58 protein-coding genes (2 of these 58 cut by a window edge) are annotated in these 56312 nt (G+C 72.1%); 35 read left to right on the top strand and 23 right to left on the bottom strand.

The genetic code is table 11. From position 1 onward, the window contains the following. From aroF to pknB, 3 genes are all read right to left on the bottom strand, one after another. Window positions 1-255: the beginning of a 3-deoxy-7-phosphoheptulonate synthase gene (aroF, locus tag ACIBZJ_RS25075; RefSeq protein ID WP_395933530.1), read on the bottom strand. It extends 777 nt beyond the left edge of the window; only the first 255 of its 1032 coding nucleotides appear in the window; the start codon lies at window positions 253-255; its stop codon lies beyond the left edge, outside the window. Window positions 256-448: 193 nt separating this feature from the next. Further along, window positions 449-1291: a deoxyribonuclease IV gene (locus ACIBZJ_RS25070; protein WP_395933528.1), complete on the bottom strand. Its 843-nt coding sequence runs from the start codon at window positions 1289-1291 to the stop codon at window positions 449-451. After that, window positions 1291-3273: a Stk1 family PASTA domain-containing Ser/Thr kinase gene (pknB, locus tag ACIBZJ_RS25065; protein ID WP_395933526.1), complete on the bottom strand. Its 1983-nt coding sequence runs from the start codon at window positions 3271-3273 to the stop codon at window positions 1291-1293. Before pknB ends, ACIBZJ_RS25070 begins: the two co-directional genes overlap by 1 nt. A 142-nt stretch (window positions 3274-3415) precedes the next feature. On the opposite strand from pknB, the gene ACIBZJ_RS25060 reads away from it, so the two are divergent. Genes ACIBZJ_RS25060 through ACIBZJ_RS25050 form a run of 3 tightly spaced genes read left to right on the top strand, consistent with a single transcriptional unit; the run spans window position 3416 to window position 4497 of the window. Next, window positions 3416-3793: an Rv2175c family DNA-binding protein gene (locus tag ACIBZJ_RS25060; RefSeq protein WP_395933524.1), complete on the top strand. Its 378-nt coding sequence runs from the start codon at window positions 3416-3418 to the stop codon at window positions 3791-3793. A 15-nt stretch (window positions 3794-3808) separates the two neighbouring features. Continuing rightward, on the top strand, window positions 3809-4135 hold the full coding sequence (locus ACIBZJ_RS25055; RefSeq protein ID WP_395933522.1) for a lycopene cyclase domain-containing protein: 327 nt from the start codon (window positions 3809-3811) through the stop codon (window positions 4133-4135). Continuing rightward, window positions 4132-4497: a lycopene cyclase domain-containing protein gene (locus ACIBZJ_RS25050; protein ID WP_395933520.1), complete on the top strand. Its 366-nt coding sequence runs from the start codon at window positions 4132-4134 to the stop codon at window positions 4495-4497. Before ACIBZJ_RS25055 ends, ACIBZJ_RS25050 begins: the two co-directional genes overlap by 4 nt. On the opposite strand, the gene ACIBZJ_RS25045 is transcribed toward ACIBZJ_RS25050, so the two are convergent. From ACIBZJ_RS25045 to ACIBZJ_RS25025, 5 genes are all read right to left on the bottom strand, one after another. Next, window positions 4430-5347 carry a phytoene/squalene synthase family protein gene (locus ACIBZJ_RS25045; protein ID WP_395933518.1) on the bottom strand — a complete coding sequence of 306 codons (918 nt, stop codon included), beginning with the start codon at window positions 5345-5347 and terminating at the stop codon, window positions 4430-4432. The genes ACIBZJ_RS25050 and ACIBZJ_RS25045 overlap by 68 nt on opposite strands. After that, window positions 5334-6830, bottom strand: coding sequence for a polyprenol phosphomannose-dependent alpha 1,6 mannosyltransferase MptB (gene mptB, locus ACIBZJ_RS25040; RefSeq protein WP_395933516.1), 1497 nt, complete (start codon window positions 6828-6830; stop codon window positions 5334-5336). The genes ACIBZJ_RS25045 and mptB overlap by 14 nt, the downstream gene beginning before the upstream one ends. Before the next feature lie 13 nt (window positions 6831-6843). Then, window positions 6844-8331, bottom strand: coding sequence for a phytoene desaturase family protein (gene crtI / locus ACIBZJ_RS25035; RefSeq protein WP_395933514.1), 1488 nt, complete (start codon window positions 8329-8331; stop codon window positions 6844-6846). A gap of 41 nt (window positions 8332-8372) precedes the next feature. Then, window positions 8373-9833, bottom strand: coding sequence for a Tat pathway signal sequence domain protein (locus ACIBZJ_RS25030; RefSeq protein WP_395933512.1), 1461 nt, complete (start codon window positions 9831-9833; stop codon window positions 8373-8375). A 115-nt stretch (window positions 9834-9948) separates the two neighbouring features. Then, window positions 9949-11016: a polyprenyl synthetase family protein gene (locus ACIBZJ_RS25025; RefSeq protein WP_395934095.1), complete on the bottom strand. Its 1068-nt coding sequence runs from the start codon at window positions 11014-11016 to the stop codon at window positions 9949-9951. 166 nt (window positions 11017-11182) lie between these two features. Here ACIBZJ_RS25025 and metF point away from each other — a divergent pair, with 166 nt between their 5' ends. Beyond that, the gene (gene metF, locus ACIBZJ_RS25020) at window positions 11183-12097 is read left to right on the top strand and encodes a methylenetetrahydrofolate reductase [NAD(P)H] (RefSeq protein WP_395933510.1); all 915 of its coding nucleotides are present in this window, start codon (window positions 11183-11185) and stop codon (window positions 12095-12097) included. On the opposite strand, the gene ACIBZJ_RS25015 is transcribed toward metF, so the two are convergent. Genes ACIBZJ_RS25015 through ACIBZJ_RS24990 form a run of 6 tightly spaced genes read right to left on the bottom strand, consistent with a single transcriptional unit; the run spans window position 12094 to window position 17300 of the window. Next, complete coding sequence (locus ACIBZJ_RS25015; protein WP_395933508.1) at window positions 12094-13572, bottom strand: phytoene desaturase family protein; 1479 nt, start codon at window positions 13570-13572, stop codon at window positions 12094-12096. The genes metF and ACIBZJ_RS25015 overlap by 4 nt on opposite strands. Further along, window positions 13565-14686 carry a glycosyltransferase gene (locus tag ACIBZJ_RS25010; protein ID WP_395933506.1) on the bottom strand — a complete coding sequence of 374 codons (1122 nt, stop codon included), beginning with the start codon at window positions 14684-14686 and terminating at the stop codon, window positions 13565-13567. The genes ACIBZJ_RS25015 and ACIBZJ_RS25010 overlap by 8 nt, the downstream gene beginning before the upstream one ends. Next, window positions 14683-15453, bottom strand: coding sequence for a carotenoid biosynthesis protein (locus tag ACIBZJ_RS25005; protein ID WP_395933504.1), 771 nt, complete (start codon window positions 15451-15453; stop codon window positions 14683-14685). Before ACIBZJ_RS25005 ends, ACIBZJ_RS25010 begins: the two co-directional genes overlap by 4 nt. Then, on the bottom strand, window positions 15450-15995 hold the full coding sequence (locus ACIBZJ_RS25000; protein ID WP_395933502.1) for a GNAT family N-acetyltransferase: 546 nt from the start codon (window positions 15993-15995) through the stop codon (window positions 15450-15452). The genes ACIBZJ_RS25005 and ACIBZJ_RS25000 overlap by 4 nt, the downstream gene beginning before the upstream one ends. A gap of 5 nt (window positions 15996-16000) precedes the next feature. Further along, window positions 16001-16753 (bottom strand): monooxygenase, encoded by a 753-nt coding sequence (locus tag ACIBZJ_RS24995; protein WP_395933500.1) that lies wholly within the window; start codon window positions 16751-16753, stop codon window positions 16001-16003. A gap of 58 nt (window positions 16754-16811) precedes the next feature. Then, entirely contained in the window at window positions 16812-17300 is a 489-nt protein-coding gene (locus tag ACIBZJ_RS24990; protein WP_395933498.1) for a YbaK/EbsC family protein, read from the bottom strand. A 69-nt stretch (window positions 17301-17369) separates the two neighbouring features. On the opposite strand from ACIBZJ_RS24990, the gene ACIBZJ_RS24985 reads away from it, so the two are divergent. Then, complete coding sequence (locus ACIBZJ_RS24985; RefSeq protein ID WP_395933496.1) at window positions 17370-18743, top strand: acyltransferase; 1374 nt, start codon at window positions 17370-17372, stop codon at window positions 18741-18743. A gap of 186 nt (window positions 18744-18929) precedes the next feature. Here the strand turns inward: ACIBZJ_RS24985 and ACIBZJ_RS24980 are convergent, their stop codons facing one another. The 4 genes from ACIBZJ_RS24980 to ACIBZJ_RS24965 form a co-directional block, all read right to left on the bottom strand. Next, window positions 18930-20408, bottom strand: coding sequence for a S1C family serine protease (locus ACIBZJ_RS24980; protein WP_395933494.1), 1479 nt, complete (start codon window positions 20406-20408; stop codon window positions 18930-18932). 93 nt (window positions 20409-20501) lie between these two features. Next, window positions 20502-21227: a phosphoadenylyl-sulfate reductase gene (locus ACIBZJ_RS24975; protein ID WP_395933492.1), complete on the bottom strand. Its 726-nt coding sequence runs from the start codon at window positions 21225-21227 to the stop codon at window positions 20502-20504. A gap of 169 nt (window positions 21228-21396) precedes the next feature. Further along, a complete protein-coding gene (locus ACIBZJ_RS24970) occupies window positions 21397-23049 on the bottom strand; it encodes a nitrite/sulfite reductase (protein WP_395933490.1) in 1653 nt (550 codons plus the stop codon). A 100-nt stretch (window positions 23050-23149) separates the two neighbouring features. Continuing rightward, on the bottom strand, window positions 23150-23242 hold the full coding sequence (locus ACIBZJ_RS24965; RefSeq protein WP_395934093.1) for a putative leader peptide: 93 nt from the start codon (window positions 23240-23242) through the stop codon (window positions 23150-23152). Between the two features lie 113 nt (window positions 23243-23355). On the opposite strand from ACIBZJ_RS24965, the gene ACIBZJ_RS24960 reads away from it, so the two are divergent. The 6 genes from ACIBZJ_RS24960 to map all read left to right on the top strand — a co-directional run bounded on the left by ACIBZJ_RS24960 (window position 23356) and on the right by map (window position 28208). Next, the gene (locus ACIBZJ_RS24960) at window positions 23356-23451 is read left to right on the top strand and encodes a putative leader peptide (protein WP_395933488.1); all 96 of its coding nucleotides are present in this window, start codon (window positions 23356-23358) and stop codon (window positions 23449-23451) included. 258 nt (window positions 23452-23709) lie between these two features. After that, complete coding sequence (gene cysC / locus ACIBZJ_RS24955; RefSeq protein ID WP_395933486.1) at window positions 23710-24255, top strand: adenylyl-sulfate kinase; 546 nt, start codon at window positions 23710-23712, stop codon at window positions 24253-24255. Then, entirely contained in the window at window positions 24252-25187 is a 936-nt protein-coding gene (gene cysD, locus ACIBZJ_RS24950; RefSeq protein ID WP_395933484.1) for a sulfate adenylyltransferase subunit CysD, read from the top strand. The genes cysC and cysD overlap by 4 nt, the downstream gene beginning before the upstream one ends. A gap of 2 nt (window positions 25188-25189) precedes the next feature. Next, the gene (locus tag ACIBZJ_RS24945) at window positions 25190-26446 is read left to right on the top strand and encodes a sulfate adenylyltransferase subunit 1 (RefSeq protein WP_395933482.1); all 1257 of its coding nucleotides are present in this window, start codon (window positions 25190-25192) and stop codon (window positions 26444-26446) included. Further along, complete coding sequence (locus tag ACIBZJ_RS24940; RefSeq protein ID WP_395933480.1) at window positions 26443-27297, top strand: sirohydrochlorin chelatase; 855 nt, start codon at window positions 26443-26445, stop codon at window positions 27295-27297. The genes ACIBZJ_RS24945 and ACIBZJ_RS24940 overlap by 4 nt, the downstream gene beginning before the upstream one ends. A gap of 59 nt (window positions 27298-27356) precedes the next feature. Beyond that, entirely contained in the window at window positions 27357-28208 is an 852-nt protein-coding gene (gene map, locus ACIBZJ_RS24935; protein WP_395933478.1) for a type I methionyl aminopeptidase, read from the top strand. 136 nt (window positions 28209-28344) lie between these two features. Here the strand turns inward: map and ACIBZJ_RS24930 are convergent, their stop codons facing one another. Beyond that, window positions 28345-29163 (bottom strand): YaaA family protein, encoded by an 819-nt coding sequence (locus tag ACIBZJ_RS24930; protein WP_395933476.1) that lies wholly within the window; start codon window positions 29161-29163, stop codon window positions 28345-28347. 48 nt (window positions 29164-29211) lie between these two features. On the opposite strand from ACIBZJ_RS24930, the gene ACIBZJ_RS24925 reads away from it, so the two are divergent. After that, window positions 29212-29937 (top strand): VIT1/CCC1 transporter family protein, encoded by a 726-nt coding sequence (locus ACIBZJ_RS24925; protein ID WP_395933474.1) that lies wholly within the window; start codon window positions 29212-29214, stop codon window positions 29935-29937. A 74-nt stretch (window positions 29938-30011) separates the two neighbouring features. Here the strand turns inward: ACIBZJ_RS24925 and ACIBZJ_RS24920 are convergent, their stop codons facing one another. Next, window positions 30012-30695, bottom strand: coding sequence for a nucleotidyltransferase domain-containing protein (locus ACIBZJ_RS24920; protein ID WP_395933472.1), 684 nt, complete (start codon window positions 30693-30695; stop codon window positions 30012-30014). A 195-nt stretch (window positions 30696-30890) separates the two neighbouring features. Here ACIBZJ_RS24920 and ACIBZJ_RS24915 point away from each other — a divergent pair, with 195 nt between their 5' ends. After that, entirely contained in the window at window positions 30891-32099 is a 1209-nt protein-coding gene (locus tag ACIBZJ_RS24915; protein ID WP_395933470.1) for an MFS transporter, read from the top strand. A gap of 31 nt (window positions 32100-32130) precedes the next feature. Next, entirely contained in the window at window positions 32131-32820 is a 690-nt protein-coding gene (locus ACIBZJ_RS24910; RefSeq protein ID WP_395933468.1) for an HAD family hydrolase, read from the top strand. A 208-nt stretch (window positions 32821-33028) separates the two neighbouring features. Here the strand turns inward: ACIBZJ_RS24910 and ACIBZJ_RS24905 are convergent, their stop codons facing one another. Further along, complete coding sequence (locus ACIBZJ_RS24905) at window positions 33029-33457, bottom strand: ferritin-like domain-containing protein (protein ID WP_395933466.1); 429 nt, start codon at window positions 33455-33457, stop codon at window positions 33029-33031. Beyond that, complete coding sequence (locus ACIBZJ_RS24900) at window positions 33454-34026, bottom strand: hypothetical protein (protein WP_395933464.1); 573 nt, start codon at window positions 34024-34026, stop codon at window positions 33454-33456. The genes ACIBZJ_RS24905 and ACIBZJ_RS24900 overlap by 4 nt, the downstream gene beginning before the upstream one ends. Before the next feature lie 139 nt (window positions 34027-34165). Here ACIBZJ_RS24900 and rimP point away from each other — a divergent pair, with 139 nt between their 5' ends. The 15 genes from rimP to ACIBZJ_RS24825 all read left to right on the top strand — a co-directional run bounded on the left by rimP (window position 34166) and on the right by ACIBZJ_RS24825 (window position 49277). Next, window positions 34166-34669, top strand: coding sequence for a ribosome maturation factor RimP (gene rimP / locus ACIBZJ_RS24895; protein ID WP_395933462.1), 504 nt, complete (start codon window positions 34166-34168; stop codon window positions 34667-34669). Next, window positions 34666-35730 carry a transcription termination factor NusA gene (gene nusA / locus ACIBZJ_RS24890; protein ID WP_395933460.1) on the top strand — a complete coding sequence of 355 codons (1065 nt, stop codon included), beginning with the start codon at window positions 34666-34668 and terminating at the stop codon, window positions 35728-35730. Before rimP ends, nusA begins: the two co-directional genes overlap by 4 nt. Window positions 35731-35738: 8 nt before the next feature. Next, window positions 35739-36077 (top strand): YlxR family protein, encoded by a 339-nt coding sequence (locus ACIBZJ_RS24885; RefSeq protein WP_395933458.1) that lies wholly within the window; start codon window positions 35739-35741, stop codon window positions 36075-36077. A gap of 143 nt (window positions 36078-36220) precedes the next feature. Then, complete coding sequence (gene infB / locus ACIBZJ_RS24880) at window positions 36221-39322, top strand: translation initiation factor IF-2 (RefSeq protein WP_395934091.1); 3102 nt, start codon at window positions 36221-36223, stop codon at window positions 39320-39322. 71 nt (window positions 39323-39393) lie between these two features. Continuing rightward, window positions 39394-39687, top strand: coding sequence for a DUF503 domain-containing protein (locus ACIBZJ_RS24875; RefSeq protein ID WP_395933456.1), 294 nt, complete (start codon window positions 39394-39396; stop codon window positions 39685-39687). A 56-nt stretch (window positions 39688-39743) separates the two neighbouring features. After that, window positions 39744-40217 (top strand): 30S ribosome-binding factor RbfA, encoded by a 474-nt coding sequence (rbfA, locus tag ACIBZJ_RS24870; protein ID WP_395933454.1) that lies wholly within the window; start codon window positions 39744-39746, stop codon window positions 40215-40217. A gap of 71 nt (window positions 40218-40288) precedes the next feature. After that, window positions 40289-41374 carry a bifunctional oligoribonuclease/PAP phosphatase NrnA gene (locus tag ACIBZJ_RS24865; protein WP_395933452.1) on the top strand — a complete coding sequence of 362 codons (1086 nt, stop codon included), beginning with the start codon at window positions 40289-40291 and terminating at the stop codon, window positions 41372-41374. Next, entirely contained in the window at window positions 41371-42261 is an 891-nt protein-coding gene (gene truB / locus ACIBZJ_RS24860) for a tRNA pseudouridine(55) synthase TruB (RefSeq protein WP_395934087.1), read from the top strand. Before ACIBZJ_RS24865 ends, truB begins: the two co-directional genes overlap by 4 nt. 67 nt (window positions 42262-42328) lie before the next feature. Then, complete coding sequence (locus tag ACIBZJ_RS24855; RefSeq protein WP_395933450.1) at window positions 42329-43339, top strand: bifunctional riboflavin kinase/FAD synthetase; 1011 nt, start codon at window positions 42329-42331, stop codon at window positions 43337-43339. Between the two features lie 163 nt (window positions 43340-43502). Next, window positions 43503-43772 (top strand): 30S ribosomal protein S15, encoded by a 270-nt coding sequence (rpsO, locus tag ACIBZJ_RS24850; RefSeq protein ID WP_395933448.1) that lies wholly within the window; start codon window positions 43503-43505, stop codon window positions 43770-43772. A 211-nt stretch (window positions 43773-43983) separates the two neighbouring features. Beyond that, the gene (locus ACIBZJ_RS24845) at window positions 43984-46209 is read left to right on the top strand and encodes a polyribonucleotide nucleotidyltransferase (protein ID WP_395933446.1); all 2226 of its coding nucleotides are present in this window, start codon (window positions 43984-43986) and stop codon (window positions 46207-46209) included. Then, complete coding sequence (locus tag ACIBZJ_RS24840; protein WP_395933444.1) at window positions 46206-47564, top strand: M16 family metallopeptidase; 1359 nt, start codon at window positions 46206-46208, stop codon at window positions 47562-47564. The genes ACIBZJ_RS24845 and ACIBZJ_RS24840 overlap by 4 nt, the downstream gene beginning before the upstream one ends. 2 nt (window positions 47565-47566) lie before the next feature. Beyond that, window positions 47567-48316, top strand: coding sequence for a 4-hydroxy-tetrahydrodipicolinate reductase (gene dapB / locus ACIBZJ_RS24835; RefSeq protein WP_395933442.1), 750 nt, complete (start codon window positions 47567-47569; stop codon window positions 48314-48316). Further along, entirely contained in the window at window positions 48313-48792 is a 480-nt protein-coding gene (locus ACIBZJ_RS24830) for a hypothetical protein (RefSeq protein ID WP_395933440.1), read from the top strand. The genes dapB and ACIBZJ_RS24830 overlap by 4 nt, the downstream gene beginning before the upstream one ends. 77 nt (window positions 48793-48869) lie before the next feature. Then, a complete protein-coding gene (locus ACIBZJ_RS24825; RefSeq protein WP_395934085.1) occupies window positions 48870-49277 on the top strand; it encodes a zf-TFIIB domain-containing protein in 408 nt (135 codons plus the stop codon). Window positions 49278-49308: 31 nt separating this feature from the next. On the opposite strand, the gene ACIBZJ_RS24820 is transcribed toward ACIBZJ_RS24825, so the two are convergent. After that, entirely contained in the window at window positions 49309-49932 is a 624-nt protein-coding gene (locus ACIBZJ_RS24820; protein WP_395933438.1) for a GNAT family N-acetyltransferase, read from the bottom strand. A gap of 56 nt (window positions 49933-49988) precedes the next feature. Here ACIBZJ_RS24820 and ACIBZJ_RS24815 point away from each other — a divergent pair, with 56 nt between their 5' ends. The 6 genes from ACIBZJ_RS24815 to ACIBZJ_RS24790 form a co-directional block, all read left to right on the top strand. After that, window positions 49989-51296: a winged helix-turn-helix domain-containing protein gene (locus ACIBZJ_RS24815; protein ID WP_395933436.1), complete on the top strand. Its 1308-nt coding sequence runs from the start codon at window positions 49989-49991 to the stop codon at window positions 51294-51296. Window positions 51297-51866: 570 nt separating this feature from the next. Next, window positions 51867-52421: a DUF2752 domain-containing protein gene (locus ACIBZJ_RS24810; RefSeq protein ID WP_395933435.1), complete on the top strand. Its 555-nt coding sequence runs from the start codon at window positions 51867-51869 to the stop codon at window positions 52419-52421. A gap of 40 nt (window positions 52422-52461) precedes the next feature. After that, window positions 52462-53220 carry an FAD-dependent thymidylate synthase gene (thyX, locus tag ACIBZJ_RS24805; protein ID WP_395933433.1) on the top strand — a complete coding sequence of 253 codons (759 nt, stop codon included), beginning with the start codon at window positions 52462-52464 and terminating at the stop codon, window positions 53218-53220. A 44-nt stretch (window positions 53221-53264) separates the two neighbouring features. Beyond that, on the top strand, window positions 53265-54176 hold the full coding sequence (dapA, locus tag ACIBZJ_RS24800; protein ID WP_395933431.1) for a 4-hydroxy-tetrahydrodipicolinate synthase: 912 nt from the start codon (window positions 53265-53267) through the stop codon (window positions 54174-54176). Continuing rightward, window positions 54173-55873, top strand: coding sequence for a ribonuclease J (locus ACIBZJ_RS24795; RefSeq protein ID WP_395933429.1), 1701 nt, complete (start codon window positions 54173-54175; stop codon window positions 55871-55873). The genes dapA and ACIBZJ_RS24795 overlap by 4 nt, the downstream gene beginning before the upstream one ends. A gap of 294 nt (window positions 55874-56167) precedes the next feature. Next, a protein-coding gene (locus tag ACIBZJ_RS24790; protein ID WP_395933427.1) for a DNA translocase FtsK 4TM domain-containing protein crosses the window boundary here: on the top strand, window positions 56168-56312 show its 5' end (the start). It continues 2426 nt past the right edge of the window; the window shows 145 of its 2571 coding nt (coding positions 1-145); it begins with the start codon at window positions 56168-56170; the stop codon falls past the right edge of the window.

The following is a 56312-nucleotide window of genomic DNA, read 5'->3' as shown; positions in this document are numbered from 1 at the left end:
GACGTTGACGGTCGACGTCCGGAGATGGTTCTCCCGGCTGACCAGTTTGTACGGCGAGGTGATCCGGACGACCTCGGCGACGCCGGGCAGTCCTTCCACCTCGAGGGAGGCCAGCACCGGCTCGCCGGCGACCACGCCGACGATCGTGCGGGTGACTCCGCGGGAGACGAACGCGGAACCTCCGGCCTCCTCGACCGTCGAGACGACGGTCTGCAGAGCGCTGTCGGGAGCGTCGGGACTCATGACGATGACCATGGAAATTTTCTCCTAGAAATGCGACGAGCCCCGGGCCTGGGGCCCGGGGCTGTCGGAAGGTTCAGCGGCTGTGGCGCTAGAGCAGCGCGGCTGGCCGCCGGGGGACGCCCGGGCGGTAGCCATACCAAAAGTTGCGCTGCAGCATGTGAGGAAGCGTAACCGATGCGAAACGTGATGCGGTGTCGGGTGGCCGTCAGATCAGGCTGCGAAGCCGGGCGATATCGGCGGCATGGCCGGCTCCGTCGTCTTCGGACGGAGTCTCGACGAGAATCGGGACGCCCGCGGCGGCCGGGTGCGTGAACAGCGCGCGGAAGCCGTCGAGCCCGATCGTGCCCTCGCCCAGCGTCGTGTGACGGTCCCGGAGCGACCCCACTGGATCCCGCGAGTCGTTCGCGTGCACGAGCGCGAGCCGGTCGGGCCCCACCGTGTCCACGAGCGTGTCGAGCACCTTCGCCAGACCGCCGGGCTCCGACAGGTCGTGTCCGGCGGCGTGCGCGTGGCAGGTGTCGAGGCAGACCCGCAGCCGTGGGTGGGCGTCGACCGACGCGAAGTACTCCGCGAGGTCTTCGACCAGGGACGCCAGCGCGAACCCGCCCCCGGCGGTCGGTTCGACCAGCAGATCCGGGTCGTCCGGTGTCAGCTCGTCGAGCAGCGGGAGCAGGTGCTCGCGCAGCTGCCCGTAGGCCTGCTCACGGCGCTCGGTGGCCAGCGACGACCCGGCGTGGAACACGACGCCCCGGGCACCGATCGCCCGGCCGCGGGCGACCGCGTGACGCAGCGACGCGGCCGACTTCCCGACCGTGGCCTCGGCCGCCGACCCCAGGTTCACCAGGAGCGTGGCGTGGACGAACACCGCGATGTCGTTCTCGGCGGCCCAGGCGGCGAACCGCTCGTCCTGCGCGGGCACACCGGCGGAGGGCGCCCAGCCGCGCGGGTTCGAGACGAACACCTGCACGGTGTTCGCCCCGATCCGCTCCGCGTAGGGAATCGCACGTTTCGCCAGCCCGCCCGACGCGGGGACGTGAGCGCCCAGCATCAGCCCGTGAACAGCGTCACCTCGGTGCCGGCGGCGACCAGGTTGCCGGGGGACGGGAACTGGAACAGCACCCTGGCGTCGTCGTCGTCGCGGCCGCCGCGCCGCTTCACCCGGAGGCCCGCCTCCTGGAGCTGCTGCTTCGCGTCGTCGAACTGCTGGCCGCTGACGTCCGGGATCTCCACTTGCGACTGCCCCTGGGCGACGGTGAGCTTCACCGTGACGTCGCCCGACACCTGCCCGGGCGGCGGATCCTGCTTCAGGACCTTGCCGGCCTTGTTCGGGTCGGAGTTCGTGTCGTCGGTCGTGATCTGCTTTTCCAGCCCGAGCTGCTCGATGATCCCCTCGGCCTCCTCGCGGGACTTGCCCGTGAGGTCGGGCAGCGTGATGCCCTTGCCGCGGCTGATCACGATCGTGACCGGGCTGCCCCGCCGCGCCTTGTTGCCGAGCGGCGGCGACGTCGAGATCAGCTTGTTCGAGTCGACGTTGTCGTTGAACTCGAACTTGGCTGCCGGCTTGAACCCGAGATCGGTCAGTGTCTTCTCGGCCGTGGCCCGGCTCTTGCCCTTGAGGCTGGTCGGGATCTGGACGACGTCCGGGCCCCTGGAGACCGTGATCGTGACCGTGCCGCCCTTGCGGATCCGCCCGCCGGGGCCGGGCGACTGCTTGAAGACGCGGCCGGTCAGCGCCTTGTCGTCGAAGTCTTGCTTGATCACGATGTCGAGCCCGGCGGTGTTCGCCTGGGTGGTGGCGTCGGCCTGGTTGAGCTCGAGCAGCTGCGGCGTGTCGGTGTAACGGCCGACGCCGAGATACCAGCCGGTGCTCGCCGCGATCAGCGCCAGTACCACCGCGACCGCGATGATCACGAGCTTGCGCTGATGCCGCGTGATCCGGCCCAGCGGGCCGGGAAGGCCGGCCGGATATCCGCCCGCCCGGTGACCACCGCCGGGAGGAGGCGGCATCATGCCGCCGGGCATCATCGCGGTGCCGCGCATGTCGCCGTGGCGCGGGACGACGTGGGTGTGCTGGCCGGGCGCCTGCGGCACCGGCACCGCCGCCGACGCGGTGAACGTGCTGGTCGGCGGCCCGCTCTGCGGCAGCGGCCCGCCGGACACGCTGCGGGTCGTGCGGCCTTCGAGCTCGTCGCGGACCACGCGCAGCTCGTCGAGGAACGCCCCGGCGTCGGCCGGGCGGGCGTTCGGGTCACGGCGGGTGGCGCGGACCGACAGCTCGTCGAGCGAGGGCGGCACCATCGGGGTGCGCGTCGACGGCGCCGGCACGTCCGCGTGGACGTGCTGGAAAGCGATGTTCACCGAGGAGTCGCCGCCGTAGGGCACCGAGCCGGTGAGCATCTCGAAGAGCATGATGCCGGCGGAGTACACGTCACTGCGGGTACTGGCCTGGCCGTAGGTGATCTGCTCGGGTGAGACATACGCCACGGTGCCCATGACGACGCCGCGCGTCGACGTGGGACCGACCGACGCGACTGCCCTGGCCAGACCGAAGTCGGCGACCTTCACCGCGCGGCCGTCGTTGCCGATCAGCACGTTCTCGGGCTTCACGTCCCGGTGGATCATGCCGTGGCGGTGTGCGGCGGCGAGCGCGTCGAGCACCGGATCGATGATCGCGAGCGCCTCGGCCGCGGGCAGCCGACCGCGTGCGACGAGCAGCTCACGCAGCGTGCGGCCCTGGACCTGCTCCATCACGAGGAACGCGAGACCCTCGTGAACGCCCTGGTCGTAGACCGCGACGACGTGCGGGTGGCTCAGCGCGGCGGCGGAACGCGCCTCCTGGATGAAGCGGTGCACGAAGGCCGGGTCGGCCGCGTAGCCCGGATGCATGATCTTGACCGCGACGGTCCGTTCCAGACGTTCGTCCATCGCGTCGTACACGGTCGCCATGCCACCGCGCGCGATCCGCCCCCGAATTCGGTAGCGGCCTTCGAGCACGGCACCCACCATGGGGTCGGCCAGCGTCCTGTCCACGGGCATCAGTGTACGGAGAGAGAGTCAACGAGACAGGCGACCCCGCGCAGATCCATGCTTCGGCACACGCATCTGGGCCCAAAACGGTTCGCTGGGGGACCGTGTTCGTTCCCGAACCGAGATCTCGTGGGATCGTTGGCGCGTGGAACCCAGCAAAACAGATGTCGGCCCCACCGAGTGGCTGACCGTCCCCGAAGCCGCGGAACGACTCGACGTCCGCGTCACGCGCGTGCACCAGATGGTGAAGAACGGTGCGCTCCTCGCCGTCCGCCGGGACGGTGTGGTGCGGCTGCCCGCCGACCTGGTGCCCGATCTCCGGTCCGAGGCGGGCCAGAACTCGAACCTGGCCCGGCACCTGGCCGGTGTGCTCACGGTTCTGCACGACGCCGGGTACTCGCCCGAAGAAGCGTTGACCTGGTTCTACACTCCGGACTCGACGCTGCCCGAGGGTACGGCCGCGGCTGCGCTGCGTGAGCGGCCGACCGAGATCAAGCGCCGCGCCCAGGCCCTGGGTTTCTGAGTGCGGGACGTCTGAGTGCGGCACCTGAGTTATCTGGCCGTGCTCGTGTTCATCGTGATCGGCTCCGGCTGGCTCGAGGTGTTCCTGCGGGTACGGGTGTACCGGCGCTGGAAGCGCCTGCTGCTCGCGCTGGCGCCGGCCGCGGCGGTCTTCGTGCTCTGGGACGTGCTGGCGATCAGGGCCGGGCACTGGACGTTCGACGAGAAGCAGATGACCGGGCTCCGGCTCGGCCCGCTGCCGCTGGAGGAGCTGTTGTTCTTCCTGGTCGTGCCGATCGCGGCGATCCTGGCGTTCGAGGCCGTCCGCAAGGTCACCGGCTGGCGGGCCGGTGACGAGGAATGAGTTACACGCAGGCGGCCGTGCTCGGCGTGGTCGTCGCGCTCGTCATCGACCTGTTCGTCTACCGGACCCGGCTGGTCACCCGCCGGGTCTGGTGGGTTTCCTACGCGATCGTGGTGTTTTTCCAGCTGCTCACGAACGGCTTCCTCACCGGGCGCACGATCGTCCGGTACAACCCGGACGAAATCATCGGCAACGGCGGGCCGCGGCTGTTCGGCGACGGCCGGATCATCTACGCGCCGGTCGAAGACCTGCTGTTCGGGTTCGCGCTCGTGCTGTTCGCGGTCTCCACCTGGGTCAGGCTCGGGCGCGGACGGCGCGCACCAGAGCGGGCAGCGCCACCCGGGCGCGGCGGGCGTTACTGACCGCGACCCGCCGGTCCAGCACCTGGTAGTCGGCCTGCTCGACGGCGTCCAGGATGCCGCCGTAGAGCAGGAACGCGGTCTTCATGCACTCCTGGCTCTCCGGAGCGAGCAGCCGGAAGCCCGGCCAGGCGGCCCGGTAGATCTCCCGGCAGCGCGCGACCTCGTACGCCAGCAGCCGCCGGATCGGCCCGTCGACCACCCCGCGCGCGAGCCGATCCCGATCGACGCCGAACAGCGCCAGGTCTTCCATCGGCAGGTAGATCCGGCCCCGGCGCAGATCCTCGCCGACGTCCCGGACGAAGTTCGCGAGCTGGAACGCGACGCCGAGGTCGTGGGCGTACGGCTCGACGATCGAGCGCGGCACGCCGGGGTGCTCGAGGATCGGCACCATCTCCAGGCCGATCACCGCCGCCGACCCGTAGACGTACGTCATCAGGTCGTCGTAGGTCGCGTACTCGGTGACCGTGAGGTCCATCCGCATCGAGACCAGGAACGCCTCGATGAGCGCCACGTCGACGTCCCAGCGCACGACGGTGTCGACCAGCGCCCGGGTGATCGGGTGGTCTGATTCGCCGCGTTTGAGGTCGCCGAGCACGGAAACCGCGAATTCGTCGAGCTCCGCGGCCTTCTCGTCGTCGGTCAGCGTCGAGGACAGGTCGTCGACGATCTCGTCGGCGTACCGGGCGAACCCGTACAGCGCCTGGACGTACGGCCGCTTCGCCGGGGGCAGCAGCAGCGTCGCCAAGTGATAGGTCTTCCCGTGCTCGGCGAGCAGCCGGCGGCAGGCCGCATAGGACGCACGCAGCTCCGGGCCGGTGATGCCGGCCGCGTCCAATTCACGCGTGCTCATCGAGGACTTCCCTTCGGCGGCGGACGAATCGGACAGCCCAGTACACCGCTCCCGCGGTGAGGAGCAGGTCGAAGATCGTGCCCGGCACCGACGTCGCCCGGGCGACGTTGTACCCGTCGGGCAGCACGAAGAACGAGAGGACGCCGCTGAGCACCGCCATCGCCGTCGCGATGCGCGAACCGGCCGCGGCGGCCAGCGGAGCCAGCGCCCACAGCAGGTACCAGGGGTGGAACGACTCGCCCAGCACCGCGAGGACGAACAGGGCGGCCGCGCAGGCACCGGCGACCCGCTGCGCCGGTGCGGTCCGGACACGCCACCAGAGCACGACCAGCACCACGGCGGTGAGCAGCGTCCCGAGCGCACGGGCGACGGCGAGGACGGCGTCGTCGGCCGACGTGAACCAGCCGGCCGCCAGCCCCCAGCCGGTCGGGATCGACGTCCACTGCACGCTGACGCCGTTGGTGACCGCGAGCGCGTGCACCCAGCCCAGACCCAGCCCGGCCAGCGCGCTCACCAGCCCGAACACGGCCACCGCGACGACGCTGACCAGCGTTGCGGCCCGGATCAGCCGGTTCCACGACCCCGCACCCCAGGCCGGTGCGGCCGCGACCAGCACGACGACGAACGGCAGCGCGACGACGGCCGAGACCTTCACCGCGGCCGCGAGCCCGACCAGCGCTCCCGCTGCCGCCGCGATACCGAGCACCCGGCGGACCGGGCCGGTCGCGAGCGTCGCGACCCAGAACGCGGCGGCCAGGAACGGCAGCATGATCGCCTCGTTGTGCCCACCGGCCACCAGGTGTGCGAGCAGCAGCGGGTTCGCGATGACCAGCCACTGGGCCCGGGCCGGATCGCCCCCGAAAGCGACCGCCGTCCGCGGAACGATCAGTGCCAGCGCGATCAGGCCGACGACCGCCAGCAGGCGCAGCGCGAGCAGCGCGACGATCAGGTTGTCTCCGGAGACGCCCGCGACCCGGCTGGCCAGGTACAGGTAGAGCGGCCCGTACGGCGCCGGCGTGCTGACCCAGGTCGACGAGACCGACGTCACCCAGTCGGCACCGAGGCCGGACGGGATCTCCGACGGGCCGAACCGGTACGGGTCGAGGCCGCGCGCGAGCACGAGGCCCTGAGCGGCGTACGAGTACAGGTCGCGGCTGAACATCGGCGGGCCGAACATCAGCGGCAGGGCCCAGAGCGCGGCCGTCCGGGTCACCGCGCCCGGCGAGGACGCGGTGCGCAGCCGCCACCACGCGTAGACGAGCAGCGCCATGCCGATCGCGGCGAGCGTGATGCACACCGGCGGCCCGGAGCCGTGCCGCAGATCGCGCAGCACCGGGGCGTCCCAGAGCGGATCGGGGCGCGGCAGCACACCGGCGCCGAGACCACCGATCGCGACCAGTACCGACCCGGCGAAGCCCAGCCACCGGACGGACCGGCCGTGTCCTGGGAGGAGGACGGCCGGAGCGACGGAGGGTGACTGCACGACCGCCATGGTCTCAGCCCTGGCGACCGGTGATGCGCTCAGCCGCCAGACGTCCGGAGACCAGCACCATCGGCACCCCGACGCCCGGCTGCGTCCCGGATCCGGTGAAGACGACGTTCTCCAGCCCCGGTGCAAGGTTCGACGGGCGGAACGGCCCGGTCTGGCGGAACGTGTGCGCGGCCGCGAACGGCGCGCCCATCGCCAGGCCGCCGGCTTGCCAGTCGGCCGGGGTGACGATCCGCTCGACCTCGAGGCCGTCGCCGAAGCCGACGTAACCCCGGGCCTCCAGCACCGCGACGAGCTCGTCCCGGTAGCGCGGCCCGATCACCGACCAGTCGATCGGTGCGCCCGCGTGCGGGGTCGGCGCCAGCACGTAGTACGTCTGCTTCCCGTCCGGGGCCAGCGACGGATCGGTCCGGGTGGGGTTGCAGACCAGGAGCGACGGGTCGCTCATCAGCTCCTGCCGGTCGATCAGCTCGGTGAACGTCCGCTTCCAGTGGCGTCCGAAGTGGATGTTGTGGTGTGCGGTCTTCGTGTATCGGGCGGTGGACCCGCCGTGCAACAGGAAGCACGACGGCGAGTACCGGAGGTTCTTCAGCCGCCGCGGCGCTGCGGACGGCGGGAGCAGGTCGCGGTAGGCGACCGGCAGGTCCGGATTGAGGACGACGACGTCCGCATCGAGGTGGTCCCCGTCGCTCGTCCGGACGCCGACCGCGCGGCCGTTCCGGATCTCGACCTGCGTGACGGTCGTGCCGTACCGGAGGCGGGCGCCGTGCTTCTCGGCCGCACCGGCCAGCGCGGCCGGCACCGCGTGGATGCCGCCACGGGGGAAGAACACCCCGGCGACCGAGTCCATGTACGCGATCACCGCGTAGATCGCGAGGGCCTGGAACGGCGAGACGCCCGCGTACATCGCCTGGAAGCTGAAGACGCGCTGGGTGCGCGGATCCTTGAGGTACTGGCCGACCTTGGGCGCGAGCCGGCGGAACCCCCCGAGCGCGAGCAGCCGGGCGATGCCGGGGCCGACCAGGTCGAGCGGTGAGTCCAGGTTCCGGTCGATGAACTCGTCCATCTCCAGGCGGTAGAGCTCGGAGACGAACCCGACGAACTTCCGGTACCCGTCGGCCTCGCGCGGCCCGCACACCGAGGCGATCTCCGCGGCCATCCGCTCGAGGTCGGGGTGGACGTCGAGCTGCGAGCCGTCCGGGTAGAACGCGCGGTAGAGCGGGCTGACCGGCTCGAGCGTGAGCCAGTCGTCCATCCGTTCACCGACCGCGCCGAACGCGTCCTCGATGAGGTTCGGCATCGTGAGCACGGTCGGGCCGGTGTCGAACTGGTAGCCGTCGACGCTCATCCGGCCGGCGCGGCCGCCCGGCACCGGCTCGCGCTCGACGATCGTCACCTGCCTGCCCGCTCCGAGCAGTCTCAGCGCGCAGGACAGCCCGGCCAGGCCGGCTCCGACAACGACGACATGATCCGTGGGACCGGTAACCGTGCGCACGTCGAAACCGTATGGCACCCGCCGGTGATCGGCATTTCGAGTTACGTACGGGCGGCGCGGGCCGCGGCGAGCGGGTTGGTGCCGGTCACCGCGAGCAGGAACCAGGCCGTGGTGCCGACGTGCCGGTACGGGTAGTAGCCGCTGTCACCGATGCCGGTGTGCAGCGGGCTGGTCGCCGCGACGAGGCCCTCACCGTCGGCGAGCGGCTTGTCGCCGGCCTTCTCGCCTGCGCCGAGTTTGCTCTGCAACTCGGCCAGCGTGTTCAGCCGCCGGTGTGCCGCCTCCAGGTCGCCGGGACGGCCCCGGGCCATCAGCGCGGCCGCGAACTGGGCGGTGCCCTGCAGCCAGACCGCGTCCGGGTCGGGTGCGGGCAGGCCGGGCTCGATGGGGTCGTCCGGGTCGACGAGACCGCTGCGGTCGGAGCACGTCACACCGGTCACCGTGACTCCGACCGGCAGTGCGCTGTGCACCCGATCGGCCGTGTCGGTGACCGTGAGCTCGGCGACCAGGTAGTCCAGCGCGCCCGGGTCGGCGGGACGCGTGCCGCCGGCCAGGCCGAGCACCGCGGACGTCTGGCTCTCGGTCGTGACCGGGAAGCGGGCGGCGACCACGCCGTCGTCCGAGCCGGACGCGTAGAAGCCGCCGTCGGCCTGCCACATCCGGTGCACGAACGCGGCCGCTTTCGTGCGGCGCTCCAGCCAGATCTCGTCGCCGGTCATCGTCGCGAGCTGGCCGAAGAACGCGGCCACCACCGCGTTGTGGGACGTGTCGGTGCGGGTCAGCGTGGTACCGGCCCGGTCGACGCCGGCCCGGTAGCCGCCGAGGGCCTGGTTCGTGCCGCAGGTGCTCGCCACCCAGTTGCCGAGGCGGACGGCGGCGGTGAGGAACGCCGGGTTCAGGCCGCGGCGGGCCAGTGCGACGAGCGCGAGCCCGGCCCAGGCCTGGTCGCCGGTGTAGCTCGCGCTGTGGTCGAAGACGTTGCCGGAGTTCACCATGCCGTCCGGCTGCACGAAGCCGTTCGCCTGCACGACGCCGTTCCGGTCGTACGGGCCGACCGTGTACGACTGGCGCAGGCGGCCGTCGCGGTAGGCGGGGTCGTGGTCCTGGGCGTACCGGAGGGATTCGCCGAGGACGCGGGCCCGCTCGACCGACGCCGGGGATCCCTCGGCGAGGTACGCCAGCACGGCGACGGCGGCGTCGGAGAGGTAGGCGGTGCCGTACAGGCCGACCTCGTCGGCGTACGACTGCGGCAGCCGGAGCGTCCCGTAGGCGGGGTAGTGGACGTCCATCGCCGCGTTGAGGAACCGGTACCCGGCTCGCACCGCCGGGTGGTGGGTGATCTGCGCCACCCCCGCCGCGAGCCGACCGGCCGGGAAGGCAGCGCCGACCGTGCCGGGTGCGGTGGCCGCGGCGGGCTCGGCCGCGAGGCCCAGCCCGGCGGCGCCGAGCAGGGCGGCTCCGCCCGCCAGCACACCCCGTCGGCTGATTGGGATCCGTGCCACTGGTGCCGCCCCCGTGCTCGTGCGCGCCGAAACAGCGCGGCCTGAGCTCATTCCCCACCCTCACGGTTGCAGACCACGCCGACACGCCGGATCGATACCGAAGTGTGCGGATTCGTTAGGCCTTTCGTGCGGTCGCGGCACCCGCCAGTGCGGTGAGGGCGTCGGTGGATTCGGCGTCCAGCCGGGCCGCCGCCAGCGCGTCGAGCGCCCGGGCGGTGAGCGCCCTGATCCGTTCCTCGGTGCGTTCGAGCGCGCCGGTCTCCACCAGCACTTCGCGCAACCGGTCGACGCCGTCGTCGGTGAGGCCGGGATCGCCCAGGTGGCGGTCGAGCACGGTCTCCTGAGCGGGCGTGGCGCGCTCGGCCGCGTAGGCGAGCAGCAGCGTGCGCTTGCCCTCGCGGAGGTCGTCACCGGCGGGCTTCCCGGTCTCGGCCGGGTCGCCGAACACCCCGAGGACGTCGTCGCGCAGCTGGAACGCCTCACCGATCGGCAGCCCGTAGCGGCTGAGCGAGTCGGTCAGCTCCGGCCCGCCCCCGGCCAGCGCGGCCCCGAGATGCAGCGGGCGCTCGACCGTGTACTTCGCGGCCTTGTACCGCACGACCCGGACGGCCCGGTCGACCGAGTGCCCGCCCTGCGCCTGCGCCAGCACGTCGAGGTACTGGCCGGCCATGATCTCGGTCCGCATCTCGTCCCAGATCGGGCGGGCGCGTTCGAGCGCGTCGGCCGGCATACCCGACCGGTCGAGCATCTCGTCGGCCCAGATCAGGCAGACGTCGCCGAGCAGGATCGCGGCCGCGGTGCCGAACCGGGCGGCGCTGCCGGTGTACTTCTCGGCCAGGTGCAACGCCTCGAACTGCTTGTGCACGGCCGGCTTGCCGCGCCGGGTGTCGGAACCGTCCATCACGTCGTCGTGGATCAGCGCGCACGCCTGGACCAGCTCCAGCGCGCCGGCCGCGCGGACCAGCGCGTCCGAGCCCGGGTTGCCGGTGGCCCGGTAGCCCCAATAGGCGAACGCCGGGCGCAGCCGTTTGCCCCCGTCGAGGAAATCGGCCAGCGCGTCGGCGACCGGACCGAGTTCCGGACCGACCAGCGCGAGCCGGCCCCGGCGGCGGTGCAGGTGGGCGCGCAGGGCCGCGCTCACGCGGGTCCGCAGGTCGTCCCGGTCGAGCGGCGTCACGGACACGCGGTTCCCCTTCTTCGACGGTTGCTGGTGAAGGTAGCCGGTCGCCTCGACCGGTTCGGCGTCCGTCGGCCGGTTCACCGAGCGCGCTCGTCTCCGAGCACGCTGTTCACCGAGCACGCCGGGCGATGGCAGGGCGCCGTGTGGTCGAGGGCTAGAGTTTTCCTCCATGGCAACCGGTGTCTCCGTTCGACGGACCTCCGTGGGTGACCTCGTCCGCGACGACGCACCGACGTTCTCGTTCGAGTTCTTCCCACCGAAGACCGACGCGGGCGAGCGTCAGCTCTGGCAGGCGATCCGCGAACTCGAGGCTCTGCAGCCCTCGTTCGTGTCGATCACGTACGGCGCCGGCGGGTCGAGCCGAGACCGCACGGTGGCGATCACCGAGCGGATCGCGTCCGAGACCACGCTGCTGCCGATGGCGCACCTCACCGCGGTCAACCACTCGGTGGCCGAGCTGCGCAACGTCATCGGGCACTACGCCGCGGTCGGTGTCCACGACGTGATGGCGCTGCGCGGAGACCCGCCGGGTGACCCGCGGGCCGAGTGGGTCGCGCACCCGGAGGGCTTCGAGTACACGTCCGAGCTGGTGAAGCTGGTGCGCAACTCCGGTGAGTTCTGCGTCGGCGTGGCCGCGTTCCCGGAGAAGCACCCGCGGTCGCCCGACTTCGAATCCGACGTGCGGTTCTTCGTCGAGAAGTGCCGTGCGGGCGCCGACTTCGCGATCACCCAGTTCTTCTTCAACTGGGAAGACTGGGCCCGCCTGCGTGACGCGACCGTCGCCGCCGGGTCCGACGTGCCGATCGTGCCGGGCGTGATGCCGGTGACGAACGTGTCGCAGATCGAGCGGATGGCGGTTCTGTCCGGCGCGGAGTTCCCGTCGGCGCTCGCCGACCGGTTGCGCGGCGTGGCGGACGACCCGAACGCGGTGCGCGAGATCGGCGTCGAGGTCGCGACCGCGCTGTCGGCGCGGCTGCTGGCCGAGGGCGCGCCCGGCATCCACTTCATCACGCTGAACCGGAGCGCCGCGACCCGCGAGGTGTGGGCCAACCTGGCCCCGGCGAAGGTGGCGGCGCGGGCCTAAGCGGGTCCGATCAGGCCGGCCACGATCCGGGCCGACAGCGTCACCAGGGGCAGCCCTCCTCCCGGATGGGACGAGCCCCCGACCAGGAACAGGCCCGGGACGACGCTGCGGTTCGCGGGGCGGAGGAACGCGGCCCTCGCGCCGTTGCTCGACGTGCCGTAGATCGCGCCGCCGATCGCGTGGGTCTTCGCCTCCAGGTCGGCGGGGGTGACGATCTCGCGGAACAGGACGCGGTCGCGTACGTCGTGACCGCGCTCGGCCAGCCGCTGCAGCAGGTCGTCGGCGTACCGGTCGGCCAGGCCGGGGGTGCGCCAGTCGACCGCGCCGCGACCGACGCCATGGCGGGCGGCGTTCACCAGCAGGAACACTGCTTCGTGACCGTCCGGGCGCACACCTGGGTCGTCGGGCACCGACAGGTAGAGCGTCGGGTCCGGCACCGGACGCCCCGGGTCTCCGAAGACGTGGTCGAACTCGGCGTCGTACGCGCCCGGCGGAAACAGCACGTTGTGGTGCGCCAGCCCGGGCGTCGTTCCTCGCAGGGCCAGGAGCAGCACGAACCCGGACAGCGAGGGGGTGGTCCGGCGCAATGACCGCAACGACGACGGCACCGCGATCAGGTCGCGGTAGACGTGGGCCGCGTCGGCGTTGGCCACGACGACGTCCGCGGGCAGGCGTCCGCCGTCGGCCAGGAGCACGCCGGTGGCCCCGCGGGCGTCGGCGGTGATGCGGGTGACCTCGGTCGAGAGCCGCACCTTCACCCCGTGCTCACCGCACCGGGCGAGCAGGGCGTCGGCCAGCGTCCGGAGGCCGCCCCTCAGGTACCAGCCCCCGTAGGCCAGCTCGGCGTAGGGCACCGACGCCAGCGCGGCCGGCGCTTTCCGCGGGTCCGAGCCGGTGTAGGTCGCGTACCGCTCGACGAACTGCTGGAGCCGGGGATCCTTCAGGTACGACCGCGCCAGCCCGCGCAGCGTCCGGCCCGGCGCGATCGTCGCCAGATCGGTCAGGCGGGTCGAATAGCGGGCCAGCGTGCGGGGGCCGTCCAGCGCCGAGGCCAGGAACGGCTCGTAGGTCGCGTGCCAGATCCGCTCGGCCCGCTTCCAGAACGCGGCCCAGTCGCTGCCTGCGCCCCGGCCGAACGCGTCGTCGATCCGGCGCCGGAACTCGAACGGGTCGGCGCACGACTCCAGCGTGGTGCCGTCGCCGAACCGGTAGCGCGCGATCGGGTCGAGCGGGACGAGGTCGAGGACCGTCCCGATCGGGTCACCGGTCTCCCGGAACAGGTCCTCGAACACCTGCGGCATCGTGACCAGGCTCGGCCCGGTGTCGAACCGGAACCCGCCGCGCTCCCGGAGCCCGAGTTTCCCGCCGACGTCCGGCGCCCGCTCGCACACCGTGACCCGGTGACCGGACGCCGCCAGGCGCGCCGCCGCCGCGAGGCCTCCCACCCCCGCCCCGATCACCACGATCTCAGCCACCGAACCTGCCTCCCGGGTCGCCGATCGGGCGCCCCTTCCAGCGGAGGGACCCCCGTCGGCGCAGAATCACCGACCGGATCACCAGATACCCGAACGCGGTGATCGAAACCGGGTGCGCCAGGGCGTCCGGCCAGGCGCGGCCGCCGCTGGCCCGGGCCGCCACCACCCGGCCGGCCACGCCGGCGGCGTAACCGAGCAGGCCGATCCGGCTGCCCCGGAGTGCGGCGGCGGCGGGCAGGACGTACAGGAACCCGAGACCGGCCACGGTGGCCGCGGCTCCGGCCGGGGACCCGAACGCGGCCCAGAGCGACTTGCCGTAGCCGTCACGCAATTCGTCCCAGGACTCGTACATCCGGCACTCGGCGATCGCCGACCCGTCGGTGACCACGCCCCGCCCGCCGGCTCGCTTCACGGCCCGGAGCAACGCGATGTCTTCCAGTACGTCGCCGCGGACCGCCGCGTGCCCACCGGCCGCCCGGTAGCAGGCCCGCCTGACCACCAGGAACTGCCCGTTGGCCGCGGTCAGCGACGGCTTCGGGGAACGCTCGGCGAGCCCGAGCGGCAGCGTGGTCAGCCACGACCACTGCAGCAACGGCTGGACGAGCCGCTCCGCCGCGGTGCCGGTGACCTGCCGGGGGTACGGCGAGATCAGGTCGAGCCCGGACTCGTCCAGCACCGCGAGCGCGGATGCCAGGGCGTCCGGCTCCAGCACGACGTCCGCGTCGACGAAGACCAGCACCTCGGAATCCGGCGCGGCCGCCTCGGCGAGTTGGGCGCACGCGTGCGGCTTCCCCAGCCAGCCGGCCGGCAGCGGCGCGCCGGTGAGTAGCCGGACCCGTCCGCCGCCGATCGCGTGGACCCGCTCCGCGGTCCGGTCGGTGCTCCCGTCGTCCAGCACCAGCACTTCGTAGTTCGGGACGCCCCGCTGAGCGAGCAGTGCCTCCAGACACCGCTCGACCCGCTGCTCTTCGTCGCGCACCGGCAGCAGCACGGACACCCGCACCGCCGCCGGTGGCACGGTGACGGGCGGCTGGCGCAGCCGCCGGGCGTTGACAACGCTGTGCACGGTCAGCGCCGCGGCGCCCAGCGAGGCCGCGAGCACGAGCTTCCTCACGGCGAGCTCACCAACGCACCGGCCCGGGCCTCCCGGAACAGCGTCACCGCGAGTGGCACGGCGACGGTGCCCATCGCCAGCGCGCCCCAGGCCGCCGAGGCGGGCAGGCCGAAGAACGCCGCGTGGGCCAGTACCGAGGACGCGTAGGTCCACAGATAGAAGACCAGCATCGGCGTGCCGGGCTCGGCGTCCGGATCGACGCGGAGAAGCCGCAGCGCGGCAAACATGACCACCGCGACCAGCACCCAGCCGACGTAGTTCGTGAGCGGGATCCCGGGCACGCCCGGGAGCGCGACCCCGGACGAGGACCAGGACCAGTGCCCGGCGTCGACCATCTGCGGGTCGAGGAACACGTCCCAGGACGCGAGCGCCCAGCCCGCGACCGCAACGCGCCACCAGCCCGCCACCAGCCGGCCGGCGACGAGCCAGGCGGGCCACGCCATCATCGTCCAGGCCAGCGGGATCACCCACGGGACCCCGAGGACCTTCGGACCGAGCGTCCCCGCGTAGGAGTACTCCCCGAACGGGAAGCCGGACGCGGTGCCGAGCGCCTCGACGAGCAAGCCGCCCCCGGCGGTGACCAGGACGACCGCGGCAGCGGTCCGCGCGCCCCGGGTCGCCGCCGCGTGCGTGACCGCCGCCGCGAACCCGAGCACCACGGTCACCACCGTGACGCCGTTCCGTGCTGAGCCGCCTACCAGCGGATACCCGATCTGAGCCAGGATGGTCAGCCCGACCAGGACGGCCGGTAGGCGGCGCACGTTCAAGACGTCGGGTTGTCGAGCGGGAGGCCCCGGCCGAGTACGGCGAACGGCCGATCGTCTCCCGGGAACACCACGTTGCGCAGCACGTCGAGGAACCCGAGCCGCCGGTAGAGCTTCCAGGCCCGCGACTCCCCACCCTCCGGAGTGGAGAGCGCGGTCGTCCGGCGAGTCACCCCGTCGACCAGCAGGCGGATCTGCTGCTCGCCGATGCCCTGCCCCTGGGCGCCCGGAGCCACGTGCAGCTCGACGACCTCGAAGCAGTCCGACAGCCAGGCCCGGTAACCGGCCGGGTCCAACCGCGACCGGACGTGCTCGTGCCACCACTGACCCGGCTCACCGCGGTATCCGTACCCGAAGCCCACGACCCGGCCTTCGGCGTCGTAGGTGCCGACGGCCCGGAACTCGGGGCGGCGGGTATGCGCGACCAGTATTCCGCGCCGGCCCTCGACCAGCCCCGGCGAGTAGTTCATCGCCGAGCCGTACACGCCGAGCACCTCGTCGAGGTGGTTGACCACATCGCGCGAAGACCAGCGAATCGGTGTCAAAGGAGTCACCTCAGCGGATCTCTGCCGTCCAGCGAGCCGTCCGCTCGCACCACGCCGAAACGGGCGAAGAGTTCCTCGGCGTACCACCCGGTCTCCTTCGTTCTGCGGATCGCCGCGCTGTGCGCGGCTCCCTGGTAGGCGAACGCGCGAAGGTCCTCCGCCGTTCGCCAGACGCTCAGCGTCCCCTGCCACCCGGCCGGAGCCTCACCGACGCCGAATGCGGCCAGCAGGCCGCCGTTGTTGCGGTACTCCGACAACGCGGACGCCACGGGCGGCACCGCCCGCCAGAACGTGACCGCCTTCCGGGCCGAGATACGGGCCCGGGTGAGCGACGCGACCGGACCGTCCCACCGGCGCGGTGACGGCGCGCCGAACGGTTCCCGCCCGCCCCAGCGGCCGTGCGAGGCCAGCGGCGTCAGCTCGACCCGCCAGCGTTCCTCGGCCAGGCGGTTCCAGCCGCGGACGGTGGGGGCTTTTTCGAACTCCGTGGCGTCGTCCTCGCTGCCCCAGGACGCGAGCAGCGCCCAGCGGTGCAGGTCGGCGTCGCGGATCGCGAATGTGCTGCCGCGGCCGGTGCCGAGCAGCCGGGCGAACCGCAGCCCGCGCACTTTCCGTAGCCGCGCGCGGTCGGTGGCCATCCGGGTCAGCGCGGTCGGCACCCGCCGGCCGGGCACGCGCCAGACGTGCACGGTGACCACCGCGGGGACCCGTACCGGAGTGCGCGGGGTCACCGACCCGGACTCCGGCGCGACTGGCATGGGTCAAGCCTAGAGGTGACGAGTGTGAACGGCAGCGGGAGGCGGGCTCAGGTTTCTCTCAGGCAACTTCGGCCGCAACGCCCCCGGTGATGCGGAGCAGTTCGTCGTAAGTCGTGGGGAACACCGCGTGCGGGACACCGCCGGCCGCCCACACGGTCTCGTACCGGGCGAGTGCCACGTCGACCAGCGTGCGGAGCCGGTTCGGGTGGCCCACCGGTGCGACGCCGCCGATCGCCTGGCCGGTCACGTCCCGGACGAAGTCGGGCGTGGCGCGGCGGACGGTCGCGACCTCGCAGAGCGCGGCGATCATCGTCGTGTCGACCCGGTGCTCGCCGGACGCCAGCACCAGCAGCGGGACGCCGTCCGCGTCGAACACCAGCGAGTTCGCGATCTGCCCGACGGTGACGCCGAGCGCCTCGGCCGCCGCGGCCGCGGTGCGGGCCTCGCCCGGCAGGATCCGGACGCGGTTCCTCGACCCGAACGCCGTGAGGACGTCGTTCACGGCGGTGACGTTCGGGTGTGCGGCAGGGGAGACGTCGGAGGTCATGCGCTATCTGAGCACACACCGAGTAGAACTGCTCTGCGCTACCCGGCTTCGAGACGCGACCGTGAAGACATGACTGCTTCTCCGATGCTGTCGCCCTCGGTGCTCGCGGCCCGGACCCCGGCCTCGCGAGATCGGTACCTCGACCTGTTGCGGGTCGGGTCGATCGGCGTGGTGGTGCTGGGGCACTGGCTGATGCTGACGCTGTCGGTGGAAAACGGGCGGCTGCGGGCCGGCAACGTCCTCGCGGACCTGCCCGCCGCCCAACTGCTGACCTGGGTGTTCCAGGTGATGCCGCTGTTCTTCCTGGTCGGCGGCGCCGCGCACGCGGCCGCGCTGACGTCGTCACGGCGGCGCGGCGGGACGTACCCGGAGTTCGTCGCGGCCCGGTTGCGGCGGTTGCTGGCGCCCACGGCGGTGTTCCTCGGGGTGTGGGCCTCCCTGGCGGCGGTGACCGAGCTGGCCGGGCTGCAGTCCGGGGATTCGGCGTCGGCGGAGCTGTTCCGGGCCGCGACCCGGACCGTGGTGCAGCCGCTCTGGTTCCTCGGGGTGTATCTCGGGGTGGTCGGGCTGGCCCCGTTGATGTGGGCGGCCCACCGGCGCTGGGGGGTGTGGGTGCCGGTCGCGCTGGTGGCCGCGGCCGGAGCGGTGGACGCGGTCCGGTTGCTGGGCGGGGTGCCGTCCGTGGGAGCGGTGAACGTCGCGCTGGTGTGGCTGGCGGCGCACCAGGTCGGGTTCCTGTACGCGGACGGCCGGCTGACCCGGCGGGCCGGGTGGTGGCTGGCCGGCGGCGGGCTGGTCTCGGTGGTGCTGCTGACGTGGGTGTCCGGCTGGTACCCGGTGTCGATGGTCGGGCTGCCCGGAGCGCCGGTGTCGAACATGAACCCGCCGACGCTGGCGCTGGTGGCCCACGGGGCGTGGCTGACGGGTCTGGTCGTGCTGGGGCGCGGGCCGGTGACCCGGTGGCTCGGCCGGCGCCGGGTGTGGACGGCGGTCGTGGCGGCCAACGGGGTCGTGATGACGGTCTTCCTCTGGCACCTGACCGCGTTGTTCGTGGTGGCCGGGGTGGTGGTGGCCGGGTTGCCGGTGCCCGCGCCCGGTGGCGCGGTCTGGTGGGCCACCCGGCCGGTGTGGGTGGCCGTGCTCGCCGCCGTGCTGGTGCCGCTGGTGCTGGCGGCTCGTCGCTTCGAGCGTCCGGCCGTTCGTCCGGAGGCTCCGGCGGCGGCCGGGCGGCCTCGGCGGCGGGGCGGGCCGTTGGACGGGGTGGCGTCCGGGGCGGGGGTCGCGGCGGCGACGGTGGGCCTGCTGATCGTCGCGGTGACCGGGCTGAACGGGTTGCTGGCCGAGCGGGTGGCGCACCTGGTGGTGGTGCCGGTCACGGCGTGGATCGGGTTGGTGGCGCTGGGGCTGGGCTGGGCGCTGGTGCGGGCGGCCGTCCGCAGGTGAACCGGGTTTCCCCGGCCGCCGGAGGTGAACCGGTTTCCCCGGCGCCGGAGGCCCGGTGACGGGTCGCACGCGGAACCGCCGCACCGCGGTGGGAGGCGATGCGGCGGTTCGGGCCCGTCCGGGGGAGGGAGGGCCCTCCGTGCGCTCGTGCCAGTGGAGTGGCGCGCACGGGGATGGGGGTCGGACTCAGGTGGAGCTGCTGTTCAAGGTGGCGGTGGCGGTGGAGCTCTGGCCACCCCGGGTGTAGGTGATCCTCACCGACTCGCCCGGGTTGTGGGAGCGGACCGCGGCGACCAGGCCGTCGGTGTCGGTGACCCGGCGGTCGCCGATCGCGGTGACGACGTCCCCGGCCTTCAGACCGGCTTTGTCGGCGCCGGATCCGTTCGTCACCTGGGCGATCTGCGCGCCGGTGCCGTTCTGGGTGTCCTGGGCGCTGACGCCGAGCGTCGCGTGCTCCGCGGTGCCGTCCTGGATCAGCTGCTTCGCGACGTTCAGCGCGGTGTCGGCCGGGATCGCGAACCCGACGCCGATGTTGCCGGACTGCGAATCCTGCCCGCGGTTGCCGGAACTGCCGGACACCGTCGCGATCGCCGAGTTGATGCCGATCACCCGGCCGTTCAGGTCGACGAGGGCCCCGCCGGAGTTACCCGGGTTGATCGCGGCGTCGGTCTGGACCGCGTCGAGGACCGTGTTCTGGTCGGCGGACGACCCGGTGCGGACCGGGCGGTTGAGCGCGCTGACGATGCCCTCGGTGACGGTGTTCGAGAGGCCGAGCGGCGCGCCGATCGCGAGCACGGTCTGGCCGGTCTTCACGGTGGAGGACCGGGCGAACGTCGCCGGAGTGATCCCGGCGGCGTTGCCCAGCTTGATCACCGCGATGTCGGAGGACGGGTCGCGGCCGACGATCGTGGCCGTGCGGCTCTCGCCGCTGGGCAGGACGACCGTGATCGTGCCGCCGTTCGCGGCCTCCTCGACGACGTGGTTGTTCGTGAGGATGTGGCCCTGGGAATCGAGCACCACGCCCGAGCCGGTGCCGGAGCCGGCGCTCGCGGTGACCTCGATCGTGACGACGCTCTTGAGCGCGGTGGTGGCGGCGGCTTCGACGGTGCCGGTCTGGCTGGTCGCGGTCGTCGCGGTGCCGGTCTCCTGGTTGATCGTCACGCCGGTGCCGCTGTTGTGGTCGCTGACCGCGACTCCCACCGCGGCCCCCGCGCCTCCCGCGACCAGCGCCAGGACGAGCGCGCCCCCGGCGATCGCCACCGCGACCGGGCCCCGTCGCCGAGCCGGCGGCGTCATCGTGCCGAGCGGCGAAGTGGCGTAGGGGCCCCCGGGTCCGGCGCCACCGGTCGTCCAGGCGGGGAACGGCCCGGTCTGGTGCGGCCCGGTCTGGTGCGCGCCGGTGAGGTGCGGCGGCGCCGAGTGCGGCGCGGCCTGGTGCGGGACGCCCGCGGAGGGCGCGCCCTCGTTCCCGGCCGGGAACGAGGCAGTGGGGTGGGGCCCGGCCTGGGCCGGGGTGGGGGAGGCGGCCGGGGCCGCCCACGGGGAGGACGCGTCCGAGGGGCGCGGATCCCCGTGCGGGTGCTGAGTGTCGGAGGGGGGCGTCAGCGGAGCGCCGGCCTGGTCACCGCCGGTGCTGGCTGCGGGGGAGCGGTGCGATTCGTCCATGTCCTGAACGGTCGCTCGCGAAACTGTGAGCTTCCTGTGCCGGTGCTGAGTGCTCTGTGTGGGTATTTGTGCAGGTCGGCCGCTACACCATGCTTACAAGTGAATGCCGCACTCGGTCTTCTCCGACCCCGACCAGCGCCCGGCCCGCTGGTCTTCGCCGACCGCCACCGGCCGCGTGCAGGGCGCGCACCCGATCGACGCGAACCCCCGGTCGACCAGCGGGTTCAGAATCACGTTCCGCTCCGCCACGAACCGGTCGACGTCGTCCTGCGTCCAGCAGGCCAGCGGGTTCACCTTGATCTTGTTCCGGCGCGAATCGATGCCCACCACCGGCGTGTGACGGCGCGCGAACGACTCGTCCCGGCGCAGCCCCGACCCCCACGCCGAGTACGGCGCCAGCCCGCGGTCGAGCGGCTCGACCTTGCGCATCGCGCAGCACGAGTCGGAGTCACGCGCGTACAGGCTCTGCCCGTACGTGATGTTCTGCTGCGCGACGGTCAGCTCCGGCTTCACGGTCACGACCGTGACGTCGAGCTCGGCGGCGACCCGGTCGCGCGTCTGCAGTGTCTCGGGGAAGTGGTAGCCGGTGTCGAGGAACACCACGTCGACGCCGGGCACGGCCTCCGCCGCGAGCGTCGCGAGGACGGCGTCCCCCATGGAAGAAGTGAGGCAGAACCGGTCGCCGAACGTCTCCCCGGCCCAGCGGAGGACCTCGACGGGGTGTGCGCCCTCGAGCGCGGCGGCCGCTTCGTCGGCGAGCGCGCGCAGCGCGGAAGTATCAGAGAATCCGGCATCCGGTCGAGCCAGCATGTCGGTCATGACGTCACCTCCTGGTCTAATTCGGCCGCCTGAGGACGGCTCAGACCGATGTACTTCAGCGTCCAGACCCGCAGGCAGGCTCCACAGCGCCATTGACCGTGGTGCTCACCGTCGGGACGGATGTCTTCCTCGCCGCAGTAGGGGCAGTAGAAGGGGGCGGCCCGCTCGCTCACAGGAGCCAGGCTTCCTCGGCCCGGGCGACGTAGCCGGCGAAGCGCTCGCCCGGCTCCCGGCGCTCCAGGTAGCCGCGCAGGATCCGCTCGACGTAGTCGGGCATCCCGTCGGCGGTGACCTTCAGGCCACGGAACTTGCGGCCGAACGCGGCATCGGCGCCGAAATGCCCGCCGAGGTGCACCTGGAAGCCCTCGACGGTGTTGCCGTGGTCGTCGCGGACCATCGAACCTTTGAAGCCGACGTCGGCGGTCTGGAACCGGGCGCACGAGTTCGGGCAGCCGTTGACGTTGATCGTGATCGGCTCGTCGAAGTCGGGCAGGCGCTTCTCCAGCTCGCGGTAGAGCACGTCGGCGCGGGCCTTGGTCTCGACGATCGCCAGCTTGCAGAACTCGAGCCCGGTACAGGCCATCGTCCCGCGGCGGAACGCGCTCGGATTCACCAGCAGGTCGTGCGTCGCGAGCTCGTCGGTCACCTCGGCGACGTCGGACCGCGCGACGCCGAGCAGCACGAGCTTCTGCTGCGCGGTGGCCGCGACGCGTCCGTCGCCGAGCCGGTCGGACAGGTCGGCGACCGCGGTGAGGATCGTGCCGGACAGCCGGCCGGCCCGCGGGGCGAACCCGAGCGCGAACGTGCCGTTGCGCATCGGCGTGAGGCCGACGTGGTCGCGCTGGTCCTGGATCGGCTTCGCCGGTGCCGGGCCGTCGGGCAGCTTCTCTTTCAGGTACTCGGTCTCGAGCACCTCGCGGAACTTCTCCGGGCCCCAGTCGGCCAGCAGGAACTTCAGGCGCGCGTGGTTGCGCGACCGGCGGTACCCGTAGTCGCGGAAGATGCTGACGACGCCGACCCAGGCGGCGTCCACCTGGTCGGGGCGGACGAAGACGCCGAGACGCTCGGCGAACCGGGGGTTGGTGGAGAGGCCACCGCCGACCCAGAGGTCGAAACCGGGCTCGCCGTCGGGACCGACGACGCCGACGAACCCGACGTCGTTGATCTCGTGGTTGGTGCAGTGCTCGGCGCAGCCGGAGATCGAGCTCTTGAACTTGCGCGGGAGGTTCGAGAACGCCGGGTCGCCGATGTAGCGGTCGACGACGTTCCGCAGCGCCTCGGTCGCGTCGAGGACGTCGGTCTCGAGTTCGCCGGCGAGCGGGCAGCCGAGGATGACCCGCGGCGTGTCGCCGCAGGCCTCGGTGGTGGAGAGGCCGACCCCCTCGAGGCGGCGCCAGATCTCCGGCACGTCCTCGATCGCGATCCAGTGCAGCTGGATGTTCTGCCGGTCGGTGACGTCGGCCACGTCGCGGCCGAACTCGGTCGCGATACCGGCGATGACCCGCAACTGCTCGGACGTCATCCGGCCGCCGTCGATGCGGACGCGCAGCATGAAGTAGCGGTCGTCGAGCTCCTCCGGCTCCAGCACGGCGGTCTTGCCGCCGGGGATGCCGGGCGCGCGCTGCGTGTAGAGGCCGTACCAGCGCATCCGGCCGCGCAGGTCCTGCGGATCGATCGAGTCGAACCCGCGGTGCGCGTAGATGTTCTCGATGCGGTCCCGGACCGACAGACCGTCGGAATCCTTCTTGAACTGCTCGTTCTTGTTCAGCGGCTCGCGATAGCCGAGAGCCCACTGGCCTTGCCCACGCGGACGACCAGGCATTTAGGGACTACCTCACAGGTGTCGGACCGCGGAGCACACACCGGCAGACCGGGGGCTTCAGGGGGAGAAAGCGGTCGGAAGACGGACGAGGGACGGGCGGTCAGGCCTGACAGGCCGCCGAGATCACCCGCTGCAGGTCAACATGCAGGCGGGCGACCAGGAGGGTGCCTCGCGTCGTCACACCACAGAGCATCGCACAGCGATTCGACACTAGCCAGATGCTGGGAATCTGTGCTCACCTACTGGAATAGTAGGCATTCGGTTACCGGTTGGCGGCGCAGTTTTGCTGTGTCATCATCGGCAACCATGACCGGCCGTTCCCGCCCCGCCTCGGCGCTGCTGACCACGCGTCGGCACGTCGACTTCCTGCGCGTCTCCAGCGCAGCGTGTCTTCCGGGCTGAGCGCGGGTTCCGGCATTTCTCGGCTCGCGTAGACGGTTTTCCCCGGCTTGTCGATTGAGCAGGCGTTTCGCCCTGCGCACCAAGTCGTGTCCCCGTCGCAGAGCTTCGGGCGAGACAATACCTATGTCCCATACATAGATAAATGTCCCCGGACTCCCTCCCCGAGGTCAGGAGCAACGCGCGATGCCGATCGCATCGACTCACCCCTCCGGCGCCCCCGCCGGTAGCACGGAGAGTGGCCCCTCCGCCACGCCCACTGTGGCGGATCCCACACCGGGCGCCACCGTCTGGTTCACGGGTCTCCCGAGCGCCGGTAAGACCACCACCGCGAACGCGGTCGGCGAGCGGCTCCGCGCCGCCGGTTACCGGGTCGAGGTGCTCGACGGGGACGCGGTCCGGGAACACCTGTCGGCCGGTCTCGGGTTCAGCCGGGAAGACCGGGACACGAACGTGGCCCGGATCGGCTTCGTCGCCGAACTGCTCGCCCGCAACGGCGTGCTGGTGCTGGCGGCGGTCATCTCGCCGTTCGCGTCCGCCCGGGACGAGGTCCGCGCCCGGCACCGGGCGAGCGGCACAGCGTTCCTCGAAGTCCACGTCGCCACGCCGGTCGAGGTCTGCTCGGTCCGTGACGTGAAAGGCCTCTACGCGCGGCAGCGCGCCGGGGAGATCTCCGGTCTGACCGGCGTCGACGACGTCTACGAGGCGCCGGCCTCACCCGAGCTCGTGCTCCGCACCGAATCGTCCGCCCTCGATGCGTCCGTGGACGCGGTGCTTGCCGCGTTGTCCGAAAGGGGCCTGCTGTGACCACCCTCTCCGACCTCGATCTCCAGCACCTGGAAGACGCTCGGGATGCCGCGCTGACCGCGCTGGAGGACGAGTCGATCCACATCCTGCGCGAGGTGGTCGGCAGCTTCGAGCGGCCGGTTCTGCTCTTCTCCGGGGGCAAGGACTCGATCGTCATGCTCCGGCTGGCCGAGAAGGCGTTCTCTCCCGGCCGGATCCCGTTCCCGGTGATGCACGTCGACACCGGCCACAACTTCCCCGAGGTCATCGAGTTCCGCGACCGCCGGGCCGCTGAGCTGGGGCTCGACCTGGTCGTCGCCTCGGTGCAGGACGCGATCGACCGCGGCCGGGTCGTCGAGCGCCCGGGCGGAACCCGCAACCCGCTGCAGACCGTCCCGCTGCTGGACGCGATCACCGAGAACAAGTTCGACGCGGTGCTCGGTGGCGCCCGGCGCGACGAGGAGAAGGCCCGGGCCAAGGAGCGGGTGTTCTCGATCCGCGACGAGTTCGGCCAGTGGGACCCGCGCAACCAGCGCCCCGAGCTCTGGGACCTCTACAACGGGCGGATCGCACCGGGCGAGCACGTCCGGATCTTCCCGCTGTCGAACTGGACCGAGCTCGACATCTGGCGGTACATCGCCCGGGACGGCATCGAGGTGCCGGGCATCTACTACGCGCACGAGCGCGAGGTGTTCGACCGGGACGGCATGGTGCTCGCGGTGACGCCGTTCACCCCGCCGCGGCCCGGCGAGGAGGTCCGCGTCGAGACTGTCCGATACCGGACGGTCGGCGACGCGACCTGCACCGGCGCCGTGCGCTCGACCGCCGCCACGGTCGAGGACGTGATCGCCGAGACCGCGACCAGCCGGCTCACCGAGCGGGGTGCGACCCGCGCCGACGACCGCGCCAGCGAGGCCGCCATGGAAGACCGCAAGCGCGAGGGATACTTCTAAAAATGTCTGATCTGTTGCGAGTCGCCACCGCCGGGTCGGTGGACGACGGCAAAAGCACGCTGATCGGACGCCTGCTCCACGATTCGAAGAACGTCTTCGCCGACCAATTCGACGCCGTGGAAGCGGCGTCGAAGCGGCGCGGGCTGGACGCCGCCGACCTGGCGCTGCTCACCGACGGTCTGCGCGCCGAGCGGGAGCAGGGCATCACGATCGACGTGGCGTACCGCTACTTCGCCACGCCCCGCCGGACCTTCGTGCTGGCCGACACCCCGGGGCACGTCCAGTACACCCGCAACATGGTGACCGGCGCGTCCACCGCCGACGTCGCGGTCGTGCTCGTCGACGCCCGGCACGGCCTGGTCGAACAGTCGCACCGGCACGCCGCGGTGGCCGCGCTGCTCGGCGTCGGGCATGTCGTGCTGGCCGTCAACAAGATGGATCTGGTCGGGTTCTCCGAGGAGGTCTACGACCGGATCGTCGCGGACTTCGACGTGCTCGCGGCCGAACTCGGCCTCAGGTCCGTCACCGCGATCCCGGTCTCGGCCCTGCACGGCGACAACGTCGTCGAGCCGTCGGCCAAATTCGGCTGGTACGCGGGCCAGACGCTGCTCGATCACCTGGAGACGGTCCCGGTCCCGCCACGCGGTGGTGCGGTGGGAGCGCGGCTGCCGGTCCAGCTCGTGATCCGGCCCCGGTCGGCCGAGCACCCGGACTACCGCGCGTACGCCGGCCGGATCGCCGCCGGGACGCTCCGGGTCGGGGACGAGATCGTCGTGCTGCCGTCCGGCCGCCGGTCGACGGTGGCCGGTATCGACACGCACGACGGTTCGCTCGACGCGGCCTCGACCGGACGCTCGGTCTCGGTCCGGCTCACCGACGACGTCGACGTGTCGCGAGGTGACCTGATCGCCGCGGCGCCGGACGCCCCCGAGCCGGTGAAGCAGCTGACCGGACGGGTCTGCATCCTGGCCGAGCGTCAGGTGCGGGCCGGCGACCGGTTCCGGCTGCGGGCCGGTACCCGCGAGGTGCGGGCGATCGTCGGTGCGGTCGCCGACCGGCTCGACGTCACCACGCTCAAGCGGGAAGACACCGACGCGCTGGTCCTCAACGACATCGGGGACGTGACGCTGCGGCTCGCCGAGCCGGTCGCGGTCGACCCGTACGCGCTGTCCCGGGGCACCGGCTCGTTCCTGCTGATCGACGAATCCACCGGCGCGACCGTGGCCGCCGGAATGGTCGAGCAGCCGGCGGCCGTATGACCGCTCTCCCGCTGCTCGGGCGTGACCCGGTGCTGCTGGCGGTCGCGCACGGGACGTCGTACGCGCCGGGCATCGCGACGCTGCAGGCGCTGCTGGAGCGGGTGCGGGTGCTGGCGCCCGCGCTCCGGGCCGAGCTGGCGTTCGTCGACCACGAGTCGCCGTCGGTGCGGGGAGCGTTGAACCGCTTCGCCGCGGGCGGGCTCGCGGTGGCGACGCTGCCGCTGCTGCTGACCGCGGCCTCGCACAGCAAGGGCGACATCGCGGGGGCGGTCCGGATCGTGCGGGACGCACAACCCGGCTTCGACGTCCGCTACGGCCGCCCGCTCGGGCCGGATCCGCTGCTGCTCTCGGCGCTGGCCGATCGGGTGGCGTCGGCGGGTGCCGACCCGTCGACCGCGCTGGTGCTGGCGGCCGCGGGCGCCGCCGACCCGGACGCCAACGCCGAGATCTGGCGGACCGCCCGGCTGTTCTGGGAGTACCGCGGCGGAGGCGCCCCGGTCGAGGTGGCGTACGCCGGTGCGACCCGGCCGTCGGTGGCCGAGGCCGTCGACCGGCTGCACCGCCTGGGCCACGACGACGTCCTGGTCGTGCCGTACTTCCTGGCGCCGGGGAGGCTGCCGGCCGCGGTGGCGCGGGACGCGCTGGCCGCGGGTGCCCGGGCCGCCGACGTGCTGGGCGCGCACGACGCGGTCGCCCGGCTGGTACTGGCCCGGTACACCGAGGCGGTGGGCGGCAGCGTGCTGATGAACTGCGATACCTGCCAGTACCGGTCGCCGTGGCCGGGGCGGGAGCAGAAGGTGGGACAGGTCCAGCGACCCCACACCCATCCCGCCGACGTGTCGGCGGGATGACGTCCGGAGTGTTCCGGTGCCACACCCGGCGCCCTGCAGCCTGACCTAACCTGGAGGGCATGCGAGCTCCCCTGGTCCCCGGCCGGCAATCCCCTCGGCGTGAGGTTCCGGCGTCCATTCCGCGTCCGGAATACGTCGGGAAACCCGCGCCGCGCCGCTGGACCGGCTCGGACGTGCAGACGCCGGAGACGATCGAGAAGATGCGGGTCGCCTCGCGGATCGCGGCCCAGGCCCTGCAGTACGGCGGCAAGCACGTCGAGCCGGGGGTGACGACCGACGAGATCGACCGGGTCGTCCACGAGTTCATCGTCGAGCACGACGCCTACCCGTCGACGCTGGGCTACCGGGGTTTCACGAAGTCGTGCTGCACCTCGCTGAACGAGGTGATCTGCCACGGCATCCCGGACAGCACGGTGATCGAGGACGGCGACATCGTCAACATCGACGTCACCGCGTTCATCGGTGGGGTGCACGGCGACTGCAACGCGACGTTCCTCGCCGGGGACGTGTCGGAGGAGGCCCGGCTGCTCGTGGAGCGGACCGAGGAGGCCACCCGGCGGGCGATCAACGCGGTGAAGCCGGGGCGGCAGCTGAACGTGGTCGGGCGGGTCATCGAGTCGTACGCGCGGCGGTTCGGGTACGGCGTGGTGCGTGACTTCACCGGTCACGGCATCGGCGAGACGTTCCACTCCGGACTGCACGTGCCCCACTTCGACGACCCGGACCTCGACGTCCTGATCGTCCCCGGCATGACGTTCACGATCGAGCCGATGATCACTCTCGGCACCTACACCTGGGACATGTGGCCCGACCGCTGGACGGTCGTCACCAAGGACCGCAAGTGGACCGCCCAGTTCGAGCACACGTTGGTCGTCACCGACACCGGCGCCGAAATCCTCACCCTCCCTTAGGTGCACGGCCCGCCGAGGGCGACGCTGACAGCCGCGCCACTCGACTTGGGTATGACCAATACGCGGCGTCGAGTGGCGCGGATGTCAGCGCCACCCTCGACGGGCTCCAGCTCAGGGCCAATGCGCCTGCGGCGTTTTAGAGGCGGGCTGCTCGGGCTGCGGCAGGGGTGCCGGCGGGGGGTTCGTGGAGGAGGACGTCGACGCCGGATTCGCCGTGGCGTTCGGCGTCCAGGCCGGCCTTGTGGGCTACTCGGATCACGTCTCGTGGGGTCCGGACGTTGGCGCCCGTGGTGGCGAGGGCTCGGGCGAGTAGGCCCTTGGCGTGTTTGTTGAAGTGGCTCACCACCGAGCGGCTGCCGTCCGGGGCGACGTAGAGGACCCGGACCGTCACCGCGCCCCGCACCGGCGCCAGCTGCACGTACGCGCCCGACCGCAGATCCACGACCAGGCCGGGGAACTCCTCGAGCACCGGCGCGAGCACCGGCTTCCACAGCGCGGACAGCGTCCCCAGGCCGGGCAGCCGTGCGCCCGCCGAGAGCCGGTACGCCGGAATCGGGTCACTGCCCCGGACCGCGCCGAAGAGCGCCGAGGAGATCACCACCCGGTCGGCCGCCCGCTTGCGCATGGCCGGAGTGAGCCCGGCCGGGTCAAACGCGTCGTACAGCACACCGGTGTAGCGGAACAGCGCCGGGCTCGTCGGCGCTGTAGGCAGTGCGGCGTTGAGGTCGAGCTGATCGCGCTGGCCGGCCGAGAGCCCGAGCGCCTTCAGCGCGGGTTCGGCGTCGCCCGCCGACAGCTCGCCCAGAGCCGCCGTCAACGTCCGGCGGACCGGGTGCAGTGCCGGGAACGCCAGCGTGTCGAGCTCGAGCGCCGGCCCGTCGCCACCCGGCCGCTTCGTCTCCGACGGAGGCAGCAGCAGGGTGAGGGGAGCCTTCTCCCGGGCGGCGTTCGGCATGCGGCGAGACTGACACACAGGCCCGGATCAGGGGGACGGAGGGCGGCGATGAACGAGCACCCGAGCGAGGGCGACGAGGAACTTCTCCCGGTTCCGCACCACTCGGACGTGACCGGGGGCTGGCTGCGTGCCGCGGTGTTCGGCGCGATGGACGGTCTGGTCACCAACATCTCACTGATCGCGGGCGTCGGCGGCGGGGGAGTCGACCGGCACGCGATCGTGCTGACCGGCGTCGCCGGGCTGGTGGCGGGCGCGGTGTCGATGGCGCTCGGCGAGTACACCTCGGTCCGCACGCAGAACGAGCAGCTGGACGCCGAGGTCAACCTGGAGCGGCGCGAACTCCGGGTGCACGCGGAGTCCGAGGAGCGCGAGCTGGTCGCGTCCCTGCAGCGGGCCGGTCTGTCGCCGGGCGTGTCCCGGCAGATCGCCGACGAGGCCGCCGCCGATCCCGACCTGCAACTGCGGCTGCACGCGCTGACCGAACTGGGCGTCGTCCCGGAGGGCAAGCCCTCGCCGTGGATGGCCGCGGTCTCGTCGTTCGTGTGCTTCGCGGTCGGTGCGCTGGTTCCGCTGATCTCGTTCCTGCTCGGCTCGGACGAGCTCTGGCTCGCGCTGGCGATCGGCGGTGCCGGGCTGTTCGCGGCCGGTGCGATCGCGACCCACGCGACCAGCGGCCGCTGGTGGACCGGTGGACTACGTCAACTCGTGCTCGGGGCGGCGGCCGCCGCCATCACCTACGCGGTGGGAAGCCTGATCGGGGCCGGCGTCTCCTGAGGGAGGCGAGGCGCGCGCCGCGCGCCACCGATCCAGGGGCGGGCGTACCTGCGGTGGTTCGCCGGGCGGCGTGATCACCAGAGGTCAGCGAGCGAGGCGTCGGTCGGCCGACCGCGTTTTTCGAGCTCAGCCGCTTGCCGGCGGGTCCGGTCGCCGAGCTCGACCAGGTCGAGGCCGACGACCCCGGTCCGGCGGGCCGCGTCCGTGCTGCTGCGGAAGTAGGTGCGGGTCAGCAACCCCTCGGTCACCGCGGCCGCGATCCGGGCCTCGGCCAGCAGGAGCAGGGCGCTGTCCTCGTCGTGCCACTGACCGGCCTGCACCGCGCGAGCCAGCAGCGACTCGGCGCCGCACCAGGCGTCCCGGGCCAGCGAGCCGAACTCCCGCGGCGTGGCCTCGGCCAGCCGGGCCAGGTGCGCGTCGCGGACGGTGGCGAGCCAGTCGCTGTCGTCGTCGAGCGGGCGCACGTGCAGGAGCCGGTCGGCGCGCAGCGGCCAGAGCGTCGTCAGCGTCCGGGCCCGGGTGAGCAGGTCCTCCGAGGACACGACCTCGACCGAGACGAGATGGCCCTCGACCCGGCGCCGGAGCGGCACCGGCCCGGTACCCGCCCGGTAGGTCACCACCAGGAGCTCGACGTCGGCGCCGTCCCGGTCGTCGGAACGGGCGAGGAAGCCGGTCGCGCCGATCGCGAGGACCTCGGCGGGCCGGCGACGGCGGATCCGGCGCGCGAGTTCGGACGCCAGGCCTTCGGGGTCGGTCACGGGCACATCCTGCCGTGCCTGTCGCACGGTCGTCTCGCGGACCGCTACTCTCCGGTGTCCTGGAGTATCGCCCTGCACGCGAAAAGTGAGCCGGTTTCAGGTTCTGCTTGAGTTTCCGACCGATTGTCCCCAATATATGGGGACGAAGACGACCCTTTGGCTGTCGGCCGAGCCGACATGTGCGAATCGAGCCGCGTGGAGTCCACCACCGAAGGGACCGCCGAGGCGATCGCGCCCGCGGCGCACGTCGGTTACCGCGCGGTCCTGCGGCATCCGGTCGCGGGGCGGCTGGTGGCGGTCAAGGCGGTCTCCGAGGTCGGCGACTTCGTCGGGCTGGCCGCGCTGCTGCTGCTCGGGTACCAGCAGACCGGATCGCTGCTCGGAGCGGCCGCCGTCTACACCGCCCGGGCGCTGCCCGCGATCCTGGTCGCGACGCTGCTCGGCGGCTGGCTCGACGTGCTGCCCCGGCGGGCGACGCTCGTCGTGCTGGCGATCGTCGGGGCGGGCGCGCTGGCCCTGCCCGCGCTGTTGCCGGCCGCGTCCACCGCGCTGATCGCGTCGGCGGTCCTCGGCGCCGCCCGGGCCGCGTACGTCGCGCTCACCACCGCGGTGGTGGCGGAAGCGGTGGAGCAACCGGTCCAGCTCCCGTACTTCGGCGCGGCCGCGCTGATCAACATGCTCGCGCAGGTCGGTGGCATCGCGGTCGGCTCCGGGCTGACCGTCGCGCTCGGCCCGCGGGTCGCGCTGCTGGTCGATCTCGTCTCGTTCCTGGTCGCGGCGGCCATGCTGGCCACGCTGCCGGGCGAGGAGCGGCGCGAGCGGCGGGACCGGCTGCCACCCGGCGCCGGGTTCGTGCTGATCTGGCGGCAGCCGACGATGCGCGTGTTGGCGCTGCTCACCTGGGCGACGCTGATCTGCAGCGTGCTGCCGGAGACCGTCGCGACGAACGCGCCGAACGGATGGATCCCGGCCGCGATGGCGTCGTCGGCGCTGGGCGGTGCGGTGTTCGCCGGAGTGATGGGGCGCCTGAGGTTCCTGGAGCGGCCGCTCAACCAGACCCGGACCGCTGCGCTGCTCGGCGCCGGGTTGCTGGCCGGTGCGGTGGTGCTGTTCACCGGGGCCCACCCGCTGCTGCTGGTGACCGCGAACGTGGTGATCGGTGCGGCGACCGGCTGGACGGTCGGCGCGCAGGCGACGTTCGCACGGTTGTCGCCGCCGGGCCGGATGGGACAGATCGAGGCGACGATGATCGCGTCCAACCTGTTCCTGGAGGGCGTCGGCGTGCTGGTGCTCACCGGGATCGCGGTGGCGGCCGGGTCGGACGGTGCGGCGTATCTGGTGGGTGGCGTGCTGGTGCTCGTCGCCGCGCTCGCGGCCGAGCGTCCGCTGCGGACGATCGGGTAATTCGGTCGCAGGCACGTGCGACGCTGACGGCATGGTAAAGGCGGTTCTGTTCGACTGGGGCGGCACGCTCACGCCCTGGCACACGATCGACGCGAAGGCGCTCTGGATGCTCGTCGCCGACGAGTGCCAGGTCGGCGAAGAGCTCATCGACGCGCTGCTCGCGGCCGAGAACGCGGCCTGGGTCCGCTCTCGCGACGAGCACCTCTCGGCCACGATGACCGACATCTGCGCCGCCGCCGGTGTCGCGCTCACGGCCGACCTGCTCGCCGCCCACGAGCGGCACTGGGAGCCGCACACGTACACCGACCCCGAGGCGTCCGAGATGCTCACCGCGCTGCGTGAGCGGGGTCTGAAGGTCGGGCTGCTGTCCAACACGCTGTGGAGCCGCGAGCACCACGAGCGCATCCTCGCCCGCGACGGCGTGCTCGAGAAGTTCGACGGCGCGGTCTACACCAGCGAGATCCCGTGGACGAAGCCGCACCCGGAGGCGTTCCGGGCCGCGATGGACGCGGTCGGGGTCGACGACCCGTCCGAGTGCGTCTACGTGGGCGACCGGCTGTTCGACGACGTCTACGGCGCCCAGGCAGCCGGGATGAGGGCGGTGCACGTGCCGCACAGCGCGGTGCCGGCGCACCAGGTCGGTCACACGGTAGGCAAGCCCGACGCCGTGATCCAGAGGCTCTCCGACCTAGTCCCGGTGATCGACGACTGGCGCGGCTGAGCACCCGAGTTCCGACCCGAAGCCCGCCGAGAGCAGAGGTGACTGACCTGGAGCCCGCTGAGAGCGGGGGTGGCGTCCGCTCGGTGTTCTGACCTGGAGCCCGCTGAGAGCGTCGGTGACAGTCGAGCGCGCCGACGCCGAGACATCAGGATTCCCGTCTCAAGGAGGCGCGCTCGCCTGTCATCCGTCGCTCTCAGCGGGCCGCCCACTAAGAGCCAGGCCAGGGGAGGGTGGGGGGCTTGCCGGGGCTGGCGAGCGCGCGCCACTGGGCGCCGCGGACGGCGGCGTCGGTCAGGGCGTCCAGGGCCACGGTGCGGGCGTCGCCGGTCAGCGCGCCGAGCGTCGAGCGCCAGACCGCGGCGCTGCGCGTCTCGATCTCGACGGCCAGGGCCAGCGCACCGGCGCGGTCGGTCACCGGCTTCGGCAGCGTGTAGGCGGGCGCAGCCGGTGACGGCGTCGCCTCCTCGGCCGTGATCAGGTCGGCGGTGGCGTCCCGCTGCCGCCGGTGGGCGAGGTCGGCGTCGCGGGCGCGGACGAGTTCGTCGTCGTCGAGCTGCGCCCCGATGACCCCGTAGGCGTAGATCGCGGCGTTCTCGGCCGCGAGCGCGATCTGCAGCCGGTCGCTCGTGCCGCTCACGCGAGCGCCACCGCGTGGGACGCCTCCGCGGCGCTGATGCAGCCGAGCACGGTCACCCGCTCGGCCGGGCCGGCCGCGTCCCCGGTGCCCGGGGCCGCGGCCAGGCAGGCCATGCGCGAGCGGGCGGTCGCGGTCTTCTCGGCCTTGCGCAGGGCGACCAGCGCGGCGTCCGGGTCCGGGCTGACCGCGGGTGCGGACGCGGGCGCGCTCGGGCCCGGCACCGGCGGGGTGGCCCGTGCCAGCGCACCGCGGCGCCGGGCGTCCAGCAGTTCGAGCAGCGCGTCGCGATGGGCGCGGTGGGCGTCGCGGAGCGGGCCGAGGCGGTCGGCCAGGTCCGCGTGGGCGGTCAGCGTCGCCTGGTAGAGGTCGAGCAGCGTCTGCTTCTGCGTCACCAGCGCCTCCAGCGGGTCGGCCGCGATCGCCGGCACGGCCGGACCGGGGTCGACGATGTCGCATCCGGCCAGCGCGCCGGTCGCCAGCAGCCCTCCGAGCAGCACGCTGCGTCTCGAGACCGGGACGGCCCGTACCGACGGGGACCCGGGGCGGAGGTGGCGCGCGACGTGGGGCACGCCCGACAGTTTCCCAGTCCGCCCGGCGCGTGCCGGATGGAGGGCCGTTCGTGGCGAACCGTTAGGCTGTGGCGAGTCAGTCGGCGCGAACTTGCCGCGTGCCAACAACTGCACAGTGACCACCGTTCGGAGGTGTCGGATGCCAGCACCGCAGGCGATGCGCTCCCGGATCGTCGCGTTGGTCGAACCCGTGGTCAACGCGGCCGGTTACGACCTCGAGGAAGTCTCGGTCAACCAGGCCGGCCGTCGGATGGTGGTACGGGTGGTGGTGGACGCGGACGGCGGCGTCACGCTGGACGACATCGCCGAGGTCTCCCGCGCCGTCTCCGCCGCCCTCGACGCGACCGACGACGCTTTCGGGGCCGGCCCGTACACGCTCGAGGTGACTTCCCCCGGTGTCGACCGGCCGCTGACCGAGCCGCGGCACTGGCGGCGCAACGTCGGCCGCCTGGTGAAGGTGAACATCGGCGGGCGCAGCCTGACCGCCCGCATCACCGCGGTCGACGACGCAGGTGTGCACTTCACCGACGACAAGGGCGAGCAGACGGCGACGTTCGCCGAGGTCGGCCCGGGCAAGGTGCAGGTGGAGTTCGCCCGGCCCACCACGAAAGACACCGACGAGCAAGAAGGAGGAGACCAGTGAACATCGATATCGCAGCCCTGCGCGCGGTCGAGCGGGAGCGTGAGATCTCCTTCGACACGATCATCGAAGCGATCGAGACCGCGCTCCTGACCGCGTACAAGCACACCGGTCACGCGCACCCCGACGCCCGCGTCGAGGTGAACCGGAAGACCGGGGCGGCCACCGTGTGGGCGGCCGAGCGCGACGAGGACGGCACGGTCCTGCGCGAGTTCGACGACACCCCGGACGACTTCGGCCGGATCGCGACGATGACCGCCAAGCAGGTGATCTTGCAGCGGCTGCGCGACGCCCAGGACGAGATGACGTTCGGCGAGTTCGCCAGCCGCGAAGGCGAGGTCGTGGCCGGTGTCATCCAGGCGCACGAGTCCCGCTCCGAGCGGGGCATCGTCTCGGTCAGCCTGGGCAAGATCGAGGCGACGCTGCCCCCGGCCGAGCAGGTGCCGGGTGAGAGCTACCAGCACGGCGCCCGGATCAAGGCGCTCGTCGTCCACGTGGCGAAGGGCATGCGCGGCCCGCAGGTGACGCTCTCGCGCACGCACCCGAACCTGGTGCGGAAGCTGTTCGCGCTGGAGGTGCCGGAGATCGCCGACGGCACGGTCGAGATCGCCGCGGTGGCGCGCGAGGCCGGGCACCGCTCGAAGATCGCGGTGCGCGCCACGGTTCCCGGCGTCAACCCGAAGGGCGCCTGCATCGGGCCGCTCGGGGCCCGCGTCCGGGCCGTGATGAGCGAGCTGCACGGCGAGAAGATCGACATCGTCGACTGGGCCGACGACCCGGCCCGGTTCGTGGGCAACGCCCTCTCGCCGGCGCAGGTGAAGGCCGTCGACGTCGTCGATCTGGAGAACAGATCGGCGCGGGTCACCGTGCCCGACTTCCAGCTCTCGCTCGCGATCGGCAAGGAAGGGCAGAACGCCCGCCTCGCCGCCCGGCTCACCGGATGGCGGATCGACATCCACAGCGACGCCGAAGGTTCGTCACCGGCAGTGACCAGTGGGCCCGACGAGGCCACTGAGTCAAGCGTGGGGGAACCGGACGCTTCGGTCCCCGGCAGCGCGGGGTAGACTGGCCTGTGGTTCGCCGCACTAGCCCGGCGCCATCCCCGCATGACCGCTTCCCAACGCGGACCTGCGTGGGATGTCGACAGCGAGCGGCAGCCACCGAGCTGTTGCGCGTCGTCGCGGTCGAGCGTGGGGATACCCGCGTCACCGTCCCCGATCCGGCGCGTCGGCTGCCGGGAAGGGGCGCTTGGCTGCATCCCGACCCAGCGTGTTTCGTACTTGCGGAGAAGCGTCGCGCCTTCGGGCGTGCACTTCGGGTCCCCGGCGTCCTCGACGCCGAGGCGGTCCGCGAGTATGTGGCAAGAACCGAAGGGCTGAGCAACCCGCTCGGACCCACGGACGAAAAGTAGGTCTCCCGGTATGAGCGTGCGATGAAGTCTCTGCGATGAGCAAGCTTCGTGAGTAACTAGAAGGTCGAGCGGGTTGTGCCGCCCGGCCTCGGAAGAGGAGAGCAGTGGCAGGCAAGGCCCGCGTACACGAACTCGCCAAGGAACTGGGCATCCCCAGCAAAGATGTGCTGAACAAGCTCAAAGAGCTCGGGGAGTTCGTGAAGTCCGCGTCGTCCACGATCGAGGCGCCGGTGGCGCGTCGGTTGCGAGAGGCGTACACGTCGCCGTCCTCCGGCGGTAGTAATGGCGGAGGACGCAAGCCGGGTCCCCCGAGTGGACCCCGGCCGCCCCGAACCGTTCCGTCCCCGGCGTCGATGGCCCGCCCGCAGGGCACGGCCAGCGCCCAGGACATCGAAGTCAAGGCCGAGCAGGCCCGTGCGGCCGAGCTCCAGGCGCAGCAGCAGGCGCAGGCCGCGGCCGCGCGTGCGGCGGCGGCCACCGGACGGCCCACCCCGGGCCCCCGGCCCGGTCCGCGTCCGGCTCCGGCGGCTCCGGCCGCCGCTGAAGCTCCGGCACCCGCACCGACGCAGCAGCCGAGCCCGGTTCAGCCGTCGCAGCGTCCGGCTCCCGGCGGCCCCCGTCCGGGTGGTGCCGGTCAGCAGCGGTCCGCGCCGCGTCCGGGCAACAACCCGTTCGGCGTCGGCCCCGGCACGCCCACCCAGCCGTCCCCGCGTCCCGGCCCCCGGCCGGCTGCGGCGGCGGGCCCGGGTGGTCAGGCTCCGGCCGGCCCGGGTCAGTCCGGCCCGCGTCCCGGCGCCGGCGGCCCGCGTCCCGGTCCGCGGCCCAGCCCGCAGCAGGGTGGCGACCGTCCCGGTGGCGGGCGTCCGGGTCCTGGTGGCCCGCGTCCCGGCCCCGGTGGTCCCCGTCCCGAGCGTTCCGACCGCGGCCCCGGTGGCCCGCGTCCGGGTGGCTCGTCCGGCGGTGGGCCCGGTGGCCCGCGTCCGAACCCCGGCATGATGCCGCCGCGGCCGAACCCGGGCATGATGCCCGGTCGTCCGTCCGGCCCCGGCCGTGGTGGTCCCGGCGGTCCTGGTGGACGTCCGGGTGGTCCCGGTGGTGGCGGCGCCGGTCGTCCCGGCGGTGGCGGCGGCGGTGGATTCCGCGGCGGTCCCGGCGGTGGCGGTGGCGGCGCTGGTCGTCCCGGCGGCGGTGGCGGCGGTTTCCGTCCCGGCGGCGGTGGCGGTGGCGGTGGCACCGGTACCGGTGCACCCGGTGGCGGTTTCCGTCCCGGTGGCGGTGGCGGCGGTGGCCGTCCCGGTGGTGGCGGTCGTGGTCGCGGCGGTGCCGCGGGTGCGTTCGGCCGTCCCGGTGGACGCGGTCCCGTTCGTGGACGGAAGTCGAAGAAGCAGAGGCGTCAGGAGTTCGACAACCTCTCCGCGCCGACGATGGGCTCCGGTGCCCCGCGCGGCAGCGGCGAGGTCATCCGGCTCCCGCGGGGCGCGTCGCTCTCCGACTTCGCCGACCGGATCAACGCGAACCCCGGTTCGCTGGTCCAGGAGGCGTTCGGTCTCGGCGAGATGGTGACCGCGACCCAGTCGTGCACCGACGAGACGCTGCAGCTGCTCGGTGTCCACCTCGGATACGACGTGCAGATCGTCAGCCCCGAGGACGAGGACCGTGCGCTGCTGGCCCGGTTCGACATCGACCTCGACCAGGAGTACGACGACGAGCGGCTGGTCACGCGGCCGCCGGTGGTCACGGTCATGGGCCACGTCGACCACGGTAAGACGAAGCTGCTGGACGCCATCCGGCACACGAAGGTGGCCGAGGGCGAAGCCGGCGGCATCACGCAGCACATCGGTGCCTACCAGGTCGACGCGCACGTCAACGGCGAAGACCGGTCGATCACGTTCATCGACACCCCGGGTCACGAGGCGTTCACCGCCATGCGTGCTCGTGGTGCGAAGTCGACGGACATCGCGATCCTCGTGGTCGCGGCCGACGACGGCGTGAAGCCGCAGACGATCGAGGCGCTCAACCACGCCCAGGCGGCCGAGGTGCCGATCGTGGTCGCGGTGAACAAGATCGACAAGGAAGGCGCCAACCCGGCGAAGGTGCGGCAGCAGCTCACCGAATACGGGCTGGTCGCCGAGGAGTACGGCGGCGACACGATGTTCGTCGACATCTCGGCGAAGTCCCGGATCAACATCGACGGTCTGCTCGAGGCGGTCTGCCTCACCGCGGACGCGTCGCTGGACCTCCGGGCGCCGGTCGACGTGCCGGCCCAGGGTGTCGCGATCGAGGGTCACCTCGACCGTGGCCGCGGCCCGATCGCGACCGTCCTGGTCCAGCGGGGCACGCTCCGCGTCGGCGACTCGATCGTCGCCGGTGAGGCCCACGGCCGCGTCCGGGCGATGCTCGACGACAGCGGTTCGCAGGTCGCCGAGGCGGGTCCGTCCAGTGCGGTGCAGGTGCTCGGCTTCACCGCCGTGCCCGGCGCCGGCGACACCTTCCTGGAGGTGGCGGAAGACCGGGTGGCCCGGCAGATCGCCGAACAGCGGCAGGCGCGCGAGCGCAATGCCCAGCTGGCGGCGACCCGTGGGCGTCCGACGCTGGAGACGCTGCTGGAGCGGATGAAGGAGGGCGAGAAGACCCAGCTCAACCTCATCCTCAAGGGCGACGGTTCCGGTGCGGTCGAGGCTCTCGAAGACGCGCTGGCCAAGCTCGACATCGCCGACGAGGTCTCGCTGCGGATCATCGACCGCGGTGTCGGTGCGATCACCGAGACCAACGTCATGCTGGCGTCGGCCTCCGACGCGGTCATCATCGGCTTCAACGTCCGGCCCCAGGGCAAGGCGAGCGAGCTGGCCGACCGCGAAGGCGTCGACATCCGGTACTACTCGGTCATCTACGCGGCGATCGAAGACATCGAGAATGCCCTCAAGGGCATGCTCAAGCCGGAGTTCGAAGAGGTTCAGCTGGGTACCGCCGAGATCCGCGAGATCTTCCGGTCCAGCAAGTTCGGCAACATCGCCGGTGTGCTCGTGCGCAGCGGTGAGATCCGCCGTAACTCCAAGGCCCGGGTCATCCGGGACGGAGCCGTGGTGGCCGACAACCTCCAGATCCACTCGCTCAAGAGGTTCAAGGACGACGCCACCGAGGTCCGCGAGGGCTACGAGGCCGGTATCGGTCTCGGGTCGTACAACGACATCAAGATCGACGACGTCATCGAGACCTTCGAGATGCGGGAGAAGCCCCGGTCGTGAGTTGAGGCAGGCGGGGGGGGGGGGGGCGGGGGCCGCCCCCCCCCCCCCCCCGCCTGCTATCGGGAGGAAGCTTGTTCACCGGCACGTTGGAGTTCGACGTCGTGCTGCCCGCAGACAGCCGCAACCTGAAGGCCAAGCGGGGGTACGTCCGCCCCGTGGTCGCCGCGCTCCGGCGGCTCGAGGTGTCCGCGGCCGAGGTCGGTCTGCAAGACCTGCACGGCCGGGCGGCTATCGGCGTCGCCGCGGTCGCCGGCGACCCGCACCACGTCGGTGAGGTACTGGACGCGTGCGAGCGGCTCGTCGCCGGGCGTCCCGAGTTGGAACTGCTGTCGGTCCGGCGTCGCCTGCACGGCGACGACGACTGAGACACCACCCCCTGCGTACTGGCCGGGCCGCTGCGCCCGGTGAGGAGTGAGAAACCATGGTTGACGCAGCACGGGCGAGGAAGCTCGCCGTCCGGATCCGCGAGATCGTCGCGGAGACGCTCCGGACCCAGGTGAAGGACCCCCGGCTGGGCATGGTGACGGTGACCGACGCGAAGGTCACCGCCGACCTGCACGACGCGACCGTCTACTACACCGTCTACGGCGACGAGACCGAGCGGGCCGCCACCGCCGAAGCGCTGGAGAGCGCACGCGGTGTGCTGCGCAGCGCGGTCGGCAGGCAGACCGGCGTCCGGTTCACGCCGACGCTCGCGTTCAGCCTGGACGTGGTTCCCGACACCGCCAAGCACATCGACGAGCTGCTCGAGGTGGCCAAGCGCGCGGACGCCGAGGTCCAGCGGAAGGCCGCCGGGGCGTCGTACGCGGGCGAGGCCGACCCGTACCGGCACGAGGACGAGGAGGAGCCGGAGGACGCTCCGGCCGAGACCCCGTCGGCGGAGAGCAACCGGTGACTCAGTCGGTACTCCCGTCCGCTCATCGTCAGCGAGAAGCATCCGACGTCCGCCCGGTGTACGGTCCGGACGTGCACGGAAGCCGTAGTCCGGCGGAAGGGTCCGCTCCGACGGCAGCGCCGGCGGGCGGCCCCGGCGAACCCGCGATCTCCGAGCAGGCCTGGTCCGACGCTCTGTCGCTGTTCCGCAAGTACGGCGACGGCGAGGGCGGCATCGTGCTGGCCTGCCACATCAACCCCGACGGGGACGCGCTGGGCAGCATGCTGGCGACCGGTCTGGGCTTGCGTCAGCTCGGTATCCCGGTGCAGGCCTCGTTCAGCAACCCGTTCCGGCTGGCCCAGTCGCTGACCGCGATCGCCGGTCGCGAACTGCTGGTGCCGCCGGAGGAGGTCAATGCCCGGCCCGACCTGTTCGTCACGTTCGACACCGGTAGCGTCGACCGCCTCGGCGACCTGGCTCCGCTGGTCGCGTCGGCCGGTGAGGTGATCGTCGTCGACCACCACGTCACCAACGCCGGGTTCGGCACCCGCAACCTGATCGATCCGAAGGCCGCGGCGACCGCCGTCGTCGTCGACGACCTGCTGCGGCGGCTCGGTGTCACGGTCGACGCCGAGATCGCCGAGTGCCTCTACGTCGGGCTTTCCACCGACACGGCGTCGTTCCGCGGCGCGGCCACGACGCCCTCCACGCACGAGCTCGCGGCCCGGCTGCTGGCGACCGGGATCAAACCCGACGAGATCAGCCGCCGGCTCTACGACGCCCGCCCGATGCGCTCGCTGCACTTGCTGGCCGACGTCCTCGCCCGGGTGACGCTGGACCCGGCCGCGGCCGGTGGCGGTGGCCTGAGCTGGACGTACGTGACTCAGGACGACTTGGCCCGGCACGGTCTCGGGATGGAGTGGGTCGAGGGCGTCGTCGACATGCTCCGCGGCGCCGAAGAGAGCACGATCGCGCTGGTCGCGAAGCAGATCGGCCCGGATCAGTGGTCGGTTTCGCTGCGGTCGCGGGGTCCGATCGACGTCGGCGCGCTGTGCGTGCGGCTCGGCGGGGGAGGGCACCGGATCTCCGCCGGTTTCACCGGCCACGGTCCGCTGGAGGGGGTCGTCGCCCAGGTGGTGGCGGCGCTGGCTCCCGACCCGGTCCCGGTGACCCGCTGAACGCGGTGACCAGCGGGCTGGTCGTCGTCGACAAGCCGTCCGGCCTGACCTCGCACGACGTCGTCGCCCGCGCGCGGCGGATCTTCCGCACCCGCAAGATCGGGCACGCCGGGACGCTCGACCCGATGGCGACCGGCGTCCTCGTGCTCGGCGTCGAACGCGCGACGAAGCTGCTCGGCCATCTCACGCTGACCGAGAAGACGTACGTCGCCACGATCCGCCTCGGGTACGCCACGGTGACCGACGACGCCGAAGGCGCCCGTCTGGACGGCGCTTCCGCTTCCGGCGTTCATCCCGACGACGTCCGGGCCGGCCTGAAAGACCTGACCGGGACGCTCGACCAGGTGCCGTCCGCGGTCTCGGCGGTCAAGGTCGCCGGACGCCGGGCCTACGACCGGGTGCGTTCCGGCGAGGAGGTCGAGCTGGCCGCCCGCCAGGTGACCGTCTCGCGCTTCGACCTGCTGGCCGACCGGCGCCCCGAACCCGACCTGCTCGACCTCGACGTGATCGTCGAGTGCTCGTCCGGTACCTACGTCCGGGCGCTCGCGCGCGACCTCGGCCGGGCCCTGGGCACCGGCGGGCACCTGACCGCGCTCCGCCGCACCCGCGTCGGCCCGTTCCCGATCTCCGCGGCCCGGACGCTCGAGCAACTCGCCGAAGAAGAGGATCCGGTCACACTCGATCTGGACGCGGCGGTGGCCACCGCGTTCCCGCGCCGGGACGTCGACGAGGCCGCGGCGACCGTGCTGGGCCACGGCGGACGGCTCCCGGCAACCGGCGTGACCGGCGTTTACGGCGTGTTCGGACCGGACGGCAAGGTGATCGCGCTGGTCCGCGAGCAGGACGGCGCGGCCCGGTCCGAGGTGGTGCTCCGCCCGTCCGGGTGAGCGCAGGCCGTTCCTACCGACGAACTAGGCTGGCACTCGATATCCGGTCGAGGGAAGGCAGGCGGGCGTGCTGCGGTGGCGCGGGCTGGCGGAAAGCGCGCCGGACTGGAACCGGACCGTTGTGACGATCGGCGTCTTCGACGGCGTCCACCGAGGTCATCGGGCCCTGATCGAGGCGACGGTTCGTGAGGCGGCGGCACTCCTACCGGTGCCCCGGCCGTCCGGCGGTGAGCCGCCTGCGGCTCCGCCGGTCGTGGTGGTGACGTTCGATCCGCACCCGGAGGCCGTGCTCCATCCGGAGAAGGCGCCCGACCGGCTGACCACGCTCGACCACCGCGCGGTGCTGATCGAGGGCCTGGCCGCCGACGGTCTGGTCGTCGACGGGCTGTGCACGCTGCCGTTCACCCCCGAGCTGGCCGGGCTGGCTCCGGAGCAGTTCGTCCGCACGGTGATCGTCGAGCACCTGCGGGCGGCGGCGGTCGTCGTCGGAGAGGGCTTCCGGTTCGGGCACCGTGCCGAGGGCGACATCGACCTGCTCCGGGCGCTCGGGGCCGAGTTCGGCTTCACCGTGCGCGCGGTGCCGCTGCTCACCGACGCCGAGGGTGTCGTCTCGAGCAGCCGGATCCGGGCCGAGGTGGAGGTCGGCGATGTCGACCGGGCCGCCGCCGCGCTCGGCCGCCCGCACCGCGTCGAGGGCGTCGTGGTCCGTGGTGACCAGCGCGGACGTGAGCTCGGCTTCCCGACCGCGAACCTCTCGTCGCCGGCCTTCACCTCGGTGCCGGCCGACGGCGTGTACGCCGGTTGGCTGATCCGTGACCCGGCCCGCAAGGCCGGCGACGCCGAGACACCGCTGCCCGCGGCGATCAGCATCGGCACGAATCCGACGTTCGCCGGTGAGCGCGCCCGCCGGGTCGAGGCGTTCATCCTCGACTTCGACGAAGACATCTACGACGAGGCGGTGGCGGTCGACTTCGCGGTCAACCTCCGTCCGACGATCGCGTTCTCGTCCGTCGACGCGCTGATCACCCAGATGGACGCCGACGTCGCCCGGGTGCGAGACCTCCTGCTGGGTGGCTAGCCACGGTTTGCGGGGCGCGTGCCGGCGCGACGCGGCCGCGGGCAGATTCGTCGTTAAACACCCGGGCTGGTAGCGTGGACTTGACGCCGGGTGTATCCGGCGGTGTGCACGCTGCCTCCGTGACAACGACCGGGGGCCACACCGAACAGATTCAGGAGAGTCAGTGGCGCTCGCCGCAGACGTGAAGAAGCAGATCATCGCCGAGTACTCGACGGTGGAGAACGACACCGGCTCCCCGGAGGTCCAGGTTGCGCTGCTTTCCCGGCGCATCAACGACCTGACCGAGCACATGAAGGCCCACAAGCACGACCACCACAGCCGTCGTGGTCTGCTGCTGCTGGTCGGCCGTCGCCGCCGGCTGCTGAACTACCTGGCCAAGACCGAAATCGGTCGCTACCGGACGCTCATCGAGCGCCTCGGCCTGCGCCGCTGACGTCGGCACGGGGAGCGACCCACCGGGGTCGCTCCCCGAATTCGTACTAGGAGTACCGGACGAGTCGCGGATTCCCGCGCGTGCCGGCCGGTCCTCGGTAGTACCCACTTGTGACCTCGGGTCACAAGTCGGTTCGATCGAAGACCGGCACAGATGATGCCGCTCGGGTCCTCCGTATCGCCTGGTACACAAACCAGGAGGATCCAACTACATGTCAGAACACACCGTGACCGAGGTCGTCGCGACCATCGACAACGGCAACCACCCGTCGCGCGAGATCCGGTTCAGCACCGGTCGGTTCGCCCGCCAGGCCGCCGGTTCGGTCACCGCTCAGCTCGGTGACACGCTCGTGCTGTCGGCCACCACGGCGTCCAAGAGCCCGAAGGAGCACTTCGACTTCTTCCCGCTCACGGTCGACGTCGAGGAGCGGATGTACGCCGCGGGCCGCATCCCGGGCTCGTTCTTCCGGCGCGAGGGCCGTCCCAGCGAGGACGCCATCCTCACCTGCCGTCTGATCGACCGTCCGCTGCGCCCGACGTTCGTCAAGGGCCTGCGCAACGAGGTCCAGGTCGTCGTGACGGTCATGTCGCTCGACCCCGACACGCTCTACGACGTTGTCGCGATCAACGCCGCGTCGCTCTCCACCCAGCTCGCCGGCCTGCCGTTCAACGGCCCGATCGGCGCCACCCGGATGGCGTACGTCGGCGGCGACTGGATCGCGTTCCCGACGCACACCGAGCTCGCCACCGCGACCTTCGACATGGTCGTCGCCGGCCGGGTCACCGAGGCGGGCGAGGTCGCGATCATGATGGTCGAGGCCGAGGCCACCGCCGACACGGTCGCGCTGATCGCGGGCGGCGCTCCGGCGCCCACCGAAGACGTGGTCGCCGCCGGTCTGGAGGCCGCCAAGCCGGCCATCCGCAGCCTGGTCGAGGCGCAGGCCGAGGTGGCCGCCAAGGCCGCGAAGCCGACCGGCGAGTTCCCGGTCTTCCTCGACTACCAGGACGACGTCTTCGAGGCCGTCTCCGACGCGGTCGGCACCGAGCTGGACGCCGCGCTGCGGATCGCCCCGAAGCAGGAGCGCGAGACCGAGCTCGACCGGGTCAAGAGCCTGGCCGTCGAGCGGGTCGGCGCGAAGTTCGAGGGTCGCGAGAAGGAGATCGGCGGCGCGCTCAAGGCGCTCACCAAGAAGCTGATCCGCCAGCGCGTCCTGCGTGACAAGGTCCGCATCGACGGTCGTGGCCTCACCGACATCCGGACGCTCTCGGCCGAGGTCGAGATCCTGCCGCGGGTGCACGGCTCGGCGCTGTTCGAGCGCGGCGAGACGCAGATCCTCGGCGTCACGACGCTGAACATGCTCCGGATGGAGCAGCAGCTCGACACGCTCGCGCCCGAGACGCGCAAGCGGTACATGCACAACTACAACTTCCCGCCGTACTCGACCGGTGAGACCGGCCGGGTGGGCTCGCCGAAGCGCCGCGAGATCGGTCACGGCGCGCTGGCCGAGCGGGCGCTGGTGCCGGTGCTGCCCTCGCGCGAGGAGTTCCCCTACGCGATCCGGCAGGTCTCCGAGGCGCTGGGCTCGAACGGCTCGACGTCGATGGGCTCGGTCTGCGCCTCGACGATGTCGCTGCTCAACGCCGGTGTGCCGCTGAAGGCGCCGGTCGCGGGCATCGCGATGGGCCTGATCAGCGACACGGTCGACGGGAAGACCGAGTACGTCGCGCTGACCGACATCCTCGGTGCCGAAGACGCCTACGGCGACATGGACTTCAAGGTCGCCGGCACCAAGGAGTTCGTCACCGCGCTGCAGCTCGACACCAAGCTCGACGGCATCCCGTCCGAGGTGCTCGCGGGCGCGCTCACCCAGGCCAAGGACGCCCGGCTGACCATCCTCGAGGTGATGGCCGAGGCGATCGACGGTCCGGACGAGATGAGCCCGTTCGCGCCGCGCGTCACCACGGTGACGATCCCGGTCGACAAGATCGGCGCGGTCATCGGCCCCAAGGGCCAGATGATCAACTCGATCCAGGACGACACCGGCGCCGACATCACGATCGAGGACGACGGCACGATCTACGTCGGTGCGTCCGACGGTCCGTCGGCCCAGGCCGCGGTCGACCGCATCAACGCGATCGCGAACCCGACGATGCCGAAGATCGGCGAGCGTTACCTCGGCACGGTCGTCAAGACCGCCGCGTTCGGGGCGTTCGTCTCGCTGGTCCCGGGCAAGGACGGCCTGGTCCACATCTCGAAGCTCGGCAACGGGAAGCGGATCGGCAAGGTGGAAGACGTCGTCAAGGTCGGCGACAAGATCCAGGTCGAGATCACCGACATCGACGCCCGCGGCAAGATCAGCCTCGTGCCGGTGAAGGACGAGGCGGCCGCCGCGGCTGCTCCGGCCGCCGAGGCCGCACCGGCTGAGACGCCTGCGTGACGTCTGGCTCCCGCGAAGAACGGTACGGCGGCACCGTCCGCCGTACCGTTCTGCCGAACGGCCTCCGGGTCGTGACCGAGGCGCTGCCGGCAGTGCGCAGCGTCTCGTTCGGCGTCTGGGTGGGCATCGGCAGCCGGGACGAGACGCCCCGGCTGGCCGGTGCCTCGCACTTTCTCGAGCACCTGCTGTTCAAGGGCACCCGCCGGCGGAGTGCCTGGGACATCTCGGCCGAGATCGAGGCCGTGGGCGGCGACACCAACGCGTTCACCGCGAAGGAATACACCTGCTATTACGCGCGGGTGCTCGACCGCGATCTTCCGCTGGCCGTGGACGTCGTCTGCGACATGCTCACGTCGTCCCAGGTGACGTCGTCCGACCTGGAGGTCGAGCGGCAGGTGATCCTGGAAGAGATCGCGATGCACGACGACGAGCCCGGTGACGTCGTCCACGATCTGTTCACGACCGGCCTCTACGGAGACCACCCGCTCGGGCGGCCGGTGATCGGCACGACCGAGTCGATCACCGCGATGAAACGCGACCAGGTGGCCGGCTTCTACCGGCGTCGCTACACGCCGCCGCAACTCGTCGTGTCCGCGGCCGGAAACCTCGATCACGACGAGGTCGTCCGGCTGGTGTCGGCGGCGTTCGCCGGCGGCCCCGACGCGGAGCCGAGCGCGCCCCGGCGGGGCCCGGCGGTGCGTCCCGAGCGGCCGGCGCTGGCCGTGCGGGCGAAGGAGACCGAGCAGGCGCACCTGGTGCTCGGTGTCCCGGCGCTGGACCGGCACGACGAGCGGCGGTTCGCGCTCGGCGTCCTCGACCAGGCTCTCGGCGGTGGCATGAGCAGCCGGTTGTTCCAGGAGATCCGCGAGCAGCGGGGCCTGGCCTACTCGGTCTACTCCTACGACACCCAGTACGCCGACGCCGGACTGTTCGCGGTCTACGCCGGGTGCACCCCGGCGCGGGCGCACGACGTCCTCGAGTTGATGCGGATCGAACTCGACCGCGTGGCCGCGGCCGGTCTCACCGACGAGGAGGTCAGCCGGGGCAAGGGCATGCTGCGCGGCGCGACCGTGCTCGGCCTGGAGGACACCGGCTCCCGGATGAGCCGGATCGGCAAGGCCGAACTGGTCTACGGCGACATCCTCTCGATCGACGACGTGCTCGCCCGCATCGACGCGGTCACCCCGGACGACATCCGGGCGCTGTCCGCCGAGTTGTTCCGCGGTCCGCTCTCGCTCGGCGTCGTCGGGCCGTTCGCCGAGAGCGACTTCGAGGGGTTCGACCTGCGCGGCGGTTCCACCGGGCCCGCGTGGGCCGCACGACGGGTCACCAGTTCTCCGGAGGGACGGGCGTAGACGTGGGAGCGACACGGGTCGGCGTGATCGGTGCGCAGGGACGGATGGGTGCCGAGACGGTGCGCGCGGTCGGCGCCGCCTCCGATCTGGAGCTGGTGGCTTCGATCGGATCCTCGGACCCGCTCGACGCGCTCGCCGAGGCCGGCGCTCAGGTCGTGGTCGAGTTCACCCGGCCCGACGTCGTGATGCACAACGTCCAGTGGTGCGTCGAGCGTGGTCTGCACGTGGTGACCGGCACGACCGGGTTCACGCCCGACCGCCTCGAGACGCTGCGCGGCCTGCTGGCGTCCGCCCCGGGGGTGGGGGTGGCGGTGGTGCCGAACTTCGCGCTCGGCGCGGTGTTGATGATGCGGTTCGCGGAGACCGCGGCCCGCTACTTCGAGTCGGTCGAGATCGTCGAGATGCACCACCCGCAGAAGGTCGACGCGCCGAGCGGAACGGCTCGGCTGACCGCGGAGCGGATCGCCGCGGCGCGCGCGGCGGCGGGCCTCGGCCCGGTGCCGGACGCGACGACGGACCAGATCGCCGGTGCACGCGGGGCGTCGATCGACGGGATCCCGGTGCACTCGGTCCGGGCCCGCGGGCTGGTCGCGCACCAGGAGGTGCTGTTCGGCGCGGCGGGGGAGACGCTGACCGTCCGCCACGACTCGTTCGACCGGGCGTCGTTCATGCCCGGCGTGCTGCTCGCGGTGCGGGGCGTGGTCGACCGGCCGGGGCTGACGGTCGGGCTCGATCCGTTCCTCGACACGTGAGGATCAAACTGACCGTGGCCGTACTGGTCGCGGTGCTGGCGGTGTACCTGCTGCTGGCGATCGACCGCGCGATCGTCCTGGTGCGTACCGGAGACCTGGTGCTGGTCGGGCTCGGCGCGGCGATGTTCGCGCTGCCGGTGCTGGGCGGGTGGCTGGTCTGGCTCGAGATCCGGTTCGGACGCGACGCGCAGCGGCTGGCCGACGAACTCGCGGCCGAGGGCGGTCTGCCGGTCGACGACCTGCCCCGCCGTCCGTCCGGCCGCCCGGTGCGGGAGGCCGCGGACGAGCGGTTCCAGGAGCGCAGGACCGAAGTGGAGGCCGACCCGGAGGACTGGCGTCGCTGGTTCCGGCTCAGCCTCGCCTACGACGACGCCGGTGACCGTCGCCGGGCCCGCTCGGCGCTCCGGAAGGCGATTGCGCTGCACGGCACGGGTGGAGTGACGTCCGGGGATGCGCGTACCGGGCAGAATCGGTAGGGAACCGGTCACAGTGTTCGGGCGTTGACCGGGGAACAGACGCCAGCGAGACCGACCAGGAGGTTCCTGCGGTGACCATGATCTGTCCGAAGTGCCAGGCACCGATGCGACAGTACGAACGGGCCGGCGTCACGATCGATCAGTGCAGTGAGTGCCGGGGGATCTTCCTCGACCGGGGTGAGCTCGAGCGGCTCGTCGACGCGGAAGACAAGTACGGTCGCGGTGGGCAGCAGTCGCATCAGGCTCCGCCGACGCCGGGGTACCCGTCGCACGGCGCCGCGCCGCAGTACCCGTCGCACGGTGCTCCGGGGTATCCGCCGGCGGCGCCCGGCTACGGCCAGCCCGCGTACGGCCAGCCCGCTTACCCGACGAGCCACGGATCGCCCGGCTCCCACGGGTCTTACGGCGCGTACGGCCATCACGGCCACCGGCGTCACCGGGGGCACCGCCGCAAGAAGTCCCTGTTCGACGACCTGTTCGGGTGAGCGTGCTCGGGCCTGGTGCCCGGGCCTTGGTTCAGCTCTGGTCGAGTTCGGTGACCAGGCGGAGTTCGGGGACGTCGACGCCGTTCATGTCGAGGACCCGGCCTACGCCGTCGGGGGCCCAGCCGGTGGATTCCAGCAACGAGCGGGTGGCCTGATCGGCGTCGAGTGACCAGATCACGGCGCGGGTGAACCCGTCGGCCCGACCGACATCGGCCACGGCAGCGAGCAAGCGGCTGCCGTGGCCGCGTCGTCCCCAGCGGGGTTCGACCAGTAGCGCGCTGACGACGAGTGTGGTGGCGTCCCAGTCGGCCGGGTCTTCGGGGGCGGGCGGGGTCGGCGGGTTATCGGGGGTGGCCGGGGTGGGGGTTTCTTCGGAGGCGTAGCCGGGACCGACCAGGTCCTCGCCGGTGGCCGGGCCGGTCGCGGCGAACCCGACCGTGGTGTCGCCCTCGTAGGCGACCAGCACGTGGTGCCGTGGGGTCGGCGGCTCGAGGATGGCCGACCGCCACTGCGCCGCCACCTCGTCCTCGTCCAGCGCGTCGAGTACGGCGACCGGAACGACCTGCGCATACGCGGTGCGCCAAGTGGTGAGCTGGACCCGTGCGACGGCAACGGCATCGTCCGGCTTCGCCGGTCGGACAAACGCATCGACCATGGCGCGCAGCCTACGGGCGGCCGGTTCTGTCGGAGGGGGCGGGCAGACTGGGCGACGTGGAGAGAACGCCGGAAAGCCTGTCCGCGGCCGACGCACGCCGGGCCGCGCTGGCCGCGCAGGGCTTCGCCGATCCGCCCCCGGCCGGTGTGCCCGGGGGCCGGGCCGTGCGCCGGGTGCTCGATCGGGTGGGGCTGTTCCAGATCGACTCGGTGAACGTCCTCGTCCGCTCGCACTACCTACCGCTCTTCAGCCGCCTCGGCGCCTACCCGCCCGAGCAGCTCGAGAAGCTCGCCTACCGGCAGCCCCGCCGCGTCTTCGAGTACTGGGCGCACGAGGCCTCGCTGCTCCCGGTCGAGGTCCAGCCGCTACTGCGCTGGCGGATGGAAGACGCGCACGAGAAAGCCTGGGGCGGCATGCGGCGCATCGCCGCCGAGAACCCCGGGCTCGTCGCCAAGGTGAAGTCGACGCTCGAGGAACGCGGGCCGATGACGGCGGGGCAGCTCGAGGCCGAGAACGGGCCGCGAGCGCCGCGATCGGGCCCGTGGTGGGATTGGCGGGAGAGCAAGCTCGCGCTGGAGTACCTGTTCTGGGCCGGCGAGGTCAGCACCGTCGACCGGCGGAACTTCGAGCGCCGCTACGACGTCACCGAGCGCGTCCTGCCGCCCGACGTCCTCGCCACTCCGACGCCCGACCGGCCGACCGCGTTCCGCGAGCTGATCCGTCTCTCGGCCCGCTGCCTGGGCGTGGCGACCGAGCCCGATCTGCGCGACTACTACCGGCTCAAACCCCACCAGTCCAAGCCCGCCGTCGCCGAGCTGGTCGAGGAGGGCGCGCTGATCCCGGTCCAGGTCGAGGGCTGGCGTGACGTCGCCTACCTGGCCGCCGGCGCGCGCATCCCGCGCCGCGTGGGGGCGACGGCGCTGCTCTCGCCGTTCGACTCGCTGGTGTGGTTCCGGCCGCGGACCGAGCGGATGTTCGGTTTCCGGTACCGGCTGGAGATCTACACGCCCGCGGCCCAGCGGGTGCACGGCTACTACGTCCTGCCGTTCCTGTTCCGCGGTCAGCTCGTCGGCCGGGTAGACCTCAAAGCCGACCGCGCGGCCGGCGTCCTCCGCGTCCAGGGCGCCTTCGGCGAGCCCGTCGTCCGCCCCGGACCTCTCGCGCCGCCCGGCGAGGCTCCAGCCGGTCGGAGCGCCTCGACCTCGGGCGCGGCCGCCCGCCGCAGGCAGTTCGCCGCCGACGCCGCGGACGCACTGGCCGGAGAGCTACGAGCGCTGGCGGAATGGCTCGGTCTCGACGCGGTGGAGGTAGTCCAGAACGGCGATCTGGCCGCTCCGCTCACGTCAGCCCTACTGGCTCCCTGATCGGCTCCCCCACGGTGAGCGCGGGGGGCTGGGTGGGGAGGGCCGGGCGCGTCGGCCGGGCCGAGCGCGTCGGCCGGGCCGAGCGCGTCGGCCGGGCCGGGCCGGGGTGGGCCGGCTGGGGTGGGCCGGGCCGCGTGAGCCCGGGCCGCGCGTGAGCCGGGCTGCGTAGGCCGGGGCTGGCCGGGCCGCGTGGGCCGCGTGGGCCGGGCCGGGGTGGGCCGGGAGGCGGCCTGTTTAGCCTGGTCCCGGGGTGTCGCGTGGCACCCGCGGGGGCTGCGCGTCGGTCACTTCGCGCCGGCTCCTGCGGCTTCCTGAGGCGGGCCTCCAGATCGGGTTCCCGCGGTCGGGCGCCCGCAGCGTCGGACTGCTCGCCGTACCCGACCGCTGGCCGTGCCGGGCCGCTGACCGCATGGAGCAGCCGGTCGCCCGCCGCTTGCGCCGGGCTGAGCCGCGCCGGGCTGAGCCGCGCCGGGCCGGGTCGGCTGCCCTTGTTGTCCGGAGGGCGACGACGGCCGGTCGGGTCTCGCGGGCCGCGTGTATCGTCGCGTCAGAGCGATCGGAGGAGAACGGATGCTCGAGCAGGCTGGAGCGCCCGGGCCGCTGGCAGCGGCCGGTGGACCCGTCCCACACCCCGAGAGCGGCACCCACGAGCACGACCAGACTTGGTCGTACGTGCCGGCGAACCGCTTCGAGCGGATCATCCACGCCGCCTGGACCAGGCCTTCGTGGCTCGCGCCGCTGGCGGTCCTCGGGTGCGTCGGCGCCGCCTGCACGTACGTGCTGCAGAACGACCCGACCGACAGTCAGCTGGATCCGCTCGGCCCGTGCGCGTTCAAGCTGCTCACCGGGCTCGACTGCCCGGGCTGCGGCGGCACCCGCATGGTCTGGTACCTGCTGCACGGCAACATCGCGCAGGCCGCACGATTCCACATCGTCGCGCTGGTGGCGGTTCCGATCCTCGCCTGGGCCTACATCGTCTGGACGGCGAAGCGGGTCGCCGGCATCACGCTGCCGAGCAAGCGCATCCCGCTGATCGCGGTCTTCGGATACCTCCTTTTCTGGGTGGTTTTCGCCGTGTTGCGCAACCTCCCGTGGGCCCCATTCGACTGGTTCTTCGTATCCTGACCTGCGCACCCCGCCCCAAAACGCAGCAAGGAGACCCCCTGTGGCCGAGATCGTGCCCCTGTCTGTCCGCGCGATCGCCTGGACGCACTTCGAACCGCCGGCCGACGTCCCCTGGGAGACCGACGCCGACGGCGGGGAAGCACTCGCGGAATTCGCGGGCCGCGCGTGCTACCAGTCCTGGAGCAAGCCCAATCCGGCCACCGCGACGAACGCCGGGTACCTGCGCCACATCCTCGACGTGGGCCATCTCTCGGTGCTCGAGCACGGCAGCGTCACGTTCTACCTCACCGGCGTCTCCCGGTCGCTCACCCACGAGCTGATCCGTCACCGGCACTTCTCGTACTCGCAGCTCTCCCAGCGCTACGTCCCCGAGCGCGACGCGGCCATGGTCGAGCCCGACATCATCAAGAACGACCCCGAGCTGCACGAGGCGTTCGCCCAGGCCGCCGAGGCCAGTGTCGCGGCCTACACGACGCTGCTCGAGGGCCTCGAGAAGAAGTTCGCCGAGGAAGGCGCCACCAACCGCACGCTGGCCCGCAAGCAGGCCCGCCAGGCCGCCCGGGCCGTGCTCCCGAACGCCACCGAGACCCGGATCGTCGTCACCGGCAATTACCGCGCCTGGCGGCACTTCATCGCGATGCGGGCCACCGAGCACGCCGACGTCGAGATCCGCGCGCTCGCCGTGGCGTGTCTGCGCGAACTGCAGCGGATCGCCGCGAACGCGTTTGCCGACTTCACGATCGACGCTCTCCCTGACGGCACAGAAGTTGCAACCAGCCCACTGGTCACGGAGGGCTGAGTCCCCCGACGCAGTACGGCCGCCGGGACGGTAGCGTGAGCAGCATGAGCGCCGATCCACGGCGGCCGTTCGGCCGCGTTCTCACCGCCATGGTCACGCCGTTCGCGGCGGACGGGTCGCTCGATCTGAAAGGCGCCCAGAAGGTCGCCGAGCACCTGGTCGACGTGGGCGGCAACGACGGCCTGATCGTCAACGGCACCACCGGCGAGGCCCCGACGATGACCGACGCCGAGAAGGAATCGGTGCTCCGGGCCGTCATCGAGGCCGTCGGTGATCGCGCGACGATCGTGGCCGGGGCCGGCAACAACGACACCCACCACTCGATCGAGCTCGTCCGCACGGCCGAGAAGGCCGGGGCGGATGGCGTCCTCATCGTTTCTCCGTACTACAACAAGCCGCCGCAGGCGGGTCTGGTCCGGCACGTCCGGACGCTCGCGGACGCGAGTGACCTGCCGGTGATGCTGTACGACATCCCGCACCGCACCGGGGTCGCGTTCGCGACCGAGACGCTGATCGAGCTCGCGCAGCACCCGCGCGTGGTGGCGGTGAAGGACGCGAAGGGCGACCTGGCCGCGAGCGCCGAGGTGCTGGCCGGGTCCGACCTCGCGTACTACAGCGGCGACGACGTCCTCACGCTGCCGCTGCTGTCGATCGGCGCGGTCGGCGTCGTGAGCGTCACCGGTCATCTGGTGGCCCGCCGCATCCGCGAGATGATCGACGCGTTCGAGCGCGGCGACGTCGCGACCGCCACGGCGTTGCACCACGCGATGCTGCCGGTCGACGTCGGGGTGTTCCGCACCCAGGCCGCGATTCTGACGAAGGCCGCCTACAACATCCTCGGCCTGCCCGGCGGATCGGTTCGATCGCCGCTGGTAGACGCCACCCCTGAGCAAATCGAAACACTCCGGGCCGACCTCGCCCGTGGCGGTGTCGAGCTCGGCAAGGAGGCTGCATGACCACCCCACCGTCCGCGTCCGCCGCGGAGCTGGGCCCGCCACCACCGCTACCGGCGGGAGGGTTGCGCGTACTGCCGCTCGGCGGTCTCGGCGCGATCGGCCGGAACATGACGGTGTTCGAGTCCGACGGGCGGCTGCTCGTCGTCGACTGCGGTGTGCTGTTCCCGGAGGCCGATCAGCCCGGCGTCGACCTGATCCTGCCCGACTTCACGCCGATCGCCGACCGGCTGAACGACATCGAGGCGATCGTCCTCACGCACGGGCACGAAGACCACATCGGTGGTGTTCCGTATCTCCTGCGGCTCAAGCCCGACATCCCGCTGGTCGGTTCGCGGTTCACGCTGGCGCTGATCGAGGCGAAGCTGCGTGAGCACCGCATCGAGCCGTACAGCCTGACCGTCCGTGAAGGCCAGGCCGAGCAGCTCGGCCCGTTCGGCTGCGAGTTCTTCGCGGTCAACCACTCGATTCCGGACGCGCTCGCGGTCGCGATCCGCACGCAGGCCGGCACGGTGCTGCACACTGGTGACTTCAAGATGGACCAGCTGCCGCTCGACGGCCGGCTCACCGACCTCGGCGGCTTCTTCCGCCTCGGCCGGGAGGGCGTCGACCTGCTGCTGTCCGACTCGACGAACGCCGAGGTGCCGGGCTTCGTGACGTCGGAGCGGGAAATCGGGCCGGTGCTCGACGACCTGTTCCGGGCCGCGACCAAGCGCATCATCGTGGCGAGCTTCGCGTCGCACGTGCATCGCGTCCAGCAGGTGCTGGACGCCGCCCAGGCGCACGGCCGGAAGGTCGCGTTCGTCGGACGCTCGATGGTCCGCAACATGGGCGTCGCGCGCGACCTCAAGTTGCTCCGCATCCCCGAGGGGCTGGTCGTGTCGCTCGACGACGCGTCCAACCTGCCGCCGACCCAGGTCGTCTTCATGTCGACCGGGTCCCAGGGCGAACCGATGAGCGCCCTGGGCCGCATGGCCTCCCGCGACCACCGGCACATCACGATCGAACCCGGCGATACGATCATCCTGGCGTCTTCGCTGGTTCCCGGTAACGAGAGTGCGGTCTACCGGGTCATCAACGGGCTCGCCCGCTGGGGAGCCAACGTCATCCACAAGGAGATCGCGAAGGTCCACGTCTCCGGGCATGCGCCGGCCGGTGAGCTGTTGTACCTGCTCAACGCGGTCAAGCCGCGCAACTTCATGCCGGTGCACGGCGAGTGGCGGCACCTGCAGGCGCACGCCCGGCTCGGAGCCAAGACCGGCGTGCCGGCCAACCGCATCGTGCTCTGCGCTGACGGGGACGTCGTCGACCTGGTCGACGGCGTCGCGAAGATCACCGGGCACGTCGACAACCACTACGTCTACGTGGACGGCCTGGCGGTCGGCGACGTCGGCGAGGCCGCGCTGACCGAGCGGCGGATCCTCGGCGACGAGGGCTTCATCGCGGTGACGGTGGTGGTCGACGAGGCGACCGGCAAGGTGGTCGGTGGCCCGTTCGTCGCGGCCCGCGGCTTCGCCGACGACCCGTCGTCGTTCGACCCGGTGCTTCCGCTGATCGAGCAGGCGCTGGACGCCGCCGCGGCCGATGGGGTCATCGAACCGCGGCAGCTCCAGCAGACCGTGCGGCGAACCGTGGGGCGCTGGGTGTCCGACACCTATCGGCGCCGCCCGATGATCGTGCCAACGGTCCTCGAGGTCTGAGAACCGCTAGTAGCGGCGGCCCTTCAACCGGTTGGAAAGCTTACGGAGCTTCTGCTGGTTGGAGGGCTTTGCCATCTCCCGCTGGGCCTGAGCGATCAGGCGTTGTCCCTTCGGGGTCCGGGCAAACGCGCGGAGACGGTTCATGATGGACGCCATCGCTGTCCTTTCCTGGTGGCAGAGTCTTCCGGGTGGCGAGCATTCCTCTCCCAGGGAACAACGGTCGTACAACCAGTAATCGTTCCGGGCGCGGCGCGGCAGCCCGAGGGACGAGTGTCGGCACGATACGGTTGTTACATGCCTGGTGGTGGTTCTCGTGTGTCCGGAAGCAGGAACGGGCCCGCGAAGAAGGCTGCTCCGCGCAAGGCCACCGCGGCCAAGGCCGCCGGATCGAAGGCCACCCCCCGCAAAGCCGGCGCCAAAGCCACCAAGCGCGCCCCCG

The organism is Cryptosporangium sp. NPDC051539, assembly GCF_044454545.1.
Taxonomy (GTDB): domain Bacteria; phylum Actinomycetota; class Actinomycetes; order Mycobacteriales; family Cryptosporangiaceae; genus Cryptosporangium.
Note: the sequence above shows the minus strand (reverse complement) of the source record. Positions and strands in the feature narration are given on the sequence as shown.

Coding starts and splice junctions, on each gene's coding strand:
- ACIBZJ_RS25070 (WP_395933528.1), bottom strand. CDS start 1,291: ATGCTGGGCGCTCACGTCCCCGCGTCGGGCGGGCTGGCGAAACGTGCG.
- ACIBZJ_RS25050 (WP_395933520.1), top strand. CDS start 4,132: ATGAGTTACACGCAGGCGGCCGTGCTCGGCGTGGTCGTCGCGCTCGTC.
- ACIBZJ_RS25045 (WP_395933518.1), bottom strand. CDS start 5,347: ATGAGCACGCGTGAATTGGACGCGGCCGGCATCACCGGCCCGGAGCTG.
- metF (WP_395933510.1), top strand. CDS start 11,183: ATGGCAACCGGTGTCTCCGTTCGACGGACCTCCGTGGGTGACCTCGTC.
- ACIBZJ_RS24995 (WP_395933500.1), bottom strand. CDS start 16,753: ATGCCAGTCGCGCCGGAGTCCGGGTCGGTGACCCCGCGCACTCCGGTA.
- ACIBZJ_RS24990 (WP_395933498.1), bottom strand. CDS start 17,300: ATGACCTCCGACGTCTCCCCTGCCGCACACCCGAACGTCACCGCCGTG.
- ACIBZJ_RS24985 (WP_395933496.1), top strand. CDS start 17,370: ATGACTGCTTCTCCGATGCTGTCGCCCTCGGTGCTCGCGGCCCGGACC.
- ACIBZJ_RS24980 (WP_395933494.1), bottom strand. CDS start 20,408: ATGGACGAATCGCACCGCTCCCCCGCAGCCAGCACCGGCGGTGACCAG.
- ACIBZJ_RS24975 (WP_395933492.1), bottom strand. CDS start 21,227: ATGACCGACATGCTGGCTCGACCGGATGCCGGATTCTCTGATACTTCC.
- ACIBZJ_RS24970 (WP_395933490.1), bottom strand. CDS start 23,049: ATGCCTGGTCGTCCGCGTGGGCAAGGCCAGTGGGCTCTCGGCTATCGC.
- ACIBZJ_RS24965 (WP_395934093.1), bottom strand. CDS start 23,242: ATGCTCTGTGGTGTGACGACGCGAGGCACCCTCCTGGTCGCCCGCCTG.
- ACIBZJ_RS24960 (WP_395933488.1), top strand. CDS start 23,356: ATGACCGGCCGTTCCCGCCCCGCCTCGGCGCTGCTGACCACGCGTCGG.
- ACIBZJ_RS24945 (WP_395933482.1), top strand. CDS start 25,190: ATGTCTGATCTGTTGCGAGTCGCCACCGCCGGGTCGGTGGACGACGGC.
- ACIBZJ_RS24940 (WP_395933480.1), top strand. CDS start 26,443: ATGACCGCTCTCCCGCTGCTCGGGCGTGACCCGGTGCTGCTGGCGGTC.
- map (WP_395933478.1), top strand. CDS start 27,357: ATGCGAGCTCCCCTGGTCCCCGGCCGGCAATCCCCTCGGCGTGAGGTT.
- ACIBZJ_RS24930 (WP_395933476.1), bottom strand. CDS start 29,163: ATGCCGAACGCCGCCCGGGAGAAGGCTCCCCTCACCCTGCTGCTGCCT.
- ACIBZJ_RS24925 (WP_395933474.1), top strand. CDS start 29,212: ATGAACGAGCACCCGAGCGAGGGCGACGAGGAACTTCTCCCGGTTCCG.
- ACIBZJ_RS24910 (WP_395933468.1), top strand. CDS start 32,131: ATGGTAAAGGCGGTTCTGTTCGACTGGGGCGGCACGCTCACGCCCTGG.
- rimP (WP_395933462.1), top strand. CDS start 34,166: ATGCCAGCACCGCAGGCGATGCGCTCCCGGATCGTCGCGTTGGTCGAA.
- rbfA (WP_395933454.1), top strand. CDS start 39,744: ATGGTTGACGCAGCACGGGCGAGGAAGCTCGCCGTCCGGATCCGCGAG.
- ACIBZJ_RS24845 (WP_395933446.1), top strand. CDS start 43,984: ATGTCAGAACACACCGTGACCGAGGTCGTCGCGACCATCGACAACGGC.
- ACIBZJ_RS24825 (WP_395934085.1), top strand. CDS start 48,870: ATGATCTGTCCGAAGTGCCAGGCACCGATGCGACAGTACGAACGGGCC.
- ACIBZJ_RS24820 (WP_395933438.1), bottom strand. CDS start 49,932: ATGGTCGATGCGTTTGTCCGACCGGCGAAGCCGGACGATGCCGTTGCC.
- ACIBZJ_RS24810 (WP_395933435.1), top strand. CDS start 51,867: ATGCTCGAGCAGGCTGGAGCGCCCGGGCCGCTGGCAGCGGCCGGTGGA.
- dapA (WP_395933431.1), top strand. CDS start 53,265: ATGAGCGCCGATCCACGGCGGCCGTTCGGCCGCGTTCTCACCGCCATG.
- ACIBZJ_RS24795 (WP_395933429.1), top strand. CDS start 54,173: ATGACCACCCCACCGTCCGCGTCCGCCGCGGAGCTGGGCCCGCCACCA.